We start from the raw sequence: 55,402 nt of genomic DNA on the forward strand, positions 1-55,402 counted from the left end.
TTTCAAACGCTTACGGGCCGGCACCCCCAACCGCTCGGCCGCGGCCACTGCGGACGCGATCACGAAGTCGAACAGATTGCGTCCGGTCACCGCAGCCACCAACACCGACAACAGCGCGGGCTCATCCACTATCCGTGGACAGTCGAGCAGGTGGAACAACGTCCGCCCGACATCCGCATCCGGTACCGCAGACGGCGTGAGATCGTCGATCAACGCATTCAGAAAAGACTCCAGACAAGCGGCGTCCATCGCGGGACCCACCTTCCCCACCAGGCCATCACAGCCCGTTCCAGCCAGCACGACCCAACCGCCCCGAAGGGAACGGTCCTTGTCGACGACGATGTCGCCGGCGCGTGCTCACCGAACCGGGAGCAACAGCAATTCGAACTTGTGTTCGACACTACGCCGAAAAGTGCTCCTTCGCCAGGAATCTGTCAATAAGATTTCAGACAGATTCCGATCGCAGCGAACACAGCAGGGTCCTCGTGGTGTTCGTCAAGCCGTGGGTGGCGTGGAGTTGTCACCGTGGTACTGGACGATGCAGAACTCATTGCCCTCTGGATCGTGCATGACCATCACGACTCCTTCGTCGTAGTCGTGACGAATCCCGGACCATCGGCCGCCCAGGCTGTCTACCTGCCGGCGGCCGGCATCGATGTCGTCGACCTGGATGTCGAGGTGGATTCGAGTTTTTCCGGCCTTGGGTTCGGGAACGCGCTGAAAGGTCAACCGTGGCTGATCCTCGCCGCGGGAACCTACCGTGGCCCATCCGCTGTCGTCGCCGTGTTCGTAGGTCTCGGCGGTATCGAGCATCGCGCTCCAGAACGCTGCCAGACGCGCAGGATCAGCGCAGTCGATCGTGATGCCAACCAGCCGATTTGTCATGGGCTTCAGCATCGCCCAGGCCAACCGAAAACCGATGTATTTACACCGCTGTGGTGTTGCAGTGATACACCTCGCCGATCCGGATCCGAGAGTTCTACGAATCCTGCCTACGTCGCACCTCGAACCGCAGAATGTGGCCGAACAAACCAGCTTCGACCCGCGGCGACAGTCCCGCCTGCCGGCAACCGTCGGCGAACTCCTCGCGATCGAACAGCCGGAACGGTGAGCGGTCCACGACGTGCGCCGCCGTCGCCAGGGGCGTGCGGGCCAGGTCGTAGCCGACGAACACCCCGCCGGGGCGCAGCACCCTAGCAACCTCCCGCAGAGCGGCCTCCCAATCGATCACGTGATGCAGCATCAGGCAACTGACCACCGAATCGAAGCTCGCGTCGACGAACGGAAGTGCCGTGGCGTCCGCAGTGCCCACGGTGACACCGGGGCTACCAGCCAGTCGGCGGGTAGCCGCGGTGACCATCACCGGATCCAGATCGGTTGCGGTGAGTGCGATCCCGGGCTGTCGACCAACGAGACTGAGCGCGACATCGCCCGCCCCTGACCCGATCTCCAGTACCTGCCGGCCCAACCGTTCGGCGGGCAGGCTGCGGATCACCGCGCCCGCGCTGGTCCGCCACAACGCTCCACAGCAGAATGCCCGCTCCACCTTCGACATCACCGGCATCGGTCGACTCCCTTCGATCGTGTCGCCGATATCCAGCCTGGCCGCCACGAACCCGCGATGCTTGAACGAATCCGTCCTATTTCTGCAGGGCCCTCAGCAGATCGCGCGGCACGGCGCCGGTGAGTTCCCGGCAGACACGCGTGGCGTGTGCACCGTCGGCGAATCCGGCGCGATGCGCCGCATCGGTCACCGAGGCGCCGTGAGTGACATGGTCGAACGCGGTCAGCAGACGAATCCACCTGGCGGTGAGCGCATATGACGCCCCGGTCTGCCGCGCGAACAACCGACCCAGGTAATCGGGCGACAGGGCCACCTCACGCGCCAGCGATGCCAGGTCAACCGGCTGCGGAATGCGGGAGTACAGCAGCTCGACGGCCTGTAGCAGTTGAGGGTGCAGCGCCGGATCCAGAACACCGACCCGGCGAACCAACTCATCGAGCACCCGGTCGACGACCGCCTCGATGCCCTCGGCAGCAAGGCTTTCCCGACACCAAACGGTGAATTCCGGTGCGATGTCGACAGACCAGACGCCGTCGGTACCACCGTGGTGGCGGCACGACTCGTTCAGTTGCGCACCCACCACATCATCCGGGCGGAGATATACGGCCAAGGTAGGTGTGGCACCGGTATGCAGCGCGTGTTCGACGCCGCTCGCTGTCACCAGCAGCGGCCCGCTGCGCACCGCACCACTGGCGGTGTGCACATGCCCGCCGTCTCCCAATCGGACACTGATCTGCACCGCGGGATGCTGATGCGCGTTGACGTCACGGAACGTGCCGACCAGGGCCAATCTGCCGTGTGCCGTGCTCCACGCGCCTTCCATCCGGATGATGTTAGGCGCGCGGAGCGCAACTGTCAGTTGCCGAAAAGCTCGGTCACCACGTCGTAGACATGTGTGTTGTGGTGGACACCGGTGAAGCGTTCGGCCAGCGGCCCGGCCGCAGTCACCGGCACCATCGTCCCGGTGTGTTCCGGCGTGGTCCAATCCACCTTGAACTGGCGATCGGTGCCCTTGATCGTGAACGGCCCGCTGCGCTTGGGCACACCACCACCGGGAAGCGGCATGTTCTCCGGGGTTTCGGCCCAGTAGGGGACCGGATCGTCGGCGACCTGATCGCTGTTCGGTTCCGGCTCGTCATCGTCAAGCACGTTCTCGATCGCCATACCACCGGTCTCGTGGTCGGCAGTGACGATCAGCAGAACATCAGGGTGTTCCTTCTGGTACTCGGTGATCACCTGCACCATGGCATTGATGGACTCGCCGGCGAGCATCATGTTCTGTGCATCGTGCTCGTGACCGTCGGAGTCCAGATCGTCGCTCTCGATGACCAGGAAGAAGCCCTTGTCGTTGTCGTCGAGGATGTCGAGCGCCTTGGCCACCAGTTTCTCCGGTGCCACGTAATGCGGATCCGATTCGTACTCGTAGTCTTCGATCTCGGTCGACCGGCGCTTGGCGCTGTCTTGCACCAGCGCAAGCGCTTTCGGACCGGCGAGTGCATCCAAGGTGTCGCGGTCGTAGGCGTAGTTGTAGCCCAGTTCCTCGGCGCGCTGCACGAGGTTGGAGGTGCCCTCGCTGACGTCATCCTCGCCTTCGTCGGGAATCTTGCCGGCGTCTCCCTCGGGGTACCAGTACTTTTCGCCACCACCGAACAGCACATCGACCCCACGGTCCAGATATCCTTCGGCGATATCGACCTTCAGATCCCGGTCGGGCACCGGCGCGCCGAACGCGGCCAGGGTCGCGTTGGTGACATCGTGGTCGTTGACCAGACCTGTTGACATCCCACGCTGTTGGGCGATCTCCAGCAGCGTCGGTATCGGCTGCCCGTCGGGACCCAGTCCGGTGGTGCCGTTGGGTACCTTCTGCCCGATGGCCCACGCGGTGGCACCGGCCGCCGAGTCGCTGACGGCGTACTCCGGATCCCCCGGAATGGTGTCGAGCAGACCGGCATATGGCAAAGCGTCCATCGGCTGCCGCTCGTCGAGGCCGTACCAGTAGTACTGGATCGCGGTGCGTTGCTGCGAACCCATCCCGTCGCCACTGAGGATGATGACGCTCGGATTCTCGGGCAGCGAATCGGTGGTGGAGTCACCGCAGCCGCTCAGGACAACGGTCCCGACGGCGAACAGCGACAACAAGGGAACGACGCGCACGGTGGCTGGCATGGGAGGACCCTGACAGCGATTGACTGCCACCCGCCGTCCGCCGCATGAATATCGGGCGAACAGTGCACGGCCGCAGGGTCGCTCAGTACGCGGCGGCGGTGTTGGTCCTGGCCCACTCGCGCTCGGCGTCCGATGCCGCGGGCGGCGGGATCAGGCCGTTGATCATCCATAGTTCCTCACTCGTCTCGTCGACGTGGAACTCCCAGTGCACGCCCGGGTGCCTGGCCAGGAACGGCTCGAGGATCGCCTTGATCCAGTTCGTGGTACGCCGGCGACCCTCGCTGTCGGTGCTGCGGCGGGCGATGTGCTCGATCACCACCCGCACTCCGACCTCCGTGGGTTCGCCACCGACATAGAGGTTTTCGGGCAGAGTCTCGTTGAAGACGGCCACCACGTAGAAGCGTGGCAAGCCGACCTTCTCGTAGTGATCGGTGATCCGGCCGGCGAGGTCGCGTTTCTCGTCCTCGGTGAAGATTCCAGGTGTGTGATGAATGGTCCACAGCGGCATGACGGACTCCTTTACGAATCGGGTGCGCTCAGTGCGCCTGGTCGAACGTCAGGTCCTCGACAGGGCCGGAAAGCCTGGCCTTCACGGCGACGGTCACGTCGTCGACGAGTACCTCGTTGGCACCGGTCTCCAGCGCGTCCAGCACGGTTTTGGCGACCGTCTGCGGCGAGGTTTTCGGCAGCGGAACGTCGGCGACCATCTCGGTATCGATGAATCCGACATGCACCCCGAGTACCTGCGTCTGCTGCTCGCGCAACTCGACGCGCAGTGAGTTGGTCACTGACCAGATCGCGGCCTTCGAGGCCCCGTAGGCGCCGGCACCGGCCAACCAGGACAGCACCGAATGGACGTTGACGATCGCGCCGCCGCCATTGCTCGCCAGAGCAGGAGCCAACGTGCGGATGACGCGCAGCGGCCCGAACACGTTGATGTCGAACGTGGTGGCGATATCGTCGAAATCGCCGGTCAGCAGCGAACCCGGGAGCAGGATGCCGGCGTTGTTGATGACGATGTCGACATCGGGGGCCGCCGCCGCCAGCGCCGCCACCGACGTGTCATCGCGCACCTCCAGCGGTAGCACGACCACACCGGGTCTGGTGTCCGAGTACTGCTCGCGCGCCGTCGAGTAGACCTTGGCCGCCCCGCGGGCGAGCACCTCGTCGACCAGGGCCGAGCCCAGACCTCGCCTTCCGCCGGTCACCAGTACGACCTTGCCGCTGACTGCAACCATTTCCGCCTCCACTTTCTGGGTAACTGCTTCGTTATTCAGATAGTAGGCCGACCCTCCTGAGTAATACAAGCGTTAGTTACACTGAACACATGGCCATGACATTCGAGCGCCGCTTGCAGGACCGCAGCCGCTGGACGATCAGTGACAACTGCTCGGTCGCGAAGGTGCTCGATCTGCTGAGCACCAAGACGGTCTTCCTGGTGGTTCGGGAGTGTTTCTACGGGACCACCAGGTTCGAGGATTTTGTCGAGCGCATCGGCGCCTCGGCGCCGGCGGTTTCACGTGCACTCAAACAGCTGGAGGCCGCCGGCGTGGTCTATCGCGTCCCGTATCAGGAGCCGGGCAAGCGTGTCCGCGACGAGTACCACCTCACTCCGGCGGGGGAGGACCTGTTGCCGGTGTTCCTGTCGCTGATGCAGTGGGGTGACACCCACTTGCAGAACGGTGCGCCGCCGCTGTCTTTCCGGGATGCGAACGGCCGTCGACTCGGTGTACGCGTCACCGCCGACACCGCCGAGCCCGACGTGCACGCCGACGATATCGAGATCCGCTACACCGGCGGGCGTGGATAAACTGCGGGGGTGAACGCTCCAGCGCGCGGCCCCTTCTCGGTTTTCGCGACGCTGTACACCATCGCGATGACGCTCGAGCTTGCCGAGAAGTGGCAAACCCCTTGGTTCACGGGCGCTTTCGTGATCGGTGCGGGGGCGGCCATCTTAACCGGTGTGACCAGGATCAAGTTCCTGATCCTGCTGACAGCCGCCACCGGATACCTCGCGTTCTACCAGTTCCCCGAGGTGGCCAATCACGCCAACCTGATGCTGCTGTTGAACGTCGCGATGATCGGCGTGCTGACGGTGTCGGTGTTCCGCCGCCGGAGTACACCGGATGACGACTATGCCGCGATCGCACCGATCCTGCGGATCAGTCTCATCCTGATCTACGCCCTGGCCGGGTTCCACAAGCTGAACTCCGACTATCTCAACGTCGTATCCTCCTGCGCCGTCGGAATTTTCACGTCAGCCATCCGGGCTTTGCAGACGAGTGTCCTGGGTGTTCCGCTGATGGCGCCGTTGGCCTTGGTCATGGCGCTCCTCGGCTACCGACTGATCCGACTCGGGCGTTTCGGCCGACCCGATCAGCGGACATTCACCGCGGTGATGATCGGCCTCGGAACAGTCGGGCTGACGGTGGCAGCCGTCGTGCTGCTGTACGAACACCTGGGCGCGCTGGTCACCACGATCGGCTTGATCGCCGCGGTGGCGGTGCTCTGCTGGGAGCTCATCGGGGGGTTGCTGCTCACGGTGCCGCGCCTGCAGGCAGCGATCGTCGCATTTTCATTGACCATGCACGCCACGCTGGCCTTGATCGGTTTCGTCGATTTCGGTGCACTGGCGGCGGCCCTGCTGTTCGCCTTCCTGCCCGATGGTTACCGGCAACTGCTCATCGACGGAGCCATCACCCTGCGTCGCCGCGCCGCGCCGCGGGTTCTGGTGTATGTCGGGATAGCCACCACGGTGGCGCTGCTGTCGGGTGTGCACGCACATATCCGAGGCATCCCGGACTGGACGCTGTGGTCCGGACTGATGTTCGACGCCGCCGTGCTGATCGTCATCTGGCCGATCCTGGTCGCCGTGTTCACGGCCACTGGCCGCCCGGCCTGGCCCGGGGTACCGATCCTGGACAAGCGCACGCCCGTCGCGCTGTACCTGGTTCCGATCCTGTTGGTGTTCATCGGGATGACGCCCTATCTCGGCCTGCGCACCGCGGGCAACTTCTCCATGTTCAGCAACCTGAAAACCGAGGGGGAGCGGTCCAATCACCTGCTGCTGGGCAGCAATCCGCTCAAGATCTGGGGGTACCAGGAGGACGTCGTGTGGATCATCGACATCGATGACCGCTTCGGCAGGGTGATCCACCACTATGACGGCGGCCCACGCGGATTCGCGTTACCTGTCGTGGAATTCCGCAAGTGGATCCATGACTGGACCGAGGCTGGTTACCGGGTGCCACTCACCTATGGGTACAACGGTATTCGATACACGACCGACGATATCGTCAGCGACCCGAACTGGAGCACCGAATCCCGGACCCCGGAGATGGTGCTGCTCGACTTCCGGGTCATCCAGCCCGGGTCGCCCAACTACTGCCGCTGGTGATCAGTCCTTGCGGACCACGATCACCGGCGCGTGCGACACCTGCGCCACCGTCGACGCCACCGACCCGAGCACCAGTCCGGCGAATCCGCCGCGGCCACGGCTGCCGACGATCACCAACTGCGCCTTGCGCGATTCCTCTTCCAACCAGTGTGCGGGACGATCACGCACCAACCGTGCCTCGACGTTGACATCGGGGAATTGCTGCCGCCATTGCGCCAACCGCTCGGCGAGCGCTTCGCGTGCCTGGTCCTCGTAGATCGTCCAGTCCATGGTGTACATGGGCAGCAGCCCGAGGTCACTCCAGGCGTGCACCGCCACCAGGTCTGCACCGCGCAACGCGGCCTCCTCGAAGGCCAGCCGGGTGGCGGCATCCGATGAGGCGGAGCCATCGACCCCGAGCACGATCGGCGCGGTGCTGTCGGCGATATCGCCGGGATGCACGATCACGACCGGGCAGCGCGCATGGTGCAGCAGCCCCGCCGCCACCGACCCGAGCGGCAGCCGACTGTGTCCGCCGGTGCCGCGGTTGCCCACCACCAGCATGGTCGCGTGGTGCGATGCCTCGGCCAGTGTGCCCACCACCGGCGACGGGCGCAATTCCGTACGCACGCCTGGGGTGTGCGGGCCGCCGACCGTCGCCTCGAAGATCTGCTGGGCCTGAGCAAGCACCGTGCGTGACGAGTCCTCTTGCACTTCGGCGATATTCGGTTCGGCCGCCGGGACCGCCCACGTCGTGATGAGCGGTGCGGTGACGTGCAGCAGGGTCACCGGGGCCGTCCGACGTACCGCCTCGCGGGCGGCCCAGGCGATGGCGACCTCCGAACCGGGTGATCCGTCGACGGCAACCAGGATTCCGAGGTTGTCTGCGGGGCTGGACATGGTGGCGTTCCTCCTTGATCGACCACTCACCACCGTAGTCAATCGTGTGCGCCGGAGGCAGGGCCTTAAGTCCCGCAACCGCTACGGCAACGGCGCCGACCAGTGCAGCATGGTCCCGCCGGTCGGGCCGGCACCGACCGTGAGCGTGCCGGCCGACTCGTCGGCCCGCCGGCGCAGGTTGGCCAGCCCGCTCTCGGTGATATTGGCCGCGACACCGCAGCCGTTGTCGGTGACCGTCACGCTCAGATCGTCGTCCACACGCACCAACACCGCCAATTCCGTTGCCCCGGAATGTCGCACCGCATTGCTCACCGCCTCGCGGACGACCGCCTCGGCGTGGTCGGCCAGACCGGGCTCCACCACCGAGAGCGGGCCGAGGAACTGCACACTGGTCCGCAGTCCGGCGGCCGAGAACTGCTCGATCGCCTCCTGGATCCGTTGCCGCAACCGGGTTGTGCCCGCCGCGCCGCCGTGCAGGTCGAAGATGGCGGTGCGGATCTCTTGGATGACCTCCTGCAGATCGTCCACGGATGTCGACAGCCGTTGCTGCACTTCGTCGGAACGGGCGCGGGCAACCGTCCCCTGCAGTGCCAACCCGATGGCGAAGAGTCGCTGGATGACGTGGTCGTGTAGGTCTCGGGCGATGCGGTCGCGGTCGGCCAGCACGTCGAGCTCGCGCATCTGCCGCTGGGTCATGGCCAGCTGCCAGGCCAGCGCGGCCTGATCGGCAAATGCCGCTGCCATGTCGAGTTGTTCGCCGGTGAACGGCCGCGTCCCGGCCCGCCGCAAGGTCACCAGTACGCCCGCGACCGAACCTGTTGCCCGCAGCGGCACGATCAACGCCGGTCCGGCATCGTCGAGGACCCCGGCGGCCACATCGAACACCTCGCGACGCTGCGGGAGTTGTTCATCGAGCGCGCGGCCCAGCGACGTTCCCACAACCTCGAGGACAGGCAGTGAGTCCGCCGCGATGTCGGCGCCGACGACCTCGTGGATCAGCAGCTCGGAACCGGGGCTGTCCGGATCAACCGGTACGCCGATGAATGCGATATCGGCGCCGGTGAGTGTGCGGGCCCGATCCGCGATCTGCCGGAAGACGCCCGCCGGATCGGTACCGGACAGCAGTTCGGTCGCGATGTCACGGGTCGCCTCGATCCAGGACTGACGGTCGCGCGCCTGTTCATACAGCCGGGCGTTGTCGATCGCGATTCCCGCCGCGGCCGCGAGCGCCTGCGCCAGCACCTCATCGTCCTCGCTGAACGGTCCACCGGTCTTCTTCTCGGTGAGGTACAGGTTCCCGAACACCTCGTCGCGGATGCGCACCGGCACACCGAGGAAGGTCCGCATCGGCGGGTGGTTCGGCGGGAAGCCGACCGAGGCGGGGTGATCGGTGATGTTGTCGAGCCTGATCGGCACCGGGTCGTCGAGCAGCGCACCCAGCACACCGCGGCCCTGCGGCAGCGGGCCGATCTGATCCCGGGTGGCTTCGTCGATGCCCTCGTAGACGAACTCGACAAGCTCGTGCCCGTCGCCGTCCTGCCCGCGGACACCGAGGGCGCCGTAACGCGCGTCGATCAGGTCGATCGCGGTGTGCACGATGGTGCGCAGCGTGACATCGAGGTCCAGACCGGAGGTGACCGCCAACATGGCTTCGACCAGCCCGTCGATGCGGTTGCCGCCCTCGACGATCTGCTCGACGCGGTCCTGCACCTCGGTGAGCAGTTCCCGCAGCCGCAGTTGGGAGAGTGTCTCGCGCAGCGGTCGTACGCCGTTGCCGTCACCGGCCGCCACACCACCCTCGGTCACCGTTTCATTGTGTCATCGTGTCGGTGTCGGCCTCAGTGTCGCGCGTCGCGGCGCCGGCCGAGCGTCGACCCGGCTGCAGGAACAGGCCGCCGCCGACAAAGGCCGCGACACCGGTGACAATGAGGAATCCGTCGAAGCTGTCGGTGGCGGCCAGCATCCGGCTCAGGATCGTTGCACCGAGCGCCGAGGTCACCCCGATGGCCGCGGACAGGATGCTCAACACCGTGCTGTAGGGGGTGAGGTCGAAGCGCCTGGCCACCAGGTAGGCGATGACATCACCTTCAGCCGAACCCGGGCAGCGCCAGCGCCACCGCTTGGGCAGGCAAACGGTCGAGGGCGACGCCGCACGCGAACCGGCCGACGATAACGGCCACCGCGAACACCGAGATCAACAGTGACACTTGCCCTCCCGTGTCGGCACCGGTGAGGGAGTCACCGAGGACAACACCGAGCTGCGCGGTGGTGACCGTGTGGTACAGGTTGCACAGGAGGACACCACCGAGCAGGATCCAGGACACCGCGGTGCGCCCGATCTGACGGTAATCGCCGGCGGTGCTGCCCTCACCACGTGCTCGTCGAAGCTCCGGATTCTCCGGTGGCAGCAGCATCAACGCCAGCACGCCGATGACGACGATGGTGACCGCGATGGCCAGACAACCAGCCCGCCACCGTAGACGCGGTTGACGATTTCGAGCGGGGGGCGCCCACCGCGCCGAGCAGAGGAGGCCCGGATATCGCGATCGCCAGCGCGAGTCCGCGGGCGCGGCTGAAGCAGGTGGCCACTCTGCGGCTGTAGATGGCCGGTGTGGTGGCCACACTCACACCGGTGAGGGCGAAATCCGATCGTTGCCACTCGAATTCCGCGAGGAACTGGGGCGCCATCACGGCATTGGTGTAGGCGCTCAGACTCAGACCCGCGCTCAGTCCGGCGGTGGCCACCAAGGGCTGCCAGTTGGACCGCAGCTCACCCAGGTAGCTCATCGATCGTCGCTCGCTGTCCGCATCCGCTGACGGTACTGGCGCTGTTGGCAGGCGCGGGAGCAATAGGTGCGCGGTCGGCCACGGTCGGTGCGCGGTACCGGCGATGCGCAGACCACGCAGCAGGGCCCGGCGACTGTGATTTCGTCACCATAGGAGGTATTTTCATCACGCCTTCGGTGCCTGCCGGGAGACAGGCTGTGGGCCGCTGCCACCAGCGCGCCCGGTGCCGACGACCGCCGCGGGGTATGCGTCGACAGTTCGTTGTCCAGATAGGGGCAATTGGTGACGATGTCCGCGTCTGGGCACTGGACCAGATGCAAAAGGTAATCGTGGGCAGCCTGGAGTTGCCCGATCCTGGTTTCCAGCGCCGTCACGTGTCGTTGCACCACGTCCTGCCAATCACGCTCGCCAGTACCGGATGTGACCATGGCAGCCTTTTCCAGAGGCATCGCGCCGGTGACGCAGCACAGATAGGCCAGTCCGATGCGGCGCAGATCGGTTTCAGCGTAGACCCGACGCCCGTTGACGCGCGGCGGCTCGGGCAGCACCCCCTGCGCCTCCCACCAGCGCAGCGTCGAGGGGGCTAGTCCGAACAGCGCCGCGGCCTGACCGGTCGAAACTCCACAATGAACGCTCATTCGATCATTTGACATCAAGTGTACTTGAAGATCCAGAGTCAGAGTATGACTGCGACGACAACGGAAGACGCCTCGGCCACGGCGCCTCCGAGTACCGACCCCGTGCCGACATTGGCCGGTGCCGGCCCACTGGGCCGTTTGCTTACCCCGGTGCGGCCACACCTGATCGGCTGCGGTGTGCTGTCAGCGCTGTCGGCCGCGGCCGGCCTGGTTCCCTACATCGCAGTGGCGGAGGCGGCCCGCATCATGCTGAGGGACGACAGCATTGCGGCCGCGGTGTGGATGTGGGTGGCCATCGGCGCCGCCGGGGCCGCGCTGTGGCTGGTGTTGCTGGTGCAGTCCTCCCGGCTCGGACATTACGCGGACGCGGCCATCCTGCACGACCTGCGGGTGCGCATCGTGCGACGAATCGGCACGCTGCCGCTGGGCTGGATCCGAGCGGCCGGTTCGGGCCGCATAAAACGGGCAATGACCGGCGACCTGGAAGAGATGCACGAGGTGATCGCGCATGCGCTGGGTCAGCTGACCGGCGCCGTGACCGTCTCCGTGGTGGCTTTCGGCTACCTGGTCGCGGTGGATCCGCTGCTGACGCTCATCGTGCTGGCAGTACTGGCAGCAATGGCCGTGTGCTATCGGATCTCGATGCGTTCCATGACAATTCACATGAACCGATTGATCGCCGCCGAAGTCCGTATCAGCACCGCGAGCATCGAGTACGCAGACGGTATCCAGGTGGTCAAAACATTTGGCACCGCGGGAGGAGTGCTGGACCGGTTCGATGCGGCGGTCGACGAGTATACGCGTACGTTTACCGACTGGGTGGCCGAGGTCCGCTACAGCTCGGCCGCGACGCGGTTGTTCGGATCGGAGATGACCGTGGCCGTTGCCGTCACTGCCGCCGGTATCACCATGCTGGGATCCGATGGCCTGACGGTGGCCGATCTGGTGGCCTTTCTTGTGGTGGCCGTCGGCCTGCCGACCTCGATTCTGCCCGCGGTCTCCGCAGCACAGGGCGTGCGCAAGGGCCGGATGGGCGCTGCTCATATCGAAGATCTGCTGGCGCAACCGGCGTTCGCAGAGCCGAGCCGTCCGCTACTGCCCAGCGACCACTCCGTGACGTTCGACGGCGTGTCGTTCTCCTATGACGGGTTGACCGACGTGCTGACCGATGTCAGCGCACACTTCCCGTCCGGTGGTATCACCGCGATCGTCGGGCCGTCCGGCGCCGGCAAGTCGACATTGGCGGCACTGCTGCCTCGTTTCCATGAAGTCGGTTCCGGCGCGGTGTGTATCGGCGGTGTCGACGTCCGCAGTATCGCGACAGCAGATCTGCTGGCCATGATGTCGCTGGTGTTCCAGGATGTCGTGCTGCTACGGGACAGCGTGGCGGACAACATCAGGATCGGCAGGCCGGCCGCGACCGACGACGAGGTCCACGCTGCCGCGATGGCTGCCAACGTGCACGACGTGATCATGGCGCTGCCCGATGGGTACGACACCCTTCTCGATTCCTCGGGTGGGGGAGGGCTGTCCGGTGGCGAGCGACAGCGGGTGACGATCGCACGGGCTCTGCTGGCCGCGGCGCCGATCGTGGTCCTCGACGAGGCGACCGCGTCGCTGGATCCCGACGCCGAGGCCGCGGTCCAAGGGGCCCTGGCGCAGCTGGCAGCCGGAAAGACGGTCGTCGTGATCGCGCACCGTCTCAGCACAATTGCGGCCGCCGATCAGATTCTGGTGATGGATCGCGGGCGCATCGTCGATCGGGGAACACACGGTCAACTATTGGGGCGCCGCGGTCTGTATGCGCGAATGTGGGCCGCGCAGGAGGGTATTTCGGAATGATCCGACGGTTGTATCGACTGTGGCCGGACCCGCGGCTGCTGGGCCGACTGTGGCTATTGACGGCTGCCCAGGCCGTTCTCCAAGGCTTGTTGCTGGGACTGCTCGTGCCGCTGTTCGACGCACTGCTGCGCCCGTCTCCGGACTTTCTCGCCGCCAGGCCGTGGTTGCTGCTCGGCGCGGCGGGCGCGGTGGTCTATGCGGTACTCACCGTCGTCGCCACACCGGTGGGCTTTGCCGCGGCCGGTTCGCTGGCCGCCCAACTGCGACACCGACTGATGCGGCATGTCAGCACGCTGCCGCTGGGGTGGTTCACGGCGGTGAACAAGTCGCGGTTGGCCCGGGCCGTGACCGCCGACATCGGCGATGCCGCACACTTGTCGGTCACCATCGGTGGTCCGGCCATCACCGCAACCCTGCTGCCCGCGACCATCACTGTGGTGGTGGCGTTTGTGGACTGGCGGATCGCCTTACTGCTCTTGGCTGTCGGGTTGGTGTCCTACGTGGCACTACAACGAGCGGCCTGGGTCGCGGCCGAGGCCGAGATTGCGCTGGAGACGGCAGCTGCCGCCGTCGCCGGCCGGGCCATCGAACTCGGTCAAGCTCAAGCGGTACTGCGCGCCGCCCGCCTCGGCGACGGAACACCGCGGATGCAGGCCGCCCTCGATGATCACCGCGACACCTACCGCGCCGGGATGGATCGCGCGCGGCGACCGTTCTTCGCCTATACCGCAGTCGTGGCAACGAGTTTCGTGGCCGCGTTGGCACTGACCACACAGTCGGTACTCAGCCACCGGATCGGGGTCGCCGAAGGTGTCGCGCTACTCGTGTTGGCGACACGGTTCCTCCAACCGCTCGGCAACTTGATCGACCTGGTAGGTGCCTTGCGGGCGATGACCAACAAGATCACCCGGATCGAGGAGCTTCTCGGCACTGCCCCATTACCGGCGCCGACGCGTCCGATCTCGAGTATCGACAGTGCCGATGTCGAGTTCGACGGCGTCGGCTTCGGCTACCCCGATTCCGAAGTCTCGGCGCTCCGCGACGTCTCGGTGCGGTTCCCGCAGGGCAGCACCACTGCGCTGATCGGACCGTCGGGCTCGGGGAAGACGACGATGACCCGGCTCATCGCCCGGTTCTTCGACGTCGACGACGGACAGATCCTTGTGGGCGGCAACGATGTTCGCCAGATCGATCCCGCCATACTGATGGCGGAGATCGCCATCGTCTTCCAAGACGTCTATTTGTTCGACGACACCATTGAGAACAACCTGCGACTGGCCGAACCCTCGGCCAGTGCCGGGGAGTTGGCTGCGGTGGCCACCGCCGCGCGGCTGGACGAGATGATCGCCAGGTTGCCTGAAGGCTGGGCGACCCGGGTCGGGGAGGGCGGGGCAAAGCTCTCCGGGGGTGAACGGCAGCGGGTGTCGATAGCGCGTGCGATGCTGAAGCGATCACGCATCGTGCTCGTCGACGAGGCCGCCTCTGCGCTTGATCCGGAGAACGAGAGGGCCGTCAGTGCGGCGATAGCCAATCTGGGCAGGGATCCGCGTCGCACGGTGATCGTGATCGCCCATCGGCCGGCGACCCTGTCGAGCGCCGATCAGGTGGTGTCCCTGGCCGACGGCCGCGTCGTCGAGTGCGGCACGCCCGCTGACATTCTGGCAGCCTCCGGGGCATTCAGCCGACTGATGAACCAATACGAACACGCTCGTCACTGGCAGATCGGCAACGCGTGACCGGAGCGAACTCGATCATTCCACCACCCGAACCGGGGCGCATACTGTAACTCTATCGATAACGATTGGCGCGACGACGGGACGGTACATGCGCACAGTGGTGCAGTTCTCCACCGGCAATGTCGGTCGACATTCACTGCGGGCGCTGATCGGACGCCCCGATCTCGATCTCGTCGGGGTGCACGCCGCCAACCCGGCGAAGGTCGGTCGTGATGCCGCGCGACTGTGCGGATGGGAAACCGATACCGACATCCTCGCCACCGACGACCTCGACGAGCTCATCGCGCTGCGTCCGGACTGCGTGGTGTACACCGCATTGGCCGAGACCCGCCCGATGGAGGCGATCGAGCAGCTGTGCCGATTCCTGTCGGCGGGCATCAACGTCGTCGGGACCTCGCTGGTATGGCTTGTCGCCCCGCACTACGCCGACGACTGGCTGCGCACACCCTTGCTCGATGCCTGCACCGCGGGCGGGTCGTCGCTCTACGTCAATGGCATCGATCCCGGATACTCCGGGGACACGCTCGTGCATGCCGCGGTCAGCCTGGTGACCCGGGTCGACTCGATCCACGTGCAGGAGATCTTCGATTACGGAAGTTACGACGACGCCGAGTACACCGGCGCATCAATGGGTTTCGGCATGACCGCCGACGATGATCCGCCACCGATGCTGCTTCCCGGGGTGATCGAATCGCTGTGGGGCGGACAGGTTCGCAGCCTCGCCGAGCATCTCGGTGTCAACCTCGACGAGGTACGCCAACGGGTCGAGCGGTGGTTCGCCACCGACCCCATCGACTGCACGATGATGCCGATCGAACCCGGCCAGATGGCCGCCGTGCGACTGGCCACCGAGGGCGTGGTGGATGGTCGCGTGGTCATCACCCTCGAACACGTCAATCGCCTGACCGCGGCCGCGGCCCCCGACTGGGAGTTCCCGCCCGACGGCCATACCGGCGTGCACCGCGTGGTGATCGAGGGTGAACCCCGGGTCGAGGTGAACACCCATGTCTCCCATCCACTTTTCGACTCCACCGACGCGGCGTGCATCTCGACTGCGGCCCGGGCCGTCAATGCCATCGACTGGGTGTGCGCAGCGCCGCCGGGGCTCGTGTCGGTCGAGGACATTCCGCCGGCAGTGGTGATGCGCGGGCTCATGTGGGGCGGATCAAGCACTACAAGCACTTAGCCGAGGACGACGGACCGGATATTTGGTCGTAACGCCCTTGATGGTGGCGCAGTTGTCGTCCTATCTTCCTGATTGAATCGGTCGTTGACCATCGCGCGGAACAAGAGTTAGGGTTCTGAAACAAAAGTTAGGTTTCTGTTCAGCACGTTCGATCGGGAGTTGATGGTGACCGAGTACGAGAATGTGGATTTCTTCACCGACCCCGCGCTGATTTCCGACCCTTATCCATACTTCGACCATCTTCGCGCGAAATGCCCGGTCGCCCCGGCGTCACCGTTCAACGTGCTCGCCGTCACCGGTTATGACGAGGCCCTGGCCGTCTACAAGAACCCCGCCTTCTCCTCGTGCAATTCGGTGGCGGGACCATTCGCCGGGCTGCCCTTCGCGCCGGGGGAGTCCGATGACGTCGGCGATCTGATCGAGGCGCACCGCGATCAGGTGCCGATGGCCGACCACATCACCTCGCAGGATCCACCCCTGCACACCCGAACCCGCAGCCTACTGAGCAAGCTCATCACACCGAAGCGCCTCAAGGAGAACGAGGAGTTCATGTGGCGACTGTGCGATCAGCAGCTCGACACGTTCATCGAGCGAGGCAACTGCGAATTCCTCACCGCCTACGCCAAACCCTTCGCACTGCTGGTCATCGCCGATCTGCTCGGTGTGCCCGCCGAGGATCACGAACAGTTCCGGGCGGCCTTCGATCTGGAGGTGGTCGGCGAACTGGGCAAGGACGGTCCGACCTCGACGCACAATCCGCTGGAGTGGCTGAACGAGAAGTTCTGCGCCTACATCGACGATCGCCGACGCACACCGCGCGACGACGTGCTCACCGAACTGGCGCTGGCCAAACACGAGGACGGTTCGACTCCCGCGATCGAGGACGTGATGAACCTGTCAACCTTCCTGTTCGCCGCCGGTACCGAGACGACCACCAAGTTGGTCAGCTCGGCGGTCCGGGTGATCACCGAGAACCCGCAGTTCGAGAAGGAGCTTCGCGAGGACCGCAGCAAGATCCCGGCCTTCCTGGAGGAGACCTTGCGGATGGAGAGTCCGGTCAAGGCACACTTCCGGATGGCGCGCACCACGACCTCCATCGGCGAAGTGGTGGTGCCGGCCGGCACCACGGTGATGGTGCTACCGGGCGCGTGTAATCGCGACGGCCGAAAATTCGACGACCCGAACACCTTCCAGCCGGATCGGCCGAATGTGCGCGAGCAGATCGCGTTCATCAGGGGTGTTCACTCCTGCCCCGGAGCGCCGTTGGCGCGTACCGAGGGCCGTATCTCGCTCAACCGCATCCTCGACCGGATGCAGAACATCACCATCTCCGACGAGCATCACGGCACGCCCGATGACCGGCACTTCAGCTATGAACCGACCTTCATCATGCGCGGACTCAGCGATCTGCACATCACCTTCGAACAGAGGACATCATGACCGGCAAACTTGAAGGCAAGGTCGCGTTCATCACCGGCGCCGGCCGGGGACAGGGCCGCGCCCATGCCATTGCGATGGCGAAGGAAGGTGCCGACATCATCGCCGTCGACATCTGCCGGGATATCCCGTCCAATCCGTACCCGCTGGCGACACCGGACGATCTGGCCGAGACCGAGCGGGCGGTCAAGGGACTCGGCCGGCGGGTACTGGCGCGTATCGCCGATGTCCGCGAACGCCACGAACTGCGTGATGCCGTCGAGGCCGGGGTCGCCGATCTGGGCAAGATCGACATCGTGGTCGCCAATGCCGGAATCCTGCCGATGGCGATGGGCAATCCGGATCCGGTGGGGTTCGTCGACGCCACTGATGTCGACCTGCTCGGCGTGATGAACACGGTGGCAGTCGCCCTGCCACACCTGCCCGACGGCGCGTCGATCATCGTGACCGGATCCACCGCGGGCATGATCCGTGGCACCACCACCAGCCCGGACATGGGCCCCGGTGGCGCAGGTTATGGATTCAGCAAACGGATCGTCATCGAATATGTCAACGAGATCTGTCTGCTGTTGGCGCCCAAAATGATTCGTATCAATGCGATCCATCCGACCAACTGCAACACGCACCTGCTGCAGAACGACGGCATGTACGGGGTGTTCCGGCCCGACCTCAAGGCCGAAGGCAAGCCGGTGGCCCGCGAGGACGCCGAACCGTTGTTCTCACTGTTCCAGGCGATGCCCATCCCGTACATCGAACCCGAGGACATGGCGCACCTCGGGGTGTTCCTGGCCAGCGACGAGAGCCGCTACATCACCGGCCAACACATCCGGGTGGATGCCGGGTCGCTGCTCAAGTGGCCCAATGGACCCGGGGGTTAGCAGAGCCGATGGGCCAATTCATCATGCTCGGTACGCTTTTCGGTCTGATAGCGCTGATCTTCGGATTGGTGATCTCCTTCGATCCGGAAGCGCGAGGGGACCGGCCGGCGACCGACCAGAGCACCGGCACCGGCACCGGGGCCGATCTGTGAGCGGCGCGCTCTCACCGGCGCTGATCACAGGACTGGCCTTCGCCTATGTCGGCGGAATCCTGTTCCTGGCGTTCGGCGTCTACCTGAGCATCCGACGCGGCCGCCTGCATCCACTACTGCTGGTGTCGATCTCGGCGATTTCATTCTCCTGGATCGAGGCACCGTATGACTGGGCAATGTACGCCCAGTTCCCCCCGGAGCTGCCGCGGATGCCGTCGTGGTGGCCGATGAACCTGACCTGGGGCGGCGGCCTGCCGTCGGCCGTACCGATCGGCTATATCGCCTACTTCGTCCTGCCGGGCGTCATCGGCGCGGCGCTGGGGCGGCGGCTCGTAGCGCGATTCGGGTGGCGCAGGCCCCAAACACTATTGGTCGTCGGGTTGCTGGTCGGGTTCTGCTGGGCCCTGTTCTTCAACGCCTTCTTCGGGCCTCGGTTCGGGGTGTTCTACTACGGTTACATCATTCCCGGACTCGGCCTGTTCGAGGGCACCCGATACCAGTACCCGATCTACGATGCGATCGCGATGGGGGTCCAGATGATGGTGTTCACCTATCTGCTCGGCCGGACGGACAGTCAGGGCCGCAATGTGATCGAGTCCTGGTCGGACAAGAGATCGACATCTCTTGTCGGTTCGTCGGTGCTGTCCGTCATCGCGATCATCGTCCTGGGACACGCAACCTATGGGGCAGTGTTCGCGCCGCATCTGGCGACCATGCAGGCCGGCTATGTCACCGAGGGACCCAGCGAGCAACTGTTTCCCGGAATTCCGAACCAGCCACGTTGACAAGGAGGATCGCCGTGAGTGTGGATCCCGTGACCGAGCTCTATTACGACCCGTTCGACAAGGACATCGACGACGACCCGTACCCGGTATGGAAGCGACTGCGCGAGGAGGCGCCGCTGTACTTCAACGACAAGTACAACTTCTATGCGCTGAGCCGCTACGAGGATGTCGCTCCGGCCCTGCCCGATTGGCAGACTTATCGATCGGGACGCGGGACCACCGCAGACATCCTGTTCAGCGGGATCGAGGTGCCACCGGGCATCCTGCTCTTCGAGGATCCGCCCCTGCACGACCTGCACCGGCGCCTGCTGTCGCGGGTTTTCACGCCGCGTCGGATGCTGGCAGTGGAGGACCTCGTGCGCGAATTCTGTTCCCGGGCACTACAACCGCTGGTGGACACCGCGGGGTTCGACTTCGTCGTCGATCTCGGCGCGATCATGCCGATGCGGACGATCGGCTACCTGCTCGGCATCCCAGAATCCGAACAGCAGCGCATCCGCGATCGTAATGACGAGACGATCACCGCCGATTCGGGAGGCGGTGACATCAATCCGACCATCTTCCAGGACGCCATCGCCATGTTCGCCGAGTACATCGAATGGCGGGCAACACATCCCTCCGACGATCTGATGACCGATCTGCTCAACGCCGAGATCGAGGAGGCCGATGGCACCCGCCGAAAGCTCGAGCGCGGTGAGGTGCTCGCCTATACGGCGATGATCGCCGGAGCGGGCAACGAGACCACGGCACGGTTGATCGGCTTCATGGGGCAACTGCTGGCCGAACACCCTGATCAGCGCCGGGAGATCGCGGCGGATCCGTCGCTGATCGCCGGGGCGGTGGAGGAGACGCTGCGATTCGAACCGCCCTCGCCGGTGCAGGCCCGCTATGTGGCCCGCGATGTCGTGCACCGCGGCCATACGGTGCCCGAAGGCTCGTACATGTTGTTGCTCAACGGTTCTGCCGACCGCGACCCGGACCGCCACATCGACCCGGACCGGTTCGACATCCACCGCACGGGTGGCCATCTCGGGTTCGGCCAGGGCATCCACTTCTGCCTCGGCTCGGCGTTGGCGCGTCTGGAGGCACGGGTGGCGTTCGAGGAGGTGTTCCGGCGCTGGGCCGATTGGGAGGTCGACTACAGCGGGGCGAGCCGCGCGCATACCTCGAGTGTCCGAGGCTGGGCCCGGCTTCCGGTGCGGACCCGCTGAGCCGGGTCAGGGGCGGCCGGCGTCGTGGCGGAACCGCCGCGCCTCATCGGGTGTGATCGCCCCCGACAGTTCCTGGAACATCACCCAGGCGTCGAACTCGTCCGCGGGGTAACTACCACCGAGTGTCGACTGCACGATCATCGGACCCGCCTGCAGCGCGCTCTCGCGAACCTTCTTATGCTGCTTCGGGTTTCGTTCCAGTTGATAGCGCAGCATGACGGCCGTCCGACGCCTGGTCTCCAGTTCCTCGGGCGAGATCGCGCGGTGCACGGGCGTGGCGCTACCGATGTTGCGAATATCGCCGAGGAGGTCCTTGGCCTCGGGTCCGATACGGCGCAACCCCCGCATCAGCATCCCGGGCAACCCCACCACGGCACGGAGGTCGGACAGTGGCGCCTCGGTCTGCAACCACTCGCGCCTGCCGATCTCGCGGTAGGTGGCCAATTCGGCAGCGGCCGTATCGACGTCGAGGGCGTCGATCTGCCTGGTGGTGCTGTCGATCTGCACCGGCACGTGCAATGTCGCGGGCAGTGACCGCCACGGACCATCGTTGTTGCCGGCGTAGTACATGACGATGCGAAGCCAGTTGGGCAGTCGTGCGGTGATCCGCTTGGCGGCGGGATCGACGCGGCCACCGTCGGCCGCCGAAACCGCAACCAGAAGAGTGGTGGAACGGGCCCGTGAGTTCGCCCGGAAGTTGTTGACGTTTCCGTGCTCACCGGAGCCGAAATTGCCCGTCGATGAAGGCACCACGAAGGCGCGGCCCGGGACCGTCGGCATGGCGTCTCACCCCTGCTCGACGTAATCCTTGATGCGGCCGAGAGTGGTCGCCATATCTCGTTCGTTGCGGCGCCGCCGCAGGAACATCACGATGTCGAGCACCTTGGGACCGGGCATGTTGAACGACTCGGTGACCTCGGTCGAATCACCCTGGCCTCGAATCGGTAGTGCCAGCTGTTGACGGCCCGATCACCGATGAGGACGTCGAAACCGAACTCCGCACCGGGGACGCAGGCCGTGACCCGGCAGGTTGTCCAGTAGATGGGTCCGATCTCGTTGCGTTTGACGTGGCCGCGGAACTTCGCTCCGCCCTCCGGGCCGGTGGCGCCCTCGAGCCACTCGGCTTCGAAGGTCTCGGGCGAGAACTTACCGGTGTTGTGGATATCGGCCACGACATTCCAGATGTCGATGGCGGGCGCATTGATCACGACGGACGCAGAGGCGTGCATACCGCGACCATAACCTCAGCGCGGCATCGGCCGGGTCACGGCGCGCGCCACGACGTCGGCGACCTGCTGGTCGTCCAGCGCGCTGCCGGGGAGAAGGGTATGCGACAGCACCGCCCGTACGACGATCTCGGCGGCCTGCACCGCGGGCAGCGCGAGCCCGTCGTGGTCCGACAACCGGGCGACGGCGGCCACCACGACAGCGACCGTCTGGACCAGGTTCAATTCGGTGTCGCCCACGGTCAGCACGGCCTGCAGCAGCCGATGCGGTTCATGCTCGCGGACATAGCTGAACGCCTTGTGCTGCCGCAGGTAGCGCAGCGCGGACAACACGATTGCCGGGATGACGGCCGCTGGATCGGCCGAGAGGTCCACGTCGGCGACCGTCACCTCGAACATGCGCCGAATCTCGTGCTCGGCGACCGACGAAAGCAATCCGTTCTTGTCACCGAACTCGCGATAGGCAGTGGCCCGTGACACCCCGGCATGCGCGGCGACCTGACTGAGCGTCAACGTATCGACACCGGATTCCGCGATCAGGGCAACGGTCGACTGCACCAGTGCATCAGCGGAACGAGTCGAGGCCATCGCTGTCATTTCTACCGCACCGGGCGGCGACCGCGAGGACGACGGCTGGTTGTTGACTGTAGAGTACCAGGCCAGGGAACGACGGTCACGGCTGGTGATCCTGGACGCCGGCGATATCGAGCGCGGCCCGATCGCCACTGCAGCGCTCACACAACACATTCCGCAGGGATTTCATGGGAACTTCAGCCCAGCCCGCTGACCGGCGAGGACCTCCTTGCGCCGATCTGACCAATCGGTCTAATATCTGACCATGCGGTCTACAACGGGTCCGACATTCACCGAACAGGCGCGGCGTGACCAGATCATCACCGCCGCGACCACGGTGATCGCCACCGAGGGCTACGCCCAGGCGTCGATCGCCCGCATCGCCGAGCAGATCGGGATTGCCAAAAGTGTTGTGCTGTATCACTTCAAGACCAAGAATGACATCATCGAAGCGGTCGTCGCGGCGATCTTCACCGACGGCGCGGCCATCATCGTGCCTGCGGTGGCCGAGACGGCATCGGGGTCGGCGGGGGAGCGGCTCGCCGCCTATATCCGGGCCAACGTCCGCTTCATCGACCAGAACCGGACCGCGGCCATCGCGATGCTGGAGATCCTCACCGGGTACCGGTCGCCCCCGGGACTACGCCTGGACCAGGCCGCCGCTACGGCACCCGAGGATCCGACACTGGCTGGACTGGACCCCGAGCAGATTTTCGTCGATGGGGTCGGCACTGGTGAATTCCGGCCACTGTCACCAAGTTTCATGAAGAACGCGTTGCGCGCGGCGCTCGACGGTGCAGCTTGGGAGCTCGCCCGCGACCCCGAGTACGACGTCCTCGGCTATGGGGAGGAACTGGTCACCGCCTTCACCCTGGCGAGCGGCAGACGGACATGACCCGGGTGGTGATCGCGGCCTACGGTACCCGCGGCGATGTCGCTCCACTGACCGGACTCGGCCAGCGCCTGCGTGCCCGCCTCGGGGCCGAGGTCACCATCGCCGCGCAACGGCCCTACGCCGCGGTGATCACCGAGGCCGGCCTCCGGTACCGAGCGCTGCCCGGGGACACCGAACGGGACACTCGCGAATCGACGTACGGCCAGGCCGTCGTCGACGGGACACGGATGCGTCCATCGCGCGATGTCCTGGCGCAGATGCGCGAGGACCTACACGGTGTGGGTGAGGCCATCGCCGAGGCGGCGGCCGATGCCGATCTGCTGTTACCCGCCGGACCGATCGGGTCGCTGCTTGGCTACCACGTCGCCGAAGCCGCCGACATCCCCAGCACGGCCTTGTTTCTGCAACCCGTCAGCGCGACGGCAGCTTTCGCGCCGCCGGCGCTCACCGCGCGGTCGTTCGGTGGCTGGGGCAACCGCCTCGCCTGGCGCCTGGGCAACCTCGGCGAGAACGTCTACGAACCACTGATCGCTGCCCTGCGCGCCGATCTGGGGCTGCCGCGGCGGAGTCGACGTGCGTATCAGCGCACCCGGGCCGACGAATGGCCGGTTCTGTACGGATTCTCCCGCCACGTCGTGCCGCGACCGGCGGACTGGCGGACGGGCCTGGACGTGACCGGCTACTGGTGGCCCGCCGACCGACCGGGCTGGCGACCGCCCGACGGGATCACGGAATTCCTGCGGTCCGGTCCGCCCCCGGTGTTCATCAGCCTGGGCAGTACCGCCACTGCATGCGGCGAGCAGCTGTCCTCGACGATCGCCGCTGCACTGCGAAAGGTCGGTGCCCGCGCCGTCATTCAGACGGGCTGGGCCGGCCTTTCGGGTATCGGGCCGGACGTGATCACCGTCGGAGAACTGCCGCACGCCACGCTCTTTCCGCAGATGGCCGCGATCGTCCACCACGGCGGTGCGGGCACCGCGGCGGCAGCGCTACGCGCCGGGGTGCCGTCCGTGCCGGTGACCGGCATCATGGACCAACCGTTCTGGGCGCGGCGCTTGCACGACCTGGGGGCGGCGACACCGCCGCTGCGGCGCACCGGGCTGACGGCAGACCACCTCGCCGCTGCGATCACCGACGTCACCACCGATCGGCGTTACACCGAGAGCGCCCAACGGCTTTCCGCAGCGATCGGTTCGGAAGACGGCGCAGGGAGGGCCGTCGATCTGATCAAAGCACGGCTCGGGCGTCACGCAACTCGTTGAGGGGGAGAGGATATGGCCACACCGGAACTCATGGGAGATGCACTCTTGGCCGGTGCCGTGGTGCTCGCCGGGGGAGCAATCGGTGCCGGTATCGGCGACGGGGTCGCCGGTGCGCAACTGATTGCCGGTGCTGCCCGTCAACCCGAGGCCCTCAGCCGGCTCTACACACCGTTTTTCGTGACCGTCAGCTTGGTGGAGGCGACCTACTTCATCAACATCGCGTTCATGGCGCTGTTCGTGTTCGCCACACCCGGCGGCTGACGATCATTCTCAGAGGTATCGGCCCAGTGCGGCCGCCTGGCGTCGCAGTTGGGCCGCGGCGTCGATCCGGTTCAACGCATCGTAACGAACGGCCTCGGAGCCGTACTCGTCGATGAGGCCGGTGAGGATCGCCTGTACATCGGCGCCTGTCAGCACGCGACGCGCGACGTCGCCGGAACCGATACCGGCCGTCGCGCCGGCGATCGGGGCGTCGTCGTCACCGGTGGTGTGCACGGGGTCGACCGCCTCGGCATTGTCGATCGCGGCGAGTGCGGTCCGCAGCGCTGCGACCGATTCGGCGGATCGGGATTTCATCGCTGTCACAAGGTCTTTACGCATGATGGCCCGAATCTGCCCAACGGGATCGGTGTCGTCAGGCATATCGGCGGTCACCCGCGAGCGGCCAGATCCGCGAGAATCTTCGTGGTCGATTCGTCACGGACGTGACGGTACCCGGTCCCGGCCCACAGGTGGACGAGGTCGGCGTCGCCGGCGGCCGCGGCAGCCTTGCGCAGCGGACTGGTCAGGTGATGGATGGCCGGGTACCCCAACGGGGCCTGCGCCTCGAAGCGGTCGATGAAACCGTTACGCAGACCGCGGGCGGGTCGGCCGGTGAACACCCGAGTCAGCACCGTCTCGGTCCGCGCGGGGTCGATCAGTGCGGCCTTGTGAATGGCCGAGGCCGCGCTCTCGTCAGCGCGCAGCAGCACCGTGCCCACGGCGGCAGCCACTGCCCCGGCCGCCAGCACACCCGACACCGCCTCGGGTGTCGCCAGCCCGCCGGCGGCGATGACAGGCGCGCCGACGACACCGCTGACCAGAGCGACCAGATCCTCGAGGGGAACCGGGCCGGCCATCTGGTCCGGGGTGAAGGTCCCGGAGTGGCCACCGGCCGCAGCGGCCTGTACCACCAGCATGTCCGCGCCGGCTGCCACGGCTGCGTGCGCCTCCGGCAGGGTCGTCACCGTCTGGATGACAACGGTGCCCGCACGCCGCAGAGCAGCGAGGACATCCCCGCCCGGCAACCCGAAGGTGAAACTGACCACCGGCACCGGGTCGGCGAGTAGTAGATCAACCTTGGCGCCGAAGGCGTCGTCGTCATCGGTCCGGTCGGGCGGCAGGGTGAGTCCGAAACGCTCCGCATCGGCCTGGATCGCCTGCGCATAGCGCCGATAGGATTCCTCGCCGATCGGCACCGGGTTCGGGACGAACAGGTTGACGCCGAACGGGATCGACGAGGCACGCACGGTGTCGATCTCGGCCTGTAGGGCCTGCGGCGTCTTGTATCCCGCAGCCAGAAAACCCAGCCCACCCGCGCGTGCCGCGGCGATCACCATGGCCGGGGTGGTGGCGCCACCGGCCATCGGCGCGGCGATCAGCGGGATCCTCAGCCCGAGTGGGGTCAGGGGAGTGCACTGCGGTGCGGTCATGATTGCTCCTCGGGATCGGCCTACAGTGTCCCAACCGATTCTGTACACACAGCGTTCCGCGTTGATAGGACCGGTTGTCTAACTGTCAGGAGCCAGGAACTATCAGCGGTGCCCAGTCCACAGGACGTTGAGACCGGCGGTCACATGGGAGACGGTGGCTGGGCGAGCCGGCTGACCGTGAAGGCCGCGGCCTGTTCCACCATGCCGTTCACGCCGTACTGCTGGTGCGGTGCGCTCGATCCGGACGCGGGTGCCCCCGTGCAAACGGTGTCACCGGGGGCACACAGTTCGAGTACCCGGCCGCCGTAGGCGGAATCCACCGAAACCGACTGTGCGCCATATTTGACCGCCGACCAGCCGGCCGGCTTGCCGAACAGCACGACGGCCGCGACATTGTCCACGGCGTCGTCGGCGATGGGTGGGGGAGTCACACCGGGCGGGACACCTTCGGGTACCACTCCGGAGGTGGCCAGCGAGGTCACCACCGCCCCCTGCGAGTACCCACCGAGCACCATCTGTGTGTTCGGGCAGGCGGTCACCACACCCGCGACGTGGCTCGCCTCATCGCGGACGCCTTCGACGACGTTCAGCTTGAACACGGTGCCGCCGGTGAAATTACTACTGGCCGGATAGATGACACCGTGAACCCCAACTGTGCGCGGAAACGCCCGCGCCCGAAGTGAATCCACGAATCGCTGGCCGACGCCTCCGACGCCGGGCGGCTCGGCGGTACCTCTGGCGAACACCACCCCGATATCGGGGCAGGCTTGCGAACCCGCCGTAGGAACGATCACGGGCAACGCTGCCAAAGCCAGTGTTGCCCCCGCGACCAATCGGCACGCTGTGCGCAAACCAATGATCACACCAACCCCCAGAAACTCTCTCGACCAGACTGTCACAGACCCCCGCGGCGGGTTGCGATTTCCGTCGAGACCCGCCGCCGAGGTGAACATCGCAGCCCCTTGGCAGCGTGTTACACACCGCGGGGCGCGCTGAATCAGTCGGTCAGCGGGATCTTCGCAACCACGGACAACGTGCAGTCGTCGTCGGGTTGTTCGAACACCACCAGCGCAGTACGGGCCGCGATCTCCAGGGTGGCGATCGTGTTGCCGAACAGCGGGCCGCTCAGGTTGCGCCACGACATCGGCAGGTCGGGGGCGCCGTGACGGCGGGCCCAGGCGCGGGCGATCCGGGCGACCCGTGGCGACCAGCTCAGCTTGAACACCGGTTTGACGAAGAACGGGACGTAGTTGTGCACGGGGGAGCAGACCAGCTGGTGAACCCTGGCACCGGATTGTCCGGGGAACTGTGCCCTGGCCGCGTAGCTGTGATGCACGTCGCCGGAGAGCACGCTGATCGTCGCCGGACCCTGTCCAGAGTCACCGGCCGCCTCGATGATGAGCTCGCTGAGCCGCAGGAAGGATTTCAGGAACGCCGGCCAATGCTCGAAATCGGCGGTCTGCCTGATCGTCTCAGCCACCACGCCGCGAAGCCCGGAACGGTTGGCGGCAATCTCGTTCACGGTCTGCATGTCGCCGATCGCCGGCGGCAGCAGCCACGGCAATGATGATGCGAAGATCAGATGATCCAGATCGCCCAGGTCTTCGTGGACATGGTGGTCGACCCATCCGAACTCGCGGTCGCCCAGCATCTTTCGGCTGCCGTCATCGAGGATTCGGGAGTTGCGTGAATCGATCATCAACAGCCGGCTGCGTCCGAGGTCCCAGCGGAAGCTGAACCGCAGCCCCTTCTCGCCGTCGACTTCGCGGTCGGCACGTTCGGCGAGGTCGACCAGCAACGGCCAGCTGTCGCCGTCGGCGCACAACACCTTCTGGTAGTCCTCGTCCTTTTCCAGTTGCTGCGGACTGAGGTTACCGATGTGCTGGTACACCCAGTACGAGGACAGTCCGGCGCGGATCCGGTCACGCCACCACGGCTTCTTGTTCACCGACTCGCGCCAGGCAGCCGAGGTGTTCCAGTCGTCGCGGATGTCGTGGTCGTCGAAGATCATCGCGGTGGGCACGGTCGACATGACCCACCGGATCTCCGGGTCGCCCCAGGTGTGCCTGTACAGGCCGACGTACTCGTCGAAGCTGACCACCTCGTCGGGTGGCCGCTTCTTGTTGGCCCGACGACCGGTCAGCCGCCGGCGCGCTTCGGGTGTCAGTTCGTCGGCGTACACCTGATCGCCGAGCAGGATCAATACGTCGGGCCACTGGTCGTGCGGTTGGCTGTTCATCCGTTCCGCATAGCAGTCCAGCGCGTCCTGACCGAGTTTCTTGTCGAGCTTGGCGTCACCGGTTTTGGGATAACGGCAGGAACCGAACAGCACCCGCACGTGATCAGAGGCTTCCGTTCCACGGGTACGAATGACGCTGGGCGGGAACTCCGAACCGGGCTCCGGCCAGACCAGGTCACCGTCGATGTGCACCTGGTACTCGGTGGTGGTATCCGGGGTCAAGCCCTGCACCGCCACCAACGCGTAGTGGTGCTCCTGCACCTAGGGTCACCGGGACAGCCTATGTGCGACGGCGACGGGTGGGCCTGCAGACCTCGCCGCAAGATGCAGCAGGGCAAAACCGATGACAGGATTGCCGGGAGTCGAGCGTGTGAGGTGACAGGTGGCGGACAGCGGACGTGGCGCGAGCCGGACCGGCTTGTTCGCGACCTTCGTGGTGTTGACGGTGTTGGCCGCCCAGGTGGTCGACGCACCTAGTTCCGGCGGTGTGCGAGCGGCAGCCGATCCCGGCAGTGCGCCCGTTCCGGCTCAGCCGGTGGGCGCCGTCGTATGGCAGGACCGCTTTGACACCGGCGAACTGGGCCCGCTCACGACGGCCACCGGTAACCGGCTGTTCGACCCACGCGCCGGTGACGCCCAGAGCAACTACGCCCACGCGACGTTGGCCGCCGACCCGGCGGGCGGCAACCTGCTTCAGCACACCCTGCCCGCGGGGCAATTGGGGAACTTCTTCGTCACACCGAAACTGACCCGCGATGTCGAGCACGCCGTGCTGCAATACGACATCCGTTTTGACGACAACTTCGACTGGCGTTGGGGCGGAAAGATTCCCGGGCTGGTCGGGGTGGCACCCGGCGTGCCGATCTACGCGCCGACCTCGGGCACCCGCAACCGCGATGTCGGATTCTCCACTCGGCTGATGTGGCACGGCCGCGGTGACAACGGGTCGCGGCCCTATCAGGATGCCCTCGGCCCGATCCCGCCGGATCGGGACAACATGCTGGTGACGTATGCCTATGTCCGGCAACCCGAGCAGGGTTTCGACGGATATGGCTGGCAGACCAACCTCGGCGCGGGCTTCACCCGGGGCGTCTGGCACACCGTCCGGATGGAGGTGAAGCTGAACACCGCCGGGATGGCCGACGGTGTGTACCGAGTATGGATCGATAACGACCTGCGGTTCGAAGCCACCGATTGGGACTATCGCAACTCGGCCCAGGTGAAGATCCAGGCGGTGCTCTACGACATCCATCGCGGCGGCAACAACAGCCCCGGTTGGGTCAGTGCACGCGACAGTTCCATCGAGATGCGGCACGTGTCGGTGACGGAATTATCGTAGAGTTCGATCGCGCTTGTCGAATTGCCAATCAGCACAGGTTGATTCGCCACAGTGACGAATTAGCGTGGCGGCAGGGAGTCTGCCGCCGGAGGGGGCGGCGATGGCCGGCAGGGTATGTGTTTGACAATCACGAGCTAGACGACTCGGGCCTGTTGGCAGTCACGCTCGACGCGTTCGGAAACGCTCTGCGCATGACGGAGGCGGCGGTGTCTCTCTTCGAGGCACAGTCCATCGGGACGCAGCCGGACCCGAAGCGGTTGCGCAACTATCCGAAGGGCCTCGCGGATATTGTCTCCGACCTGGCCGCCGACTACCGACTGCCGACTACCGGCTGACTAGAACCGCGCGAGCATGCTCTCAGCGTTAGCCATTAGCCGCCGTCACGCCTGCTCGGTGTCTCACCCGGCCGCCGCCGCAAGGGGCGGGCGGCCGTGCCGGCGCGGCTGGCCGCGGCATCAGCGGCTCGGGCAGTGGGCACGTCGATCGGCCAGACGTTGCCGTCCGAGAGCCCAGCTGTCGGCGCAGCGCATTGACGCCCGTAGCGGCACGGCGCTCTCTGCGCCGGCCATGCCTCGGACATCGCGTCTCCAGGCTCGCTGAGACCTCGTTGGCTCCGGCTATCCCGACTGCGACAGCACAACTCCGGCTCCCTCGGCAACCGCTCGGGACTCGTTAAGCGTCGAGGATCATGGCGATCCCCTCTTGGTAGGTCGTGAGTGTGAAATCGGGGAATCGGGTGGCGAATTTCGAGGAGTCGAAGATGTTGTCGCCGCGGTAGCGGGGCAACAATTCGGAGGCTTCTTTGACTGCGGAGTTGAACCATCCGCCGACGGTGAACGCGGTCTCCGGGACCGTCACATAATGAATGTGGCGCCTGGCGACTTGGGAGGCGATGTCGGTCATTTGTGCGTAGGTGAGTCGTTCGGGATCAGTTGGTAGGTGCCAGGTTTGGCCGTAGGCATCGGGGGTGTTGGCGATCAAACCCATGCCGCGGCTGGCGTCAGGTGTCCAGATCAGGGTTCTTTTCGTATGGGCGTTGACCGGGACCATCGGTCGCTTGCCCTGCTTGATGCGGTCGAAGACAGCGGAGTTGCTGAGGCTTTTGGTCTTACCCGGACCGTAGAACTCCGGTGCTCGGCAGATGACAGCTTCGATAGTGCTGGCGCGCATCTCTGTGAGCAGCATGTTCGCGATCTGGGCTCGTACCGCCGCCTTGCGGCCGACTGGCTGGAACGGCGTATCTTCGGTCTGCGGCGCGGAGGTCCGCGGGTACATGTAGGTGTTGTCGAAGAAGACCAACTTGGTGCCGTGCTTCTGGCACGCGGCAATGGTATTGGCCATCATCACCGGGAACTGCTGCTCCCACAGCGTCGAGTCGATGGGAAGCCCGACGGTCAGGTAGGCGACGTCGCTGCCGGCCACGGCATCGGCGGTGGCATCAGCGTCGGTGAGGTTGGCAGGAAACAGCTGATCTGTGTCGCGCAGTTTGACGGGTTTGCGACTGACTAAGCGGATGTGATCGGTGACGTTGTCGTGCAGGTAGCGGGTTAATTCCTCGGCGATCTGGCCGTTGGCTCCCAGGACTGTCTGCATATCTCGTTCCTTGAATCGGCGGCGTTCATTTCACACCGGGCAGGCGCTTGGCCACTTGCAGCATGCTGGATGGCGATGCTGGCGTAGGTCGTCAGATTTGTGCCCTGGGGAGTCCCAGGGGCAAGGATCGTTCGGTGGCGAGGGTGGGTGGAGTTGGTCGCAGCTGTACTCCCTTAGCGCGTTGTGATGGGTTTTCGGTTCGTGTAGAGCGAGGATTTGGCGCGAGCGAGGTAGGCCCGCGGGGTATCGCCTTTCCATCGGCGAAAGGCGTGGGAAAAGTTGCTGACGTCGGTGTATCCGAGTCGCTGCGACACTTGCTCGACGGTCATGCCGCTCTGCAGCATCTCCGTGCCGAGATGGTGGCGCACCTCGTCAAGCAGACGGCGAAAGGAGGTGCCCTCGGCTTCCAACTGTCGGCGCAATGTGCGGGTGCTGCACGATAGCCTCGCGGCCACTTGGGTGAGACTCGGCGGCTGCGCAGGGTTGGCCAGCAGAAGGTCGCGGACCAGTCCGGCGCGGCCGGTTCTGGCTTCGCGCTGTTCGAGCAGCATGCGGCATTGCTGCTCGGCGAGCTTGGCGGTGTGTCTGCTGGCTTGGGGCAGCGGCAGTTTCAACTGGTCGGCGCACACCGTGACCGTGCTCTCGGTTTCGCCGAATTCCGGTGTGGCGCCGAACATTTGCTCGTAGAGCGCGACGGCCGGGCCGGGGTCGGGAAGGGCGAACGAGACGTAGCTCGGTGGTGGCGGCGCGGTACCGAGGACTTCTCGGTAGAGGTTGGGGATGGCCGCTGCGTCACGCTCGAGGACGAATCGGCGTATCGCTGCCGGGATCGCTCGGGCGTCGATGACAATGGAGAGGTCGTCTCCGTGCCGGCGTGTCTCGAAGGTGCAGAATGCGTAGCTGAGCTGGGCGAATCGGACGGCCACATCGATCGCCTCACCGAGGGTGGGGCTGGTGAGGATGGCGAACCCCCACACCCCGAAAGCGGTGACGGGATACCGGGCGCCGGCCTGCAGGCCCAGACCGGGCTGGTCCCCGAGGGCGGCGACGATGTTGGCGATCGCCTTGAGTTCCTGGTGGCCGGTGATCTCGGCGGAGGGCTGCCGTATTGCCGCGGGTGTTGTCCGGGTGCCGGCCAGGCATTGTTGGGAGGTCACACCAGACTCCGCGGCCCAGTCCAGCATGACGACCAGGCTGGCGGCTGGGCGTTTTGCCTGCAGTACGGACGTGCTCATGTGCTGCGCGGTCGTTCGCGGTACTCGCGGGGGCCGATGCCCTTCCATCGCCGGAAGGCGTGGGTGAAGCTGGACACCTGTGCATAGCCGAGCCGTTCGGCGATGTCGGCGACCGAGGCTCCATCGGTTACCAGTAGTTCCTCGGCGAGGGCCTCGCGGACCTCTTCCTGCAGTTCGCGCAGTGAGGCGCCTTCGAGGGCGAGGTGGCGCCGCAGCGTCCTAGGACTGACGGTCAGCTGCCGTGCGGCCTCCTCTAGGGACAGCGCCGATGACGGGTTGGCCAGCATCATGTCGCGCAGCAGACCCGCGACGCCCGCCCGTGCGGATCTCTGGCGCAGAAGTTCGACGGCCTGCTTTTCCGCGATTGACCGGCCGTACTGATTGGCTTGGGGGAGGGGCTTGGTCAACGACTCCATACGGACGATCAGGCAGTTCTGTTCGGCGTCGAATTCGGGCTCGATGCCGAACACGTCAACGTATCTGGCCACCACGGTCTCAGGAGGCCGCGGCGTCGTGTATTCCACCCTCAGTTGCACGTCGGGCGACATCAGCAGATCACGGTGCAGGGTCTGGATTCCGGTGCTGTCGCGTTCGACGGCGAAACGCCGCAACGGGGCCGGTAACAACGACGGGTCCAGGACCAGCCGAACGTCACTCTCGTCGGTTTCGGCGGACACGCTGAGCCGACATAGGCAAAAGCTCAGCGAGGCCAACGACATACCGACCGACATCGCATCACCGAGAGTCTGAGAGCTCATCAGCGCCAGCCCCCAGATCCCCGGTGAGGCGGCATGGCAGCGCAGCCCGGCTTCGATTCCCAGTCCGGCGGCATCGGGCAGTGCGTCGAGCATGTTGGTGATGATCTGCAGTTCGTCGCGCAGCCGAACCTCGGCGTCGAGGTCGTCGAGTCTGGTACGGGTTAACGGGGTGCCCCGCAGTGCGTCATCCTGCGACATGCCATGGTCGGCGGCTAGGTCGACGAGGAGCGCCACGCCCGCCGGCGAGCGCAGCACGTCGTGGGTACTCAACTCGACCTCACGGTGTATTACCTCACGATCTGCTCTCTACGGACGACGGTCACGCCTTTGTCGTTGTCGACTGTAGGCACTGCGCACACTTGGTGACAGGTGCGCGATGGCCAACAAGTTGTGAGAAGTGGCCAACCGATAGCGTTGCTGACCGCTCGGCGCAATCCTGGGGGCATGACCAAGCGCATCTTGAACGTCGTGAGCAATGTCGCGCATTACAAGGATCCCGCGGAGCCGACCGGGCTGTGGCTCTCGGAGTTGACGCACGCCTACCACGTTTTCGCCGAGGCGGGCTACGAGCAGACGATTGTCAGCCCCAGCGGCGGCCTGTCGCCACTGGAGCCGCGGTCGTTGAAGTTCCCCAACTACGATAAAACCGCCAAGGCGTGGCGAGAGGACGCCGACAAGATGGCACTGCTGGCCAACACTGCCTCACCTGACGACATCGACTCGGCGAACTTCGACGCCATCTACTTCACCGGCGGTCACGCGGTGATGTTCGATTTCCCCGACAGCGTAGGCCTGCAGCGTCTCACGCGGGAGATCTTCGAACGCGGCGGCGTCGTGTCCTCGGTGTGCCACGGGTACTGCGGTCTGCTCAACACCCGGCTTTCCGACGGATCGCTGCTCATCGAAGGACGGAAGATGACCGGTTTCGCATGGACCGAAGAAATCCTGGCCCAAGTCGACAAGCTGGTGCCCTACAACGCCGAGGAAGAAGCCAAGAAGCGCGGCGGACTGTATGAAAAGGGCCTCATTCCGTTCCGCTCCTACACCGTCGTCGACGGACGGCTGGTGACCGGTCAGAATCCCGGTTCGGCGAAGGCGACGGCCAAGGACGTCGTTTCTGTCCTGGAAGGCTAAGCACATCGCCCGTGAGTAGTCGCTAGACCTGTACCAGACCGACCTCCGCGCAGCCGGTGATGAGCTGGTCGAGTCCGAACGCCTCGACGGGCCCGACGACACCGGCGGCGGCAGCAGCGCCGGTGGCGAGGCGCTGCGCCGCCCACGCCATCAGCTCTGCGGTCAGTGTGTAGGGGCTGGGTCCTTCGAGGTGCACGTCGGCCAGGATCTCGCCGGATTCGTTGCCGGCTACCGCGACGACGTGGCTGAGGGTGCGGGCGCGTTCGGCGGCATCGGGGCCTCCCTGGCCGCCGACGGTGCGGGCGGCGATCGCGTCGACCAGCGTGCGGCCACCTGGCAGCTTGACCGTGGTATTGGCGATCCGCGAGAGGGCCTGAATGGCGCGGCTGAACTGGGGAAACCAGCCGTTGTAGACGGTGACCGATTCTACGCCCGGTAGTTGTGCGGGCAGGAAGAGCACCTCGGTGCCCGATACGAGGAACGCAGACCTCTGTTGTCCGCGCACGGTGAAGTTCTGGACTGTCCGCGCGGTGGTGTCGTCTACGAGTCGCCCGGATCGCCATGCGGGCGCCGGTAGGACGAGCCCTTCGGCCATGGTGGTGCGGGTGCCGTGGCTCAGCCCGTTGCGCAACGACCCGATCGCGAAGTAGCCGATGTCGAGGGAGCGCATGAGTGGGCCGGCGGCGCGTGCGGCCAGGGATCCGGCCAGGATTCCGGGCACGTAGTCGTAGCCGAAGGCGGGCACGATTGTGGTTCCCGTGGCACGGGCGCGGGTGTCGAGGCGTTGGTGTAGGTCACGCACGAAGCCGACCTCGCCGGTGGAGTCGATGTAGTGGGCGCCGGCCTCGGCGGCGGCGTGGGCGACGGGGTGGCCGAACTGGGAGAAGGGGCCGACGGTGGTGACCAGGACATCGCCTGCGTCGATCAGGGCGCCGATGCTGGCGGGGTCGTTGACGTCGGCCACCCGGTAGTCCAGGCCGCCGCAGCGTTGTGCCAGTGCGGTCAGACGGTCGGCTCCGCGCCCGGCCAGCACTGGTCGGATCCCGCGCCGCAGGAGCGCGTCGAGCACCAGTCCGCCGGTGTAGCCGGTGGCTCCGAACACCACGATCCGGCCGGTCATGCGCCGTTTCTTTCGGTCTGCGTCTTCGTCACGACGTCAGTTCCGGAGCTCGCAGATCACCACGGGGATGTCACGGCTGGTCCGTTGTTGATACTGCGCGTAACCCTGATATGCCGCAACAATCTTCGGCCACAGTTCGGCCTTCTCGTCCGCGGTGGCGGTGCGGGCGTGAATCGTGCGTCGGGTTCCGTGAATGATGAGCTCGGCGTCGGGGTGGGCTTGTAGGTTGCGGTACCAGTCGGGATGGCGATCGTCACCGCCCTTGGACGCCACGAGCACCACACGATCCGCATCGTGCACGGGTGTGGTCAGATAGCAGGACCGGGGTATCCCGGATTTGCGCCCGATCGTGTGCAGCTCCACTGTCGGCATCCCAAAAGGATTGGCCAGCAACCTGTTTCCGCTGACCGTAAGAACCACTTTATGCGCCAGGTTCATCGCCTTGGCGCCGGCGTCTTTGAGTGCGTTGCGGTTCATCGGATCCTTCCGTTCGCGGTTCACAGTGTTTGTCTGGCTGACCGACAGCTCGGTTCATTTGAGTGCTCGCGCGGCGGCAGCGAGGGTGACGCGTCGTGGGGCCAGGCGGGCCAGGGTGGCGCACTGCGGCGCCCTCGGTACCGCCGACGACGTCGAAGAATTCAGTGCGGGTGGGCAGCACGCGATCAATTCCGGTTGCCGGGAGTCCGGTGAGCGCGGTCATGGTGTCACCACCTCACGCTGAAACCGGACGCTCACTTCAACGCCTCGCGTAATGTGTTCTGCACCAGCGTGATTGCACTGGATGCGGCCTGAGTTGAGCGTAGCGCGTTGAACATCATGAAGTCGTGGATGGCACCCCCGAAGCGCACCTGGGTGACCGGGACACCTGCCTCGCGCAGCTTGGCGGCATAGGCTTCGCCGCCGTCGCGCAGGACGTCGGCTTCGGCGGTGATGACCAATGCCGGCGGCAGACCTTCAAGCTGCTCGACGGACGCACGCAGGGGCGAGGCGTAGATCTCCTCGCGCTGCGCGTCGTCGTCGGTGTATTGATCCCAGAACCACTTCATGGCTTCGCGGGAGAGGTAGTAGTGCTCCGCGAACTGGTGATACGACGGTGTATCAAAGTCGGCGGCGGTGACCGGGTAGAGCAGCACTTGATGGGCGATCGTGACATCGCCGCGGTCCTTGGCCATGAGAGTCAGCACCGCGGCCATGTCGCCTCCTACCGAATCGCCGGCCACGGCGAACCGCGAGGCATCCAGGCCCTTCTCCGAACCGTGTGCGAACACCCATTGCGCGGCAACATAGTTCTGCTCAATCGCAATCGGGTACTTCGCTTCTGGGGACAAGTCGTACTCGGGGAACACCACCGCAGCCTCAGCGCCGACCGCCAGCTCGCGAACCAGGCGGTCGTGGGTGTGGGCGTTGCCGAATACCCAGCCCGCACCGTGGATATAGCACACCACCGGCAGGGCACCGCTCGCGCCCGCAGGTTTCACGATGCGCACCGGCACCGACCCTGTGGGTCCGCCCTCGACGGTGATCCACTCCTCGTCGACCTCAGGCAACTGCACCTCACCAGACTGCAGCTCGTCGACTTTCTTACGGCCCTCTTCGGGAGGCAGTTGGTACAGGTAGGGCGGGGCATCGGTGTCTTCACACAACTGGGCTGCCTCGGGTTCCAGCACCGGCTTGATCTCGGTCATGGTTGCCTCCTCGTACTCGCTGTTGTTGCCGGCCAGAAAGGCTGCGCCGCGAGCCACGGGTTCGCGGAATCCGCGCGGCGACCTAGCCACGATCGTTCCCGGACCGTCCCTTGAACACACTCCTTTGGCCGCTTCTCACAACTTTCTGGCCATCGCTCACCTGTCCACAAGTGCACCACCGATGGCAACCTGGCGACATCACGGGCGCCCGGCGCCCCTTCGCGAACGCACCAATTGCAACGAAACGAGGTCTACATCCATGGCTACTGAACTCACCGAGGTCGAATTCGCCGGCCACACCGTCGAGGTGCCCAAAGGCGGCTACTACGACCGCTACCGCTCCAACCCTGACCTCGACGAGGTGGCTAAAGACCCCGCCGTGGGCAACGTCGACTGGTTCCGCAGGATCCCGAAGGTGGAGGTCGACTCACGGGTCGGACGAATCTGGTCGCCGAACTTCTATTACCGCGCAAAGATCATTCAGGCCAACCTGCTCGCGCCGTTCGACCGGCTCGCCGCGATGCTGCCCGCTCCGCTAGAGCCATTGCGCGCGGCGCCCGGTTACGGCGTCGCAGCCCTGACGTTCTTCTCTTACACGGTCTGCGACAACGACCCCTATGACGAGGTATCGGTGGCGGTCGTCATCCGCAAGCCTGGTGAGCGGGGTTTGGTGTCTAGCCTGCTCCCCGAACTCGAACTGCTCAACGCCCTACGCAGCAGGAAGTTCTACGCCCACGTACTGGCCCTGCCCGTCACCACCGAGATCGCCCGCGTTCGCGGCGTTAACGGTTATCAGCTACCCAAGTGGCGCACCGACATCAGCGTCGACATCGACGATGCCGTCCGGGCCGAAATCGCAGGACCCACCGGCCAACCGGACGTGACGCTGCATGCGCCGCTTCCAGCGTTCACCGACGTCGCGTCACAGACCCGGATGGGAACCAACACCACGGTCGGGCTGGTCGACGGCCAATGGAGTGCCACCGTGGTGCAGTCCAATACGTTATCGTTCGCTCAGCGCAGCTTCCCCCGCGACGTCACCATCACGCGAAACAGCGGCCCGATAACCGATCTGCTCGACGGGCTCGGCGCCTCGCGCATCCTCAGCCTTGAGGTCGACCGAGACGTCCAATTGGTGCTCAACCTTCCGAGGCCCCTAAAGACGATCAGCTAAAAGGGAAGATGCTGACACCGGATCCAAGTATCCTCAACCGCGGCGCACAGGGCCAGATCCCAGGGTCACAAGGGCGTCCAGCCGGTGATCAGCACCCGCTTGCCCGTGAGGTCGTTGTGCTACTCGGTGAGCTTCCGCAGTGGGGTGTGCGCACGACGATCTCCGGCTGAGTGGCTCGCACTGCCTGGACGGCGGTGGTAGCGAGCCAGCCTGCGAGTGCGTGGTCGGTGCGCTCTCGGGTGAGCAGATGCCTGAAGTGGATCGGTGCGATGACGAGTTCGATGAGGATACGGCCGTCGGCGTCTGACGGCAGTTCACCGCGCTCGATCGCCCGCGTGAGCATCGGAAGAAGCGTCTGTAACCGACTGGCCCAGAATTCGTCTCGCGCGGAGCGCGTGTCCTCGGAGTCCGGAATGGAGGCTAGGGTCCGGGCGAGCCCGTCGCCCAGGGGTGTGTCCAGGTAGTCGATGAGATCGCTTGCGAAGGCCGTGAGATCGCCGTGGAGGGATCCCGTGTCCGGCACGCGGAGCGAGTGCTCGCTGGCGGCGAGCAGGGCGTCGACGAGAAGGTTCTCACGGGTTCCCCAGCGTCGGTAGATCGAACTGTCACGGACACCCGCGCGGCGGCTGATCTCCGGAATGCCAACCTTGGCCACGCCGAGCTCGATCACCGTCTCCAGCACGGCCTGATGGACGGCGTCGCGCACGCGAGCGGAACGGCCGCCCGGCCGGCGGAGTGCATCGGGTTCAATCACAACCGCATGCTAACGCAGAAGTTGTTGCTTTTGTGCTCCGCCGATCCTAATATCGGCTAAAAGCAGATATTTCTGCGGCGGCAACGTCCTGGAGGATCCCTGATGTCCCTGTCCAACCTGGCCCAGCGGGCGGTGGTGACCGCCTGCGCGCTCACGCACACGACCGAGAGGGCGACCCGCCGACTTGGGCCGGTGCCCTTCCTCCCGCGGCTCTTCGCCGACCGGTTCACGCACCTCGGCGGCATCTCGAAAGTCGAATTCCGCAAGCAGTTGGATGGGTGCCGATCGTTCGAGGACGCCACCTGGGCCGGCTACTGGGAGGCGTTGGCCGACCGGCACCTCGCGACGGCGGACGCTGCGCTCGCCGAACTCGGAGGGCCCCGCACGAATGAACTGCTCGGCGAAGCAACGGTCGATGTCCGCGCGCTGGGCGAACTGCTCGCCCCTGCCGTCACAATCCTCGCCGACCGTGATGCCGCGGCCGATCCCCTTGCCGCCCAACGCTTTTGCACCGAGAATCCCGCCCACTCGAACGCGGCCATCGCACTGGACAGCCTGATCAAGGCGATGACCTACGAGTTTGTCGCGGCCTGGCCGGGCTGGAGCCCGCGCCGGCTCCGCGCCTACGAGCGCTCGCACGTCCTCGGTGAGATCCTGCTGACCGCACTGGCGTCCGCGATGGGGGTGACCATCGAGTTGGTGGATATCCCCTTCGGTGACGGGGACCGGGTGCGCGGCTACTTCGTGATTCCGAACGGCGTGGAGAAGCCGCCGGTCGTGCTGGTGACCAACGGCGTCGAGGGCACGCTGGCCGAGGCGCTCCTGCCGCTGCTGAAGTACCGGTCCGAGGGCATGGCCATGTTCGTCATGGAGATGCCGGGCACCTACGCGTACCGCGAGCCGCTGTCGCCCGCCGCCGAACGCGTGTACACGAGGGTCATCGACGTCCTGGCTGGCGATCCTCGGGTGGACGGCGAGCGCATCGGGATGATGGGCCTCAGCTTCGGCGCCTACTGGGCGACCCGCATGGCGGCGGTCGACCCGCGACTGAAGGCCGCCGTCGCGAACGGGGCGCCCACGAATCGGAGTTTCGGGCCCCTCGCATCGTTCGGTTTGCCCGAGATCATGGTGTCGACGCTTAGCAACGCCGCAGGTGCGACGGGCATGGCGGATACCTTGAAGAAACTTCGGGCGATGCCGATCGCCGACTATTACGCGCGCATTCTCATTCCGCTGTTGGTGATCAACGGCGCCGAGGACACCCTCGTCAGCACCCAGGACTCGATCGATATCGCGATCGGCGCGCCGCACGGCGAACTCGTGCTCTACGACGGTGACGATCACTGCGCCATGGGGCACGGCGATGACTGGATGAAGCTGTCCCACGACTTCTTCCGCCGCCACCTGGTTGTCGCCGACGGGGCCTTGCGGTCGTGAGTCGGACCATGCTGCGGCGTTTTCTCAACCGCGCCGGCCGCAGCATCGATGCGCAGGCCGATACTGGTGAGGGCTGGCGGGAGACGGAGCAGTTCGGCTGGCAGTCACCGTTCCGGCCCGACGTCGAGCTGGAGCGCTACGCGGGCATGCCCGACGGTGCCGCGGTGCTTCCGGTGTGCCCCGCGTCTTTTCGCGACTTCATGCTGTTCGAGAAGCACGTGATTGACGCCTCCCGTGGGATGGCGCGACGATTCATGCCTCAGGTCTACGCGGAGGCCGTTGCCTTCGAGCGGGCGAACGGTGAGAGTTTCCCGCAGTTTCGTCCGAACGCGTTGTGGTACCGCCAGCCGATCTACTACATGTCCAACGCCCTCACGGTGATTTCGTCCGGTGTGCCGGTCCGCGCCCCGGCGTACACGACAGCGCTCGACTTCGAGTTGGAGCTCGGTGTGGTGCTGGCACGTCCCCTGCGTGACGCCTCGCCGGAGGAGGCCGCGGCGGCCGTCGGGGCCCTCGTCGTCATCAACGATTTCTCCGCCCGGGATGTGCAGCTCGCTGAAATGCAGTCGGGTTTCGGGCCGCAGCGGTCCAAGCACTTCGTTAGCTCCATGTCGTCGACCGCTGTCACGGGACCGGACCTCGCCGCCGATCTCGACCGACTGACGGCGAGCGTCACGATCGACGGTGAGGTGGTCTCGGAGACCGGGACAGAGGGAATGCAGTACTCGGTGGGCGAGGCGATCGCGCATTGCTCGCAGGGCGAGCAACTCTTCCCCGGTGAGCTGTTCGCGACGGGAACACTGCCGGGTGGATCGGGAATGGAACTGGGGCGCTGGCTCACCCCAGGCCAGACACTGCGCCTCGCGATCGACGGCGTGGGGGTCATCGAGCATCTCATCGGAGGGAAAGATTGAAGATCGACCAGGTATCCGACTCGGTCTACGCGGTGGCTGGCACGAACGTCAACTGGGCGCTGGTCACCAGCGATTCCGGCGTGACGCTCATCGACGCGGGCTATTACGGCGACACGGCCTGCTGCGTACGACGCCGGACATCGCGGAGGGTTATCTCTCCCTAGGAGCGGCGCTGTCGAATACGCCTCTGTCACCCCGGATCCGTGAGATGGTCATTCTCCGCGTCGGCGTACTTTGCGGCAGTTCCTACGAGTGGATGCAGCACGCCGATGTCGCTACGTCGGTCGGTGTGGGCCGCCACGAGCTCGAAACGATTGAGTCCGGGGACTTCAGCACGCTGGCGGAGCCCGAGCGGGCGGTTCTGCGGTTCGTCGACGACATGGTTGCGCAGCCGAAGGCGGGTACCGCGTCGTTCGACGGTGCCGTGGCCGTCCTCGGTGAGCAAGGTGCCGCCACTGTCGCCCTGCTCACCGGGCACTATCTGATGACGGCGCGCTTTCTCGAAACGCTCGAGATCGACCTCGACGCGGCCCCGACGAGCTGGCACAACGCCTGATCCGGGCGATGGAGGGTGACGCAGCCCTACCCGGTCGGCCCTCGCGGTTCACGCGCCGAGGTGCTCCACAAACCAGTCCCGGGCCAGCGAGCTGGTCCGCTCGAAGCCGTCGACGTACACGTGTACTGGCTGAGCTTGGTCTACGCCCACTCTCGCGTCGTCGCGAGTGCCGCACACGTCGCCGGTACATCGCCAAGATCGATGGCCTCGGCCTTCAGCTTGAGTTCGCCTCTAACGGCTATGCGTTTGCGTTTGTCACTGTGAATGACGCAAGTGCCGCGGCGCCGGCATCGGTGAGGCGGAACATTTTCTTTGTCGGTCGGCGCTGTTGCTTGACCACGCGAACCTCGATCACCCGTCGGTCGGCAGCTTGTTCAGTTCGCGGTACATCCGTTGAGGCGTGGCGGCCCAGACGTTGGCTGTCGAAGCGTCGAAGAGTTTGGCCAGTTCTAGCCAGACGTCTCGCCGTCGAGCAATGCAACGAGAATCGCATTTTCCGGCGCCTCGCACGCCCCGTAGCGGAACCGCCACGTTATTGAGGTGCCCTGGGAGGCTCCAAAACGCGCTGCGTAATGCATGGTCAGGGGGTCCGCAGACCGTCGCCGACGGTGGCGAGATAGACGCCGAGCAGCCTGTCGATGACCGCAGGGCCTGCGCCGAGGCTTCCGGGGCGCCACGCGAGCGACAGCAGGCCGTTGAACGTCGCCCACAGGGTGGCGCTGATGTCATCGGGATCAAGGTCTGAGCGGATGATGCCGACTTGAATGCCTTCGCGGATCACGTTGGTGAGGCGCGCGTTTTGGCTGTGGGTGAGTTCGGCAATGCGTTCGACGGCATCGGGTTCGTTGGGCGGCTCGACCAAAATCCTGAACTCGTGCGGACGTTCGCGAGCAAATCGTGCGTAAGCCTCCGCGACACGCAAGACGCGCTCCTCGACGGTCCCTTGTGCGCTGTAGGCGGCGTCCATGTAGATGCGGCTCTCCTCGAGCGCCTGTTCGGCGACCGCGGTCAAGACGGCTGAGCGTCCGCCAACGCGGTTGTAGATGGTCTGTACTACGACGTCTGCTTTCTCGGCGACGGCTTCAAGCGTGAGCGCTTCGGAGCCTTGCGTTGCAATGATCTCGCGCGCGGCGTCGACCACGGCACGACGATTCGCGGCAGCTCGTTGCTGGGTTCGGGTCAGTGAACCGGATGCACGTGATGCTGCGGAGCCGTTCATTCCACCACTGTAATCGGTGCCATAGTTTTATGTCTTTACAACATTTGCATTAGTTCCATATAGCTGGACGCTGCGGGATCGGCATCTGGTCGTTCCAGAGTTCATATTTGCACTCGGTGGCTAGAACTGGGCGGTTGGCCACGCGGGCGGCGTGGGATTGGTTGCGCAAGCAAAGGCGCACGGCCTCGGTCAACTCGGCTGCGCCGTGCGCCAATTCGCCCAGGGTCCTGAGTACGAACTCGTGCGCTCGCGGACTGTCGCTGCCAAACGGTGTGCCGCGAGATGGACTTCCGGCCGGATCGCAAATCTCGCGGAGTGGTGTGTCCGCAACTTCGGCCGTGGGCGTAGCCAGGGCTCGGCCGCGCGACCGCTGGAACTGGAACGACTGCGGCGGGAGCGGCCGCCTAGGTTCGCCAACATTGTAAGAAATTCCATTAATGGAAGTACTTCCAATGATTGAATACCTTCCATATAGTGGGTCTCATGAACCGATCAGACGTCACCTTCCCCTCCGGCCACGGCACCTGCGCTGCGTGGCTCTACACACCCGATCAGCACTCAAAGGACACGCCGCGGCCGGTGATCGTGATGGCCCATGGCCTTGCCGGCGTAAAAGAAATGCGCTTGGACGCTTTCGCCGAGCGATTCACTGCCGCCGGCTACGCCTGCCTGGTGTTCGATTACCGCCACTTCGGCGCCAGCTCGGGAGAACCCCGCCAACTGCTCGACATTGACAAGCAACTGCAGGACTGGCGTTCGGCGGTCTCCTACGCGCGAACCCTGGACGGTGTCGACCCCGACAGGGTCGTGGTCTGGGGCACCTCGTTCGGCGGCGGCCACGTGATCATCACCGCGGCCAACGACAAGCGCATCGCCGCGGCTGTCGCGCAATGCCCGTTCACCGACGGCATCGCTTCCGGGTTCGCCGTCCCGCTGGTGAGCTCGATCAAGCTCACCTCCCTGGCTCTGCGCGACGCTATCGGGGCTCAATTAGGACGGCCTCCGGTCATGGTGCCGTCCTACGGTCCGCCCGGATCTGCTGCGCTGATGAGTTCGGTCGACAGCGTCTCCGGCGTCACCGCACTAATCCCCGAAGGACAGCACGTTCCCAAGGATGTCGCCGCCCGTTTCGGCCTCGACATCGTGCGGCACTTCCCGGGACGCCAAGCACGCAACGTGACGTGCCCGATCTTCTTCGCCATCTGCGATAACGACACCGTCGCGCCGCCCGGACCGACCCAGAAGTACGCCGCTCAGGCCCCCCGCGCCGAGATCAAGTTCTACACCGCCGGCCACTTCGACATCTACGTCGGCGAGGCCTTCGAACACAACGTCACCGACCAGCTCGACTTCCTCAGCCGCCACGTTCCCGCCCACTGACCCACACCCGCCACCAACAAAGGAACGAAGGCCACCTAGCCGGACTTCGTCGCTTCATCTACCGCACCATCCACCTTCGCGTTGTCACCACAGGAGCCCGCACATGCCCAAATACAGCCTCGGGGGGCGCACGATCGTCGTCACCGGTTCGACCGGCGGCCTCGGGTCCGCCCTCGCCAAAGCACTGCGCGCTCGCGGTGCGAACCTCGCCCTGCTCGACCTCGACGCTGACGCCGTCGTCACGCAAGCTCGCAGCCTTGGCCCGGAATCGGTCGCACAGGGATGGCAGGTCGATGTCCGCAGCCTCGAGAGCGTTCAACAGGCAATCGATGCGGCTGCTGAACACTTCGGACGCGTCGATGTGGTGATAGCCAACGCTGGTGTGTCCGCTGTCGCCCCGCTGGAGAGCATCGACCCCGCAGCGTGGGAACGCATTATTGACATCAATCTCACCGGGGTGTGGCGCACGTTCCGTGCCGCGCTGCCGCACGTCAAACAGCACCGTGGTTATCTGCTGGCCACCTCGTCGATGGCTGCCTTCGTGCACGCTCCACTCAGCGGCCACTACACCGCCAGCAAGGCCGGAGTCTGGGCACTATGCGATTCCACCCGCCTCGAAGTGCGCCACTACGGAGTCGGCGTTGGCAGCGTGCACCCGACGTTCTTCAAGACCCCGATGATGGACGAAGTCCACGCCGACCCTGCCGGCAACACCCTCTGGGGCGGCAACAAGGGTGGGCTGTGGAAGATGATCCCGCTAGCGGCGGTGGTCGACGCGGTCGTCTCCGGCGTCGAACGTCGCGCCGACTTGATCACCGCGACCCGCCAGAATGCCCTGACAGCCCGCATTCCCGGTCTTGTCAGGCCGCTCGTCGACCGAATCGGCTTCCGCGGCAACACCATTCCTAATGCCATCGCGCAGGCCGCTGTGTCGTCGGGAGCGTCGACGTCGACCAGAGCCTAGCGCGAAAGGGTAAGCCGCCGACGTTAGGGCAGTTGCGAGTAGGCCTCGCGATGAAAGACTTTGAATAGTCAAACGATTGACTATTCAAAGTCTTGACAAAGCGGCTGAGGCCACTAGGGTTGATGAGTAATCAAATAATTGACTATTTGTCCACGGCCGCAGGTTCAGCGGCGAGTATGGCCGGTACGCGGCAACAGCGACGCCCATGCCACCTCTGAATCGCTACCTCCACGGGTTGGCATCTCGATCAAGGAACGGTGCACATCGATGGCACTTCGACACGCAGTCCTGGCCGCGTTGCTCGACAACGACGCCTCCGGCTACCAGCTGACGAAGATTTTCGACATGTCAGTTACCAACTACTGGTATGCCTCACCTCAACAGCTGTACGCGGAACTGGTTCGGTTGGAGGACGGTGGGTTCATCGCGGGCCACGAAGTCGTGCAGGACCGGCGCCCCAACAAACGCGTGTTCACCATCACCGAATCGGGTCGAGAAGCATTGCGCGACTTCATCGAGATCGCATCCAAGCCCACCTATATCCGCGATGATCTTCTCGTCAAAGTGCACGCCGCCGAGGCCGGTGACCTGGCGGCACTGATAGCGGACCTCACCGAGCGCGCGTCTCATGCCGAGGCGAAAGCTGAACACTTTGAGCGGCTCCTTGCCATCATTCTGGGCGACCAGACCGAAGCCGCCTTTCTGGTCGACAGCCCCCGGGTCGGCCCCTACCTCACCGGCCTGCGGGGAATTAGCTTCGAACGCGACAACGCCGCGTGGTGCCGCCGCGTGGCGGACGTGTTGGCCGCTCGCCTACGAGCCACGATCGAAGCGACGCAATGACATTCACGTACGTAGCACTGGGGGACAGTCAGTCCGAGGGGGTCGGCGATCTACCCTGGCCGGGCGGTCGTCCCCGCGGCTGGACGGACCGACTAGCCGCCACACTGGCCGACAACTACGACTCCGTGCAATACGCGAATCTCGCCGTCCGCGGTAAGCGCGCCCCGGACGTGCTTGCCGAGCAGGTCGGCCCCGCCGGTGCACTGAAACCCGATCTGGTGACAGCGACAGCCGGAGTCAACGACGTCCTGCGGCCCTCCGGCGACGTCAACGCGGTCGTCGACGCCCTCGACCAGCTGCTGGCGGAACTCGCCCTTGTTGCGGCGACGACCATCCTGGTCAAAGCGCCGAACCTGGCGTGCCTGTCTATACCGGGGCAACTGCTCGCCGGCCGCGTGGCCGCACTCAATGCCGGAATCGACCAGATCGCTGGTAACCGCGGCGTCCTCGTCTTGACTGCACCCGACGGCTCAGTGTTCGAAGACCTGCGAGCGTGGTCACCGGACCGGCTGCACCTCAATGCGCTCGGGCATGAGCGGCTGGCCCGCGGCGCCGCGCGTCTACTCGGGCTGCCCGAAGATCCCGACTGGTTCGCCCCGATCGACGGGCCGACTCCACGACGTACACCGTTGACCGAAACACGCTGGGCCGTAGAGCATTTCGCGCCATGGATCGGACGTCGCCTGCGCGGCATATCTTCCGCCGACGGTCGCACAGCCAAACAACCTGAACTCCAACCTGTTTCGCCCCTTCCTCTCAATCACCAACGCTGACGCCAACCACGAAAGGACCCTCATGGGCCACTACAAGAGCAACCTCAGAGACCTGGAATTCAACCTCTTCGAGGTACTCAACCTCGGTGAGATTCTCGACTCGGATGCCTACGGTGACATCGATTCCGACGTTGTGCGCACCATGCTGACCGAACTGCGGCAGATCGCCGAAGGGCCCGTGGCGGAGACGTTCGCCGATATCGACCGCAACCCACCAACATTCGACCCGAACACCCACACCGTGCGGCTGCCCGAAGGCCTGAAAACTGCCTACCGGGCCAGCTACGGCGCTGGCTGGGACAAGATCGGCATCGCCGAAGAACTCGGCGGCACACCGATGCCTCGGCCGGTGGTGTGGGCACTGATCGAAATGCTGATGGGCGCCAACCCGTCGTCCCACATGTATGCGATGGGTGCTGCCTTCGGCAATGTCTTCTACCGGCATGCCACCGAGGAACAGAAGCACTGGGCGAAGCTGTGGGTGGACCGTGACTGGGGATCGTCGATGGTGCTGACCGAGCCCGACGCCGGTTCGGACGTCGGCGCTGGCCGCACCAAGGCGATCCTGCAGTCCGACGGCTCATGGCACATTGAAGGCGTCAAACGGTTCATCACCTCCGGCGATTCAGATGACCTTTTCGACAACATCGTCCATCTCGTGCTCGCCCGTCCTGAGGGCGCCGCCCCTGGCACCAAGGGGCTGAGCCTGTTCGCCGTGCCGAAGTTCCTGTTCGACTTCCAGACCGGTCAGTTGGGTGAACGCAACGGCGTCTACGCCACCGGCCTGGAACACAAGATGGGCCTGAAAGGCTCGGCCACCTGCGAGCTGACCTTCGGCGGCCATGACCGGCCCGCGAAAGGTTGGCTGGTCGGCGAGCGTCATGCCGGTATTGCGCAGATGTTCGACATCATCGAGATTGCACGAATGATGGTCGGCACGAAGGCGATCTCCACGCTGTCCACCGGATACCTCAACGCCCTCGACTACGCGAACACGCGTTTGCAGGGTGCGGACCTGACGCAGATGGCGGACAAGACCGCGCCGCGGGTTCCGATCATCCGCCATCCCGACGTGCGGCACAGCCTGATGATGCAAAAGGCCTACGCAGAAGGCCTACGAGCCGTCTACATGTACACCGCAGCCCACCACGATGCCGATGTCGCACACCATGTTTCAGGTGCCGACGTCGATCTCGCCGCGCGCGTCAATGACTTGCTGCTCCCGATCGTCAAAGGCGTCGGGTCTGAGCGTGCCTACCAGTACCTCACCGAGTCCCTGCAGACTCTCGGCGGATCGGGCTACCTGCAGGACTACCCGATGGAGCAATACGTGCGGGACGCCAAGATCGACTCCCTCTACGAGGGCACCACCGCGATCCAGGCGCAGGACTTCTTCTTCCGCAAGATCGCTCGCGATCGTGGTCAGGCTCTCTCGCACATTGTCGGCCACATCCGCCAGTTCCTCGCTACCCCGGACGGCACCGAACAGTTGAAGAACGAGCGCCAACTCCTGGAGACCGCCCTCGGTGACGTCGAAGCGATGGTCGCGACCCTGACGACGCACCTGCTGGGCGCCGGGGAACAGCCGACCGAACTCTACAAAGTTGGTCTCGGCTCGGTCCGGTTCCTGCTGGCCGTCGGTGATCTCCTTGTCGGTTGGCAGTTGCTGCACCACGCGCAGATCGCACTGGTCAAACTCTACGCGGGTGTATCCGGCGCCGACGTCGACTTCTACCGCGGCAAAGTCGCGGTCGCGCAATATTTCGCACGCACCACCCTGCCGGGCCTGGCAGCCACCCGGGCCGTCCTCAGTGCTCTCGACGGCGAGATCATGGACCTCGACGACGCGGTGTTCTGACATGTCCACCGCCGAGGTTCACCCACTGAGCAAGAGCGGACCAGACATCGGCCCATTGCAGGCACTGCTCGCCAGCATCAGCAACAAGTGGGTCGCAACCGTATTCGAACTCCTCACCGGTGCAAGGGAACTCAGTTACGGCGAGCTGCATCGACAGTCCCAGGGCGCATCCCGCAAGATGCTCTCAGCGACGCTACGCGATCTGGTGCGAGATGGACTGGTAGACCGCCGCCCGGAATCCCGTTCCGGGCCACACCATGTGTACTACCGGCTAACCGAACTGGGCCAATCCCTCGTCGCCACCCTCGATGAGCTCCGTATGTGGGCCGAAACCCACATCGGAGCGATCGAGGCGGCCCGGCGAACCCACTATGTCAAAACAGAGGCAATCAGGTCTGAAGCAACGGTGAGTCGGCGGTTAGGCCAGGCGGGTCAAACTGCGTCGGTCTCAAATTGCGCAACGCCGGCCGCGTACGCGCGGTCGCGACCGGATTCACGTTCGGCGTTAAGTGTGTGAAAACAATACGCGGTGCGCTTGAGCAGTCGTGGTGCTGCCGGAAGTAATCGGTAGGTCTGTGGTAAGTGCTGCCATCCACAATGAGTTCTGGCAAGACCGTCGCCGTCGGCTTGTTGCGGGCGTAGCAACAACACAGAAGTGCTGGGTGGTGTTGGACGGCCTCGACGCCGTCGTGTTCCTTCCTGCGTGATCACTGCGGGACGTTGATACACACTGTGTTTACAGCGACCGCCAGCCGGCAATCTGTGAAGGCTCGAGTGCGTCGTTGCCGGCAGGTCTGGTGTCTGGCCGCATGAGTTCCGATCTGGATCGGGCGCATTCCGGTCAGTACGGCGATCGCGAACGTGCTGGGTATCCAAGCCGGCGATGCCCGAAGACTAACGCCGTTATTGATATTTTGAGACTTCGCTGGGGCCATCGTAAGCCCCAGTTGTCAACAATGGCCAACCCGTCCTGGAGCTTGACGACGCGGCACAACCCGCACTAAATGAGCACTAAATGGCTACCGGAACATCGCGGGCCTCTGCAAAGGAAAAGCTACGGGCCGCTGGTCTATTCACTACGATCCTGACGAAGTCACCAAGGCATACTTCCGCGCCCTGAATCGCGCCGTTGCGTGGGAACACGTTTCAGTAGCGCCTTGCCCAATGCTGCGATGCGATCAACGAGGCCCGAACCAACCGGTTGTGCGTCGGTGTTGTCAACAGGCGCGGCCGTGCGTCTGTCGTTTGATCCGTATCGAAGTCAGTTCCACTGGTGGAGGAAGTTTCGCTGTCGTCCCCACGCGGTCTGCTTGCCCGTGGTTGCGGATGCATCTGCAGAGGCGTGATCGGCGATGAGATCGACGATCTGCCCGATGGCCGCTTCCGGAAGGTCGTGTCCCATACCAGGAATCGTGTGCAAAGGTGCTCCGGCGATCGCTTGCTGTGTCGCGGTGCCGCCGCTGGGATGCACCATCCGATCCTGGTCGCCGTGGATCACCAGGGTCGGGGCGGTGACGCCACGTAGCTCGGCGCTCCGATCGCCTGAGCGTTTGATCGCGCCGATCTGGCGCCGCATCCGCGCGATGGAGACCGCGCTTCGCGAGGTGGACTTCATGATTGCTCCTACAGAACTCGGACAGGACGACTAGACATATTTCGTTTCCGCAGCGGGTGAATGGAATTGGCTCACGCCCCAGAATCGGCCATCTTGAGTGCACTGTGCATCACGGCCGCATAGGATCGCGAGGTGGATGCGTGCGAGTGCAGTCCTGCAGTGAAAGACTTGATCCGACGCGGCGCCGACGCGGTGTTGAACGCGCCGCCCAGTTGGTTCGACGAGATCGACCAGGCAGCCTTCTCGGCGTCCGACATGCAGGCCGTTGCCCAAGACCCGGTCCTGCGCACATCGGTGATCCGGCACACACGCAGACTTCTCCGGCACTGGGCCGCCGCAAATCTGGCCGAACCCGGAGAGCCGGTACGGCCACTCTTCGACGACCTCAACGAGGCAGCTCGATCGATGGTCTATCGAGGCCAAACCGAGGCAATCGTCGATTCCTACCGACTCGGGCAGAACATCGCGTGGCGCCGATGGATGAAGATCGCCTTTTCGCTCACGTCGGACAGCGACGTCTTGGCAGCCATGCTCGACATCACCGCCGCCTCTATTGGCTCATTCATCGATGCCACGATCACGGGGTTGACCGCCCAGATCACTGATGAACGCGAGCAGTTCCTCCGCGGCCGGGAAGCCAAGAAGCTGGAGGCGGCTTCGGTACTCATCAACGGTGGTCACGCGGATCTACCCTCGACCGAGCTAGTCCTGGGCTATCGGCTGAACCAGGTCCACACCGCGGTCGTGGTGTGGACCACGGATGCATCACCTCGGCTATCGGAATTGGAGCGGGCAGCCGACGACGTGTCACAACACCTAAGTGCCACGAGCATGGTGCGGGTGGTCGCGAGCCCAGGCACCGTGTGGGCCTGGCTCGGCGCAATTGACATAGGCCAGCTGCGGAACCTGGAGAGCGTGGTCGGCATGGACTCGCGGTGGAAGGTCGCCGTCGGATCGCACGGGCATGGGCTCGACGGATTCCGAACCTCGCATCTGGATGCCGTCATCACTCAGCGAATGATGGCGCGGATGAATACTCCGCACGGGGTCGCGACCTTCGACGACGTCGAAGGCGTCCTATTACTCACCTCGTCCCCGGACCGAGCGGACCGATTCGTCGCACACACGTTGGGCCCGTTGGAGAACGCCCATCCGGAGCTGCGTGAATCGGTTCGCGCCTATCTGAGTCACCAGTGCAACGCGTCAAAAGCTGCTGACAGCTTGTATAGCCACCGGAACACGGTGCTGCGCCGGGTCAAACACGCCGACGAGCTCCTGCCGCGCACCATCGAAGACAACGCACTGAACATCGCCATGGCTTTGGAAATCAAGCACTGGCGGGGTGCACTCTCTGACGAGACTGACGACGAAGCTCACTAAACCCTTTGCTGGAGTGCATTCTGCACCACGGCAGGCCTGATCTGGGTGCACGGCACCTAGATTGCCGACTCTCTGCATGTGACCGTACATGTGCACCGCATACGCAGGTACACCACACATCATCACGAGAGGGAGAAGCTTCGTCATGACCCTGTCCGACTTCCGCGCCACCGATCTGACGTCGATGCCGCACGCCGAGTTAGTCGAGCTGTTCAAAACCCTGGAAGCGCCGACGCTCTCGGAGATGAACGGCGAGTTCGCCGGCACCGGCCTCGATCAGCCTGGCCTACTTCGCGATGCTCTCGCGGCCGTCAAGATACGTAACGTGTTCCATCTCTGGAAGCGCAAGGGCTTCCGGCAGATCGATGAGACGTCCGGTCGCGGCTACAACGTTTACCGCTGGGCGGTGACCGGTCGTCTGCAGTACAGCGATCCGATGACCACACTCATCGGGACTTCTCACATTGACGGACGTCCGGCGTTCCAACTCGACTACCGCACCTTCGACACCGTCAACGGCGTGGTGAACCTGTTCGATGACGTTCGGAGAGTGACCTCCGGCCTGTATCTCGGGTTCGGGATGCTTGGATTCACCGACCGGCAGCGTGCCGTGCTCCAACCGTTCATGCTGGAGGCAACTTCGCGCCCGTACGTTGGTGACGTCGGAACTCCCCGAAGCGAACAGCGACACGGCTTTTCGTCAGCGCCTCGGAAGTAGACGCCGGCGGTGGGTTCCATTGTGTGCCATCGATCGTGGCTCGATGGGCAAGTGCTCGTAGAACCCGGCTTCCTCATCGGATTGCTATTCCGATCGTCGCAAATGCGCCTCAGTAGTTGATCGCCCTCGATCCGTAGTGCCTCAGCAAAGATGCCCGCGAAATCGCGATCTGGACGGGGTGGGTCGGGTGGGCGCATGCTCAAGGGGAGCGTCGGTAGGAGTCAAAATGCATATGCCACCACCAGTGAGCTCTCCGAGGCTCGGCGACCCGGCTGAACGGCGGTGAATTGGCCTAGGCCAAACGGATCAGCGCCGAACGGTAGGCGAGGGCCCCGACGGTCTGTCCGGTCGCGCTGTACGCCCTGTTCACCGTCCGAACCGACACGGAGTGAGCCTTCGCGATGGCGTCCAGCGACAATTCACCGCCGAGGAGGTTCTGCTCGATGTATCTATCGATCACCGCCCGCAAGGCCGGACCCCCATGGCAACTCACTCCGGCCGTGTCAGGACGGAGAACCCCGATCAACAATGCCAGCGTCGCGTTGTGAGCGGCGACGATCTCCGAAGGCGACAACGCCGGAAGGGTCTGCGCAAGGGTATCCAGGTACACGGTCAGGAGCTGCACCGACGGCGAAGGCGGACCGACCATCGTTTCGGGGGACCGCCCACGGCTTCCCGCCGACCTCGTCGATCGCCGAGAACGGAACGATCAGGCTTCGCGTAGAAAGCCGTTCGTGCACGGCGAACCTCGCGGGGAGCGAACTGTCCCAGAAGGCGACGTCGCCCGCCCCTATGCGGACCGAGTCATCGCCGTGTGAGATCGTCTCGCGACCAACGAGATTCATCATGACGACGAAGAATTCACCGTCGGTGTCGGCGATGTGGCGCCGCTGCCAGGTGCCGGACTTCGGGCCGCAGACGCAGTCGACGAGGGCGAGATCGTCGATCCACCAACGCTGTACGGCGGCGTCGAACTCCTTGCTCGGCACCGACGGCTGTGTGGTCCACGGAGATGGGTCGTCGACAGCATTTCCTGCCACGCGTCGTGGCGATGGGCCTCACCGGTCGCGGGCAGGTGAAACGTCTCGCGCATCTCACCGGTCCCTAGGGCCGTGTACTTCCCAGGCCAGCTTCGGTCAGCCCCGCCACCGTTCGTTGGAGTTCATCCATGTGGTCGGCCGCGAGTCGTTGCGGTGTCACCCCGTGCTTCAGGCACAGTGCAGCGGCGGCCGCGGTGGCGATGGCGTGTTGGGCGCCGTTGCCCATGAACTTGGCGACCGAACCGGCGATGTGGGTGACGCTGATGTGCTTGCCGGCCATCATCACGTTGTCGAGGTCCGCCGAGTACAGGCACCGGAACGGCACGTCGAAGGGCAGCCCGTCGCGTGTGTCCCACTTCCAGTCCCGGAGTCGGAAGTCGTAGTCCTTGTCGATCGGGTAGTGCAGGCAGAACGCGCCGGAGTTCCGCGCGATGGCGTCGGGGAACTCCCGGTGCGCGCGGATGTCGTTCTCGGTGAGAACGTAGTCGCCGAGGTAGCGCCGGAACTCGCCCTGCCCCGCGACGAAGGCCACCCAGTCCAGCGCGAGGTTCGTGTAGGTCTCGGGCTCGATCTGCTTGACGTTGGCGAAGGTTCCGTAGATGGCCCGCAGGAGGTGGTCGCGGATCTCCTCGCCCTGGGTGTACGGGTCCAGCCACTGCCCGTATTCCCAGAAGTGCGTAGCGGGTACCAGCATCCGCCGGCGGATCTCCGGGTCCGGCGTACGGAAACGCCCGGCGACGGGGCCGGGGACGTTGTCCACGCCAGGCTCGCTGAGCTGCCCGTTCAGGTTCGCGTAGTCCTTGGCGACCTCCTGCGCCCACGGGACGTCCGGGAACGCAACGGCTTCCTTGGACTCCCGCGTGCGAAAGAACACCGTGTGGCCGTGGTGCTGGTCGAGGTGTTCGGACGGCGCGGACGGTTCGTAGTACTCGGCCGAGGACTCGTTTCCGAACAGGGTGCGGGCCCCGGCCAGCAGGCCGACGATCGCGGTTCCGCTGCAGGAGGGTGGTGGAAGAACAATAGGCGACAGGATCGGATTGATGTGCCAGTGCGCTACTCGCTGATCTTGTCGCTCAGAACCCCCGAGCAGGGCGTGGACCTATACACACCGATCGCGACCCAACTGCGGATTCCTATCGAGACCGAGATCACCACCGAGTGAAATGGCGCACGCGTGTGACAAGCAGCACGAACCACAAGAGGAAGGTCATAGAGCCGAAAGCGTCACAGTGACAAAAGGATTGCGCTGGGCACTGTCCACCCAAACGGAAGAATTTCGAGTCTCTCAGGATGTGTAACCAACCGCCGGCAACGAACCACGATTTCTCGGATCCTTCCGAACAGAAGGGGATGGCAGCGGGGCAGGCCA

The 55,402-nt window shown here is 65.0% G+C and carries 60 protein-coding genes and 2 pseudogenes; 31 read left to right on the forward strand and 31 right to left on the reverse strand.

From position 1 onward, the window contains the following. The 7 genes and pseudogenes from ACLBYA_RS26895 to ACLBYA_RS26925 form a co-directional block, all read right to left on the reverse strand. A pseudogene (locus ACLBYA_RS26895) lies at window positions 1-249 on the reverse strand (HNH endonuclease); the annotation flags it as partial. Window positions 250-495: 246 nt separating this feature from the next. Beyond that, a complete protein-coding gene (locus ACLBYA_RS26900; RefSeq protein WP_447712527.1) occupies window positions 496-909 on the reverse strand; it encodes a VOC family protein in 414 nt (137 codons plus the stop codon). A gap of 70 nt (window positions 910-979) precedes the next feature. Continuing rightward, the gene (locus tag ACLBYA_RS26905; RefSeq protein WP_447712528.1) at window positions 980-1,564 is read right to left on the reverse strand and encodes a class I SAM-dependent methyltransferase; all 585 of its coding nucleotides are present in this window, start codon (window positions 1,562-1,564) and stop codon (window positions 980-982) included. Between the two features lie 76 nt (window positions 1,565-1,640). Further along, entirely contained in the window at window positions 1,641-2,387 is a 747-nt protein-coding gene (locus ACLBYA_RS26910; RefSeq protein WP_447712529.1) for a helix-turn-helix domain-containing protein, read from the reverse strand. Between the two features lie 32 nt (window positions 2,388-2,419). Then, the gene (locus ACLBYA_RS26915; RefSeq protein WP_447712530.1) at window positions 2,420-3,730 is read right to left on the reverse strand and encodes an alkaline phosphatase; all 1,311 of its coding nucleotides are present in this window, start codon (window positions 3,728-3,730) and stop codon (window positions 2,420-2,422) included. An 82-nt stretch (window positions 3,731-3,812) separates the two neighbouring features. Continuing rightward, on the reverse strand, window positions 3,813-4,238 hold the full coding sequence (locus ACLBYA_RS26920) for a tautomerase family protein (RefSeq protein WP_447712531.1): 426 nt from the start codon (window positions 4,236-4,238) through the stop codon (window positions 3,813-3,815). A 28-nt stretch (window positions 4,239-4,266) separates the two neighbouring features. Then, window positions 4,267-4,968, reverse strand: coding sequence for an SDR family oxidoreductase (locus ACLBYA_RS26925; protein WP_447712532.1), 702 nt, complete (start codon window positions 4,966-4,968; stop codon window positions 4,267-4,269). Window positions 4,969-5,063: 95 nt separating this feature from the next. Between ACLBYA_RS26925 and ACLBYA_RS26930 the strand changes: the two genes are divergently transcribed. Together ACLBYA_RS26930 and ACLBYA_RS26935 are read left to right on the forward strand one after the other, a co-directional pair. After that, window positions 5,064-5,540, forward strand: coding sequence for a winged helix-turn-helix transcriptional regulator (locus ACLBYA_RS26930; RefSeq protein WP_447712639.1), 477 nt, complete (start codon window positions 5,064-5,066; stop codon window positions 5,538-5,540). A gap of 153 nt (window positions 5,541-5,693) precedes the next feature. After that, entirely contained in the window at window positions 5,694-7,127 is a 1,434-nt protein-coding gene (locus tag ACLBYA_RS26935; RefSeq protein ID WP_447712533.1) for a hypothetical protein, read from the forward strand. On the opposite strand, the gene ACLBYA_RS26940 is transcribed toward ACLBYA_RS26935, so the two are convergent. From ACLBYA_RS26940 to ACLBYA_RS26960, 5 genes are all read right to left on the reverse strand, one after another. Continuing rightward, window positions 7,128-8,006, reverse strand: a complete 879-nt coding sequence (locus tag ACLBYA_RS26940; protein WP_447712534.1) for a universal stress protein — start codon at window positions 8,004-8,006, stop codon at window positions 7,128-7,130. A gap of 81 nt (window positions 8,007-8,087) precedes the next feature. Continuing rightward, on the reverse strand, window positions 8,088-9,812 hold the full coding sequence (locus ACLBYA_RS26945) for a GAF domain-containing protein (RefSeq protein WP_447712535.1): 1,725 nt from the start codon (window positions 9,810-9,812) through the stop codon (window positions 8,088-8,090). 4 nt (window positions 9,813-9,816) lie between these two features. Further along, entirely contained in the window at window positions 9,817-10,071 is a 255-nt protein-coding gene (locus ACLBYA_RS26950; protein ID WP_447712536.1) for a hypothetical protein, read from the reverse strand. Between the two features lie 22 nt (window positions 10,072-10,093). Then, window positions 10,094-10,432, reverse strand: coding sequence for a hypothetical protein (locus ACLBYA_RS26955; protein ID WP_447712537.1), 339 nt, complete (start codon window positions 10,430-10,432; stop codon window positions 10,094-10,096). 357 nt (window positions 10,433-10,789) lie between these two features. Further along, window positions 10,790-11,431 carry a helix-turn-helix domain-containing protein gene (locus tag ACLBYA_RS26960; protein WP_447712538.1) on the reverse strand — a complete coding sequence of 214 codons (642 nt, stop codon included), beginning with the start codon at window positions 11,429-11,431 and terminating at the stop codon, window positions 10,790-10,792. Between the two features lie 45 nt (window positions 11,432-11,476). Here ACLBYA_RS26960 and ACLBYA_RS26965 point away from each other — a divergent pair, with 45 nt between their 5' ends. From ACLBYA_RS26965 to ACLBYA_RS27000, 8 genes are all read left to right on the forward strand, one after another. Further along, entirely contained in the window at window positions 11,477-13,273 is a 1,797-nt protein-coding gene (locus ACLBYA_RS26965) for an ABC transporter ATP-binding protein (protein ID WP_447712539.1), read from the forward strand. Then, complete coding sequence (locus ACLBYA_RS26970) at window positions 13,270-15,009, forward strand: ABC transporter ATP-binding protein (RefSeq protein WP_447712540.1); 1,740 nt, start codon at window positions 13,270-13,272, stop codon at window positions 15,007-15,009. Before ACLBYA_RS26965 ends, ACLBYA_RS26970 begins: the two co-directional genes overlap by 4 nt. An 88-nt stretch (window positions 15,010-15,097) precedes the next feature. Continuing rightward, entirely contained in the window at window positions 15,098-16,195 is a 1,098-nt protein-coding gene (locus ACLBYA_RS26975; protein ID WP_447712541.1) for an NAD(P)H-dependent amine dehydrogenase family protein, read from the forward strand. Between the two features lie 165 nt (window positions 16,196-16,360). Next, on the forward strand, window positions 16,361-17,635 hold the full coding sequence (locus ACLBYA_RS26980; RefSeq protein WP_447712542.1) for a cytochrome P450: 1,275 nt from the start codon (window positions 16,361-16,363) through the stop codon (window positions 17,633-17,635). Beyond that, the gene (locus ACLBYA_RS26985) at window positions 17,632-18,510 is read left to right on the forward strand and encodes a mycofactocin-coupled SDR family oxidoreductase (RefSeq protein ID WP_447712543.1); all 879 of its coding nucleotides are present in this window, start codon (window positions 17,632-17,634) and stop codon (window positions 18,508-18,510) included. Before ACLBYA_RS26980 ends, ACLBYA_RS26985 begins: the two co-directional genes overlap by 4 nt. Before the next feature lie 8 nt (window positions 18,511-18,518). Continuing rightward, window positions 18,519-18,662: a hypothetical protein gene (locus tag ACLBYA_RS26990; RefSeq protein ID WP_447712544.1), complete on the forward strand. Its 144-nt coding sequence runs from the start codon at window positions 18,519-18,521 to the stop codon at window positions 18,660-18,662. Further along, on the forward strand, window positions 18,659-19,447 hold the full coding sequence (locus ACLBYA_RS26995; protein ID WP_447712545.1) for a spirocyclase AveC family protein: 789 nt from the start codon (window positions 18,659-18,661) through the stop codon (window positions 19,445-19,447). Before ACLBYA_RS26990 ends, ACLBYA_RS26995 begins: the two co-directional genes overlap by 4 nt. A 14-nt stretch (window positions 19,448-19,461) precedes the next feature. Beyond that, the gene (locus ACLBYA_RS27000; RefSeq protein WP_447712546.1) at window positions 19,462-20,658 is read left to right on the forward strand and encodes a cytochrome P450; all 1,197 of its coding nucleotides are present in this window, start codon (window positions 19,462-19,464) and stop codon (window positions 20,656-20,658) included. 6 nt (window positions 20,659-20,664) lie between these two features. Here ACLBYA_RS27000 and ACLBYA_RS27005 read toward each other — a convergent pair whose 3' ends face one another. The 3 genes and pseudogenes from ACLBYA_RS27005 to ACLBYA_RS27015 all read right to left on the reverse strand — a co-directional run bounded on the left by ACLBYA_RS27005 (window position 20,665) and on the right by ACLBYA_RS27015 (window position 22,472). Continuing rightward, window positions 20,665-21,438 carry a hypothetical protein gene (locus ACLBYA_RS27005; RefSeq protein ID WP_447712547.1) on the reverse strand — a complete coding sequence of 258 codons (774 nt, stop codon included), beginning with the start codon at window positions 21,436-21,438 and terminating at the stop codon, window positions 20,665-20,667. 6 nt (window positions 21,439-21,444) lie between these two features. After that, window positions 21,445-21,887, reverse strand: a pseudogene (locus ACLBYA_RS27010) (SRPBCC family protein). Between the two features lie 15 nt (window positions 21,888-21,902). Beyond that, complete coding sequence (locus ACLBYA_RS27015; RefSeq protein WP_447712548.1) at window positions 21,903-22,472, reverse strand: TetR/AcrR family transcriptional regulator; 570 nt, start codon at window positions 22,470-22,472, stop codon at window positions 21,903-21,905. Between the two features lie 52 nt (window positions 22,473-22,524). On the opposite strand from ACLBYA_RS27015, the gene ACLBYA_RS27020 reads away from it, so the two are divergent. From ACLBYA_RS27020 to ACLBYA_RS27035, 4 genes are read left to right on the forward strand one after another with little or no spacing between them, the layout of a single operon-like run. Then, on the forward strand, window positions 22,525-22,671 hold the full coding sequence (locus ACLBYA_RS27020) for a carotenoid oxygenase family protein (protein ID WP_447712549.1): 147 nt from the start codon (window positions 22,525-22,527) through the stop codon (window positions 22,669-22,671). 51 nt (window positions 22,672-22,722) lie between these two features. Then, a complete protein-coding gene (locus tag ACLBYA_RS27025; RefSeq protein ID WP_447712550.1) occupies window positions 22,723-23,352 on the forward strand; it encodes a TetR/AcrR family transcriptional regulator in 630 nt (209 codons plus the stop codon). After that, window positions 23,349-24,614, forward strand: coding sequence for a glycosyltransferase (locus ACLBYA_RS27030; RefSeq protein ID WP_447712551.1), 1,266 nt, complete (start codon window positions 23,349-23,351; stop codon window positions 24,612-24,614). Before ACLBYA_RS27025 ends, ACLBYA_RS27030 begins: the two co-directional genes overlap by 4 nt. 30 nt (window positions 24,615-24,644) lie before the next feature. After that, window positions 24,645-24,875 (forward strand): F0F1 ATP synthase subunit C, encoded by a 231-nt coding sequence (locus ACLBYA_RS27035; RefSeq protein WP_447712640.1) that lies wholly within the window; start codon window positions 24,645-24,647, stop codon window positions 24,873-24,875. Between the two features lie 9 nt (window positions 24,876-24,884). Here ACLBYA_RS27035 and ACLBYA_RS27040 read toward each other — a convergent pair whose 3' ends face one another. The 4 genes from ACLBYA_RS27040 to ACLBYA_RS27055 form a co-directional block, all read right to left on the reverse strand. Next, a complete protein-coding gene (locus tag ACLBYA_RS27040) occupies window positions 24,885-25,190 on the reverse strand; it encodes a hypothetical protein (RefSeq protein ID WP_447712552.1) in 306 nt (101 codons plus the stop codon). 74 nt (window positions 25,191-25,264) lie between these two features. Then, on the reverse strand, window positions 25,265-26,305 hold the full coding sequence (locus tag ACLBYA_RS27045; protein WP_447712553.1) for a nitronate monooxygenase: 1,041 nt from the start codon (window positions 26,303-26,305) through the stop codon (window positions 25,265-25,267). A gap of 140 nt (window positions 26,306-26,445) precedes the next feature. Continuing rightward, window positions 26,446-27,099, reverse strand: a complete 654-nt coding sequence (locus tag ACLBYA_RS27050; protein WP_447712554.1) for a cutinase family protein — start codon at window positions 27,097-27,099, stop codon at window positions 26,446-26,448. Window positions 27,100-27,302: 203 nt separating this feature from the next. Further along, window positions 27,303-28,805 (reverse strand): alkaline phosphatase D family protein, encoded by a 1,503-nt coding sequence (locus ACLBYA_RS27055; protein ID WP_447712555.1) that lies wholly within the window; start codon window positions 28,803-28,805, stop codon window positions 27,303-27,305. A gap of 121 nt (window positions 28,806-28,926) precedes the next feature. On the opposite strand from ACLBYA_RS27055, the gene ACLBYA_RS27060 reads away from it, so the two are divergent. After that, window positions 28,927-29,883: a polysaccharide lyase gene (locus tag ACLBYA_RS27060; RefSeq protein ID WP_447712556.1), complete on the forward strand. Its 957-nt coding sequence runs from the start codon at window positions 28,927-28,929 to the stop codon at window positions 29,881-29,883. Window positions 29,884-29,999: 116 nt separating this feature from the next. Continuing rightward, complete coding sequence (locus tag ACLBYA_RS27065) at window positions 30,000-30,218, forward strand: hypothetical protein (RefSeq protein WP_447712557.1); 219 nt, start codon at window positions 30,000-30,002, stop codon at window positions 30,216-30,218. Between the two features lie 337 nt (window positions 30,219-30,555). Here ACLBYA_RS27065 and ACLBYA_RS27070 read toward each other — a convergent pair whose 3' ends face one another. The 3 genes from ACLBYA_RS27070 to ACLBYA_RS27080 form a co-directional block, all read right to left on the reverse strand. Further along, the gene (locus tag ACLBYA_RS27070) at window positions 30,556-31,476 is read right to left on the reverse strand and encodes an NAD-dependent epimerase/dehydratase family protein (protein WP_447712558.1); all 921 of its coding nucleotides are present in this window, start codon (window positions 31,474-31,476) and stop codon (window positions 30,556-30,558) included. A gap of 173 nt (window positions 31,477-31,649) precedes the next feature. Next, window positions 31,650-32,711: an AraC family transcriptional regulator gene (locus tag ACLBYA_RS27075; protein ID WP_447712559.1), complete on the reverse strand. Its 1,062-nt coding sequence runs from the start codon at window positions 32,709-32,711 to the stop codon at window positions 31,650-31,652. Then, the gene (locus tag ACLBYA_RS27080) at window positions 32,708-33,739 is read right to left on the reverse strand and encodes an AraC family transcriptional regulator ligand-binding domain-containing protein (RefSeq protein WP_447712560.1); all 1,032 of its coding nucleotides are present in this window, start codon (window positions 33,737-33,739) and stop codon (window positions 32,708-32,710) included. The genes ACLBYA_RS27075 and ACLBYA_RS27080 overlap by 4 nt, the downstream gene beginning before the upstream one ends. A 174-nt stretch (window positions 33,740-33,913) precedes the next feature. Between ACLBYA_RS27080 and ACLBYA_RS27085 the strand changes: the two genes are divergently transcribed. Beyond that, window positions 33,914-34,603 carry a type 1 glutamine amidotransferase domain-containing protein gene (locus tag ACLBYA_RS27085; protein ID WP_447712561.1) on the forward strand — a complete coding sequence of 230 codons (690 nt, stop codon included), beginning with the start codon at window positions 33,914-33,916 and terminating at the stop codon, window positions 34,601-34,603. A 22-nt stretch (window positions 34,604-34,625) separates the two neighbouring features. Here ACLBYA_RS27085 and ACLBYA_RS27090 read toward each other — a convergent pair whose 3' ends face one another. The 3 genes from ACLBYA_RS27090 to ACLBYA_RS27100 form a co-directional block, all read right to left on the reverse strand. Continuing rightward, entirely contained in the window at window positions 34,626-35,723 is a 1,098-nt protein-coding gene (locus ACLBYA_RS27090; RefSeq protein WP_447712562.1) for a saccharopine dehydrogenase family protein, read from the reverse strand. 36 nt (window positions 35,724-35,759) lie between these two features. Continuing rightward, complete coding sequence (locus ACLBYA_RS27095) at window positions 35,760-36,200, reverse strand: nitroreductase family deazaflavin-dependent oxidoreductase (protein ID WP_447712563.1); 441 nt, start codon at window positions 36,198-36,200, stop codon at window positions 35,760-35,762. A 254-nt stretch (window positions 36,201-36,454) separates the two neighbouring features. Then, window positions 36,455-37,408, reverse strand: a complete 954-nt coding sequence (locus ACLBYA_RS27100; RefSeq protein WP_447712564.1) for an alpha/beta hydrolase — start codon at window positions 37,406-37,408, stop codon at window positions 36,455-36,457. A 259-nt stretch (window positions 37,409-37,667) separates the two neighbouring features. On the opposite strand from ACLBYA_RS27100, the gene ACLBYA_RS27105 reads away from it, so the two are divergent. Then, on the forward strand, window positions 37,668-38,582 hold the full coding sequence (locus ACLBYA_RS27105; protein ID WP_447712565.1) for an acetoacetate decarboxylase: 915 nt from the start codon (window positions 37,668-37,670) through the stop codon (window positions 38,580-38,582). 88 nt (window positions 38,583-38,670) lie between these two features. Here ACLBYA_RS27105 and ACLBYA_RS27110 read toward each other — a convergent pair whose 3' ends face one another. Then, window positions 38,671-39,336, reverse strand: coding sequence for a TetR/AcrR family transcriptional regulator C-terminal ligand-binding domain-containing protein (locus ACLBYA_RS27110; RefSeq protein WP_447712566.1), 666 nt, complete (start codon window positions 39,334-39,336; stop codon window positions 38,671-38,673). A gap of 102 nt (window positions 39,337-39,438) precedes the next feature. Here ACLBYA_RS27110 and ACLBYA_RS27115 point away from each other — a divergent pair, with 102 nt between their 5' ends. The 4 genes from ACLBYA_RS27115 to ACLBYA_RS27130 are packed head-to-tail and all read left to right on the forward strand — an operon-like array spanning window position 39,439 to window position 42,243. Then, a complete protein-coding gene (locus ACLBYA_RS27115; protein WP_447712567.1) occupies window positions 39,439-40,773 on the forward strand; it encodes an alpha/beta hydrolase family protein in 1,335 nt (444 codons plus the stop codon). An 8-nt stretch (window positions 40,774-40,781) separates the two neighbouring features. Beyond that, entirely contained in the window at window positions 40,782-41,687 is a 906-nt protein-coding gene (locus ACLBYA_RS27120) for a fumarylacetoacetate hydrolase family protein (RefSeq protein WP_447712568.1), read from the forward strand. Further along, complete coding sequence (locus tag ACLBYA_RS27125) at window positions 41,684-41,851, forward strand: hypothetical protein (protein ID WP_447712648.1); 168 nt, start codon at window positions 41,684-41,686, stop codon at window positions 41,849-41,851. Before ACLBYA_RS27120 ends, ACLBYA_RS27125 begins: the two co-directional genes overlap by 4 nt. Before the next feature lie 23 nt (window positions 41,852-41,874). Beyond that, window positions 41,875-42,243, forward strand: a complete 369-nt coding sequence (locus ACLBYA_RS27130; protein ID WP_447712641.1) for a carboxymuconolactone decarboxylase family protein — start codon at window positions 41,875-41,877, stop codon at window positions 42,241-42,243. 580 nt (window positions 42,244-42,823) lie between these two features. Here ACLBYA_RS27130 and ACLBYA_RS27135 read toward each other — a convergent pair. After that, complete coding sequence (locus ACLBYA_RS27135; RefSeq protein ID WP_447712642.1) at window positions 42,824-43,426, reverse strand: TetR/AcrR family transcriptional regulator; 603 nt, start codon at window positions 43,424-43,426, stop codon at window positions 42,824-42,826. 519 nt (window positions 43,427-43,945) lie between these two features. Between ACLBYA_RS27135 and ACLBYA_RS27140 the strand changes: the two genes are divergently transcribed. The 6 genes from ACLBYA_RS27140 (at window position 43,946) to ACLBYA_RS27165 (ending at window position 49,797) form a co-directional block, all read left to right on the forward strand. Then, window positions 43,946-44,842: an alpha/beta hydrolase gene (locus tag ACLBYA_RS27140; protein ID WP_447712643.1), complete on the forward strand. Its 897-nt coding sequence runs from the start codon at window positions 43,946-43,948 to the stop codon at window positions 44,840-44,842. Window positions 44,843-44,945: 103 nt separating this feature from the next. Then, window positions 44,946-45,806 (forward strand): SDR family NAD(P)-dependent oxidoreductase, encoded by an 861-nt coding sequence (locus ACLBYA_RS27145; RefSeq protein WP_447712569.1) that lies wholly within the window; start codon window positions 44,946-44,948, stop codon window positions 45,804-45,806. 267 nt (window positions 45,807-46,073) lie between these two features. Next, window positions 46,074-46,649, forward strand: a complete 576-nt coding sequence (locus ACLBYA_RS27150) for a PadR family transcriptional regulator (protein WP_447712570.1) — start codon at window positions 46,074-46,076, stop codon at window positions 46,647-46,649. Continuing rightward, the gene (locus tag ACLBYA_RS27155) at window positions 46,646-47,422 is read left to right on the forward strand and encodes an SGNH/GDSL hydrolase family protein (RefSeq protein WP_447712571.1); all 777 of its coding nucleotides are present in this window, start codon (window positions 46,646-46,648) and stop codon (window positions 47,420-47,422) included. Before ACLBYA_RS27150 ends, ACLBYA_RS27155 begins: the two co-directional genes overlap by 4 nt. A 22-nt stretch (window positions 47,423-47,444) precedes the next feature. Then, entirely contained in the window at window positions 47,445-49,280 is a 1,836-nt protein-coding gene (locus ACLBYA_RS27160; RefSeq protein ID WP_447712572.1) for an acyl-CoA dehydrogenase, read from the forward strand. Window position 49,281: 1 nt separating this feature from the next. Further along, entirely contained in the window at window positions 49,282-49,797 is a 516-nt protein-coding gene (locus ACLBYA_RS27165) for a winged helix-turn-helix transcriptional regulator (RefSeq protein WP_447712573.1), read from the forward strand. A gap of 744 nt (window positions 49,798-50,541) precedes the next feature. Here ACLBYA_RS27165 and ACLBYA_RS27170 read toward each other — a convergent pair. Next, window positions 50,542-50,895, reverse strand: a complete 354-nt coding sequence (locus tag ACLBYA_RS27170) for an alpha/beta fold hydrolase (protein WP_447712574.1) — start codon at window positions 50,893-50,895, stop codon at window positions 50,542-50,544. 159 nt (window positions 50,896-51,054) lie between these two features. Between ACLBYA_RS27170 and ACLBYA_RS27175 the strand changes: the two genes are divergently transcribed. Next, entirely contained in the window at window positions 51,055-52,275 is a 1,221-nt protein-coding gene (locus ACLBYA_RS27175; RefSeq protein WP_447712575.1) for a PucR family transcriptional regulator, read from the forward strand. 145 nt (window positions 52,276-52,420) lie between these two features. After that, window positions 52,421-52,993, forward strand: coding sequence for a hypothetical protein (locus ACLBYA_RS27180; protein ID WP_447712576.1), 573 nt, complete (start codon window positions 52,421-52,423; stop codon window positions 52,991-52,993). A 292-nt stretch (window positions 52,994-53,285) separates the two neighbouring features. Here ACLBYA_RS27180 and ACLBYA_RS27185 read toward each other — a convergent pair whose 3' ends face one another. From ACLBYA_RS27185 to ACLBYA_RS27195, 3 genes are all read right to left on the reverse strand, one after another. After that, window positions 53,286-53,462: a hypothetical protein gene (locus ACLBYA_RS27185; protein ID WP_447712577.1), complete on the reverse strand. Its 177-nt coding sequence runs from the start codon at window positions 53,460-53,462 to the stop codon at window positions 53,286-53,288. A gap of 34 nt (window positions 53,463-53,496) precedes the next feature. After that, on the reverse strand, window positions 53,497-53,982 hold the full coding sequence (locus tag ACLBYA_RS27190; RefSeq protein ID WP_447712578.1) for an AraC-like ligand-binding domain-containing protein: 486 nt from the start codon (window positions 53,980-53,982) through the stop codon (window positions 53,497-53,499). A 115-nt stretch (window positions 53,983-54,097) separates the two neighbouring features. Beyond that, the gene (locus tag ACLBYA_RS27195) at window positions 54,098-55,018 is read right to left on the reverse strand and encodes an FAD-dependent oxidoreductase (RefSeq protein WP_447712644.1); all 921 of its coding nucleotides are present in this window, start codon (window positions 55,016-55,018) and stop codon (window positions 54,098-54,100) included. Between ACLBYA_RS27195 and ACLBYA_RS27200 the strand changes: the two genes are divergently transcribed. Continuing rightward, entirely contained in the window at window positions 54,917-55,195 is a 279-nt protein-coding gene (locus ACLBYA_RS27200; protein ID WP_447712579.1) for a hypothetical protein, read from the forward strand. The genes ACLBYA_RS27195 and ACLBYA_RS27200 overlap by 102 nt on opposite strands. The last annotated feature ends 207 nt before the right edge of the window (window positions 55,196-55,402 follow it).

The organism is Mycobacterium sp. C31M, from assembly GCF_053345865.1.

What these genes read in the sequence shown, in the direction of transcription:
- ACLBYA_RS26905 (WP_447712528.1), bottom strand. Translation starts at nt 1,564, where the DNA reads ATGCCGGTGATGTCGAAGGTGGAGCGGGCATTCTGCTGTGGAGCGTTG.
- ACLBYA_RS26910 (WP_447712529.1), bottom strand. Translation starts at nt 2,387, where the DNA reads ATGGAAGGCGCGTGGAGCACGGCACACGGCAGATTGGCCCTGGTCGGC.
- ACLBYA_RS26915 (WP_447712530.1), bottom strand. Translation starts at nt 3,730, where the DNA reads ATGCCAGCCACCGTGCGCGTCGTTCCCTTGTTGTCGCTGTTCGCCGTC.
- ACLBYA_RS26920 (WP_447712531.1), bottom strand. Translation starts at nt 4,238, where the DNA reads ATGCCGCTGTGGACCATTCATCACACACCTGGAATCTTCACCGAGGAC.
- ACLBYA_RS26925 (WP_447712532.1), bottom strand. Translation starts at nt 4,968, where the DNA reads ATGGTTGCAGTCAGCGGCAAGGTCGTACTGGTGACCGGCGGAAGGCGA.
- ACLBYA_RS26930 (WP_447712639.1), top strand. Translation starts at nt 5,064, where the DNA reads ATGACATTCGAGCGCCGCTTGCAGGACCGCAGCCGCTGGACGATCAGT.
- ACLBYA_RS26940 (WP_447712534.1), bottom strand. Translation starts at nt 8,006, where the DNA reads ATGTCCAGCCCCGCAGACAACCTCGGAATCCTGGTTGCCGTCGACGGA.
- ACLBYA_RS26960 (WP_447712538.1), bottom strand. Translation starts at nt 11,431, where the DNA reads ATGAGCGTTCATTGTGGAGTTTCGACCGGTCAGGCCGCGGCGCTGTTC.
- ACLBYA_RS26965 (WP_447712539.1), top strand. Translation starts at nt 11,477, where the DNA reads ATGACTGCGACGACAACGGAAGACGCCTCGGCCACGGCGCCTCCGAGT.
- ACLBYA_RS26970 (WP_447712540.1), top strand. Translation starts at nt 13,270, where the DNA reads ATGATCCGACGGTTGTATCGACTGTGGCCGGACCCGCGGCTGCTGGGC.
- ACLBYA_RS26975 (WP_447712541.1), top strand. Translation starts at nt 15,098, where the DNA reads ATGCGCACAGTGGTGCAGTTCTCCACCGGCAATGTCGGTCGACATTCA.
- ACLBYA_RS26985 (WP_447712543.1), top strand. Translation starts at nt 17,632, where the DNA reads ATGACCGGCAAACTTGAAGGCAAGGTCGCGTTCATCACCGGCGCCGGC.
- ACLBYA_RS26990 (WP_447712544.1), top strand. Translation starts at nt 18,519, where the DNA reads ATGGGCCAATTCATCATGCTCGGTACGCTTTTCGGTCTGATAGCGCTG.
- ACLBYA_RS27005 (WP_447712547.1), bottom strand. Translation starts at nt 21,438, where the DNA reads ATGCCGACGGTCCCGGGCCGCGCCTTCGTGGTGCCTTCATCGACGGGC.
- ACLBYA_RS27015 (WP_447712548.1), bottom strand. Translation starts at nt 22,472, where the DNA reads ATGGCCTCGACTCGTTCCGCTGATGCACTGGTGCAGTCGACCGTTGCC.
- ACLBYA_RS27025 (WP_447712550.1), top strand. Translation starts at nt 22,723, where the DNA reads ATGCGGTCTACAACGGGTCCGACATTCACCGAACAGGCGCGGCGTGAC.
- ACLBYA_RS27030 (WP_447712551.1), top strand. Translation starts at nt 23,349, where the DNA reads ATGACCCGGGTGGTGATCGCGGCCTACGGTACCCGCGGCGATGTCGCT.
- ACLBYA_RS27035 (WP_447712640.1), top strand. Translation starts at nt 24,645, where the DNA reads ATGGGAGATGCACTCTTGGCCGGTGCCGTGGTGCTCGCCGGGGGAGCA.
- ACLBYA_RS27040 (WP_447712552.1), bottom strand. Translation starts at nt 25,190, where the DNA reads ATGAAATCCCGATCCGCCGAATCGGTCGCAGCGCTGCGGACCGCACTC.
- ACLBYA_RS27045 (WP_447712553.1), bottom strand. Translation starts at nt 26,305, where the DNA reads ATGACCGCACCGCAGTGCACTCCCCTGACCCCACTCGGGCTGAGGATC.
- ACLBYA_RS27070 (WP_447712558.1), bottom strand. Translation starts at nt 31,476, where the DNA reads ATGCAGACAGTCCTGGGAGCCAACGGCCAGATCGCCGAGGAATTAACC.
- ACLBYA_RS27075 (WP_447712559.1), bottom strand. Translation starts at nt 32,711, where the DNA reads ATGAGCACGTCCGTACTGCAGGCAAAACGCCCAGCCGCCAGCCTGGTC.
- ACLBYA_RS27085 (WP_447712561.1), top strand. Translation starts at nt 33,914, where the DNA reads ATGACCAAGCGCATCTTGAACGTCGTGAGCAATGTCGCGCATTACAAG.
- ACLBYA_RS27090 (WP_447712562.1), bottom strand. Translation starts at nt 35,723, where the DNA reads ATGACCGGCCGGATCGTGGTGTTCGGAGCCACCGGCTACACCGGCGGA.
- ACLBYA_RS27095 (WP_447712563.1), bottom strand. Translation starts at nt 36,200, where the DNA reads ATGAACCGCAACGCACTCAAAGACGCCGGCGCCAAGGCGATGAACCTG.
- ACLBYA_RS27100 (WP_447712564.1), bottom strand. Translation starts at nt 37,408, where the DNA reads ATGACCGAGATCAAGCCGGTGCTGGAACCCGAGGCAGCCCAGTTGTGT.
- ACLBYA_RS27105 (WP_447712565.1), top strand. Translation starts at nt 37,668, where the DNA reads ATGGCTACTGAACTCACCGAGGTCGAATTCGCCGGCCACACCGTCGAG.
- ACLBYA_RS27115 (WP_447712567.1), top strand. Translation starts at nt 39,439, where the DNA reads ATGTCCCTGTCCAACCTGGCCCAGCGGGCGGTGGTGACCGCCTGCGCG.
- ACLBYA_RS27120 (WP_447712568.1), top strand. Translation starts at nt 40,782, where the DNA reads ATGCTGCGGCGTTTTCTCAACCGCGCCGGCCGCAGCATCGATGCGCAG.
- ACLBYA_RS27140 (WP_447712643.1), top strand. Translation starts at nt 43,946, where the DNA reads ATGAACCGATCAGACGTCACCTTCCCCTCCGGCCACGGCACCTGCGCT.
- ACLBYA_RS27145 (WP_447712569.1), top strand. Translation starts at nt 44,946, where the DNA reads ATGCCCAAATACAGCCTCGGGGGGCGCACGATCGTCGTCACCGGTTCG.
- ACLBYA_RS27150 (WP_447712570.1), top strand. Translation starts at nt 46,074, where the DNA reads ATGGCACTTCGACACGCAGTCCTGGCCGCGTTGCTCGACAACGACGCC.
- ACLBYA_RS27155 (WP_447712571.1), top strand. Translation starts at nt 46,646, where the DNA reads ATGACATTCACGTACGTAGCACTGGGGGACAGTCAGTCCGAGGGGGTC.
- ACLBYA_RS27160 (WP_447712572.1), top strand. Translation starts at nt 47,445, where the DNA reads ATGGGCCACTACAAGAGCAACCTCAGAGACCTGGAATTCAACCTCTTC.
- ACLBYA_RS27165 (WP_447712573.1), top strand. Translation starts at nt 49,282, where the DNA reads ATGTCCACCGCCGAGGTTCACCCACTGAGCAAGAGCGGACCAGACATC.
- ACLBYA_RS27170 (WP_447712574.1), bottom strand. Translation starts at nt 50,895, where the DNA reads ATGAAGTCCACCTCGCGAAGCGCGGTCTCCATCGCGCGGATGCGGCGC.
- ACLBYA_RS27180 (WP_447712576.1), top strand. Translation starts at nt 52,421, where the DNA reads ATGACCCTGTCCGACTTCCGCGCCACCGATCTGACGTCGATGCCGCAC.